The organism is Streptacidiphilus sp. MAP12-16 (assembly GCF_041262165.1).
Classification (GTDB): domain Bacteria; phylum Actinomycetota; class Actinomycetes; order Streptomycetales; family Streptomycetaceae; genus Streptacidiphilus.
Genome location: NZ_JBGCBY010000040.1, coordinates 1 through 55,984, shown reverse-complemented (window position 1 = coordinate 55,984; position 55,984 = coordinate 1). Strand labels below are relative to the sequence as shown.

Genomic DNA, 55,984 nt, shown 5'->3' with positions numbered 1-55,984 from the left:
GCAGGTAAAACCACCCTCACCAAGGTCCTCGCAGGTGAGGGCACCCCCGCCGGCGGCACCGTGACCACCAGCGGCCAGGTCGGCTACCTCCCGCAGGACCCCCGCACCGGCGACCTGGACGTCCTCGCCAGCGACCGCATCCTCTCCGCCCGCGATCTGGACTCGGTCCTGCGCAAGATGCGCCTCGCCGAGGACCGGATGGCCAACGGCAAGGGTGCGACCCGCGAGGACGCCATGAAGAAGTACTCCCGGCTGGAGACGGAGTTCCTCACCAAGGGCGGCTACGCCGCCGAGGCAGAGGCCGCGACCATCGCCGCCAGCCTGGGCCTGCCGGACCGCATCCTCGCCCAGCCGCTGCACACCCTCTCGGGTGGCCAGCGACGTCGCGTCGAGCTAGCCCGGATCCTCTTCTCCGACTCCGACACCCTGCTCCTCGACGAGCCCACCAACCACCTCGACGCCGATTCCATCGTCTGGCTGCGGGACTACCTCAAGTCCTACCGCGGTGGATTCATCGTGATCTCCCACGACATCAACCTGGTCGAGACGGTCGTCAACAAGGTGTTCTACCTGGACGCAAACCGCACCTGCATCGACGTCTACAACATGGGCTGGCGGCTGTACCAGCAGCAGCGCGAGGCCGATGAGAAGCGCCGTAAGCGCGAGCGTTCCAACGCCGAGAAGAAGGCCTCGCAGCTGAACTCGCAGGCCGACAAGATGCGCGCCAAGGCGACCAAGACCGTGGCCGCGCAGAACATGGCCCGCCGCGCCGAGAAACTTCTCTCCGGCCTTGAGGCGGTACGCCAGAACGACCGTGTCGCCAAGCTCCGTTTCCCCGACCCGGCCCCCTGCGGAAAGACGCCGCTCACCGCTTCCGGACTGTCCAAGTCCTACGGCTCACTCGAGATCTTCACGGATGTCGATCTGGCCGTCGACAAGGGCTCCAAGGTCGTTGTCCTGGGCCTGAACGGCGCGGGTAAGACCACGCTGCTGCGCATGCTCGCGGGCGTGGAGCAGCCGGACACCGGCGAGGTGGTCCCCGGCCACGGACTCAAGATCGGGTACTACGCCCAGGAACACGACACCCTGGACAACGACCGCACGATCCTGGAGAACATGCGCTCGGCGTCCCCGGACATGGACCTGGTCGAGATCCGTAAGATCCTCGGCTCCTTCCTCTTCTCCGGCGACGACGTGGACAAGCCCGCCGGCGTGCTCTCCGGCGGCGAGAAGACCCGTCTGGCCCTGGCCACGCTGGTCGTGTCAAGTGCGAACGTGCTGCTGCTCGACGAGCCCACCAACAACCTCGACCCGGCCAGCCGGGAAGAGATCCTGGGCGCCCTGCGTTCCTTCAACGGAGCCGTCGTCCTGGTCACTCACGACGAGGGCGCGGTGTACGCGCTGGAGCCGGAGCGGATCATCCTGCTGCCCGACGGCATCGAGGACCTCTGGAACGAGGGCTACGCGGACCTGGTCTCCCTGGCCTGATCCGGTCGCTCTCCGTGCCCGGGGAGTAGGCGGCGGATCATGCATCTGGACCAGAAGAGTTCATATCGTGTGAAGCATCGCCGGATCGGGCGAACGGCCTCTCTTTCTCCTCATTCGCAATCCCGTGCATTGCCCAATCACCGCTGCTGATCAGCATTTTCGCGTCCGCTCCCGGCAGGTGCCGGGGGCGTGCAACAGGTCCGAGAGCGCGAGTGCCACGCGCGGAGGCGCCTCTTCACGCCTGGATTTTGGATATGGACCTTGCGGAATGGGTGGCCAGGAGGCCACCCATGGGTGATCATGGGATTCCGACAGAGCACTGCTACAAGGAGGCACGGGTGGCCGAGACTCTGAAAAAGGGCAGCCGGGTAACTGGTGCCGCACGGGAGAAGCTCGCAACCGAGCTGAAGAAGAAGTACGACTCCGGTGCGAGCATCCGCGCGTTGGCGGAGGAGACAGGCCGTTCCTACGGTTTCGTCCACCGCATGCTCAGCGAGTCCGGAGTTTCCCTCCGCGGTCGTGGTGGCGCCACGCGCGGCAAGGCCAAGGCGACCGCCGGGGCCAGCTCCTGAATCGCAAAGCCCCGACCCGCACAGCCTGACCCCGCACAGCCGTGACAGGTACAGCAGCCTGTCGCACACCCTCAACGCACGACCCTGAACCACCCTGACGCTTCGGCGGCTGGGGGAGCGCCGGTCCTACGGCCTCCCACCCGGTCGCCGATCGTCGCGTCATGACGGTTACTCTGCAGTAGCTTCGTCTCCATTCGCTGCCGGAGGTACCCGTGTCCAGTCCCGTGTCCGCACACACCACGCGCTCCGGCCCCGGCGCCGACCCCGCCGAGTGGGAGATGGCGGGCGTCCGCCTCGAGCTGGCCGCCGACGGCGCCACCGCCACCGTGACGCTGTGCCGACCCGAGCGGCGCAACGCCCAGTCGCCCGCGATGTGGCGCGCCCTCGCCGCGATCGGCCGCTCGCTCCCCGGCAGTGTCCGTGTGGTGCTGCTGCGCGCGGAGGGGGTCTCCTTCTCCGCCGGCCTCGACCGTGCCGCGTTCACGCCTGAAGGCATCCCCGGCGAGCTACCGCTCGTGGAGATCGTCAAGGGTGACCAGGGCGACTCCGTCATCGCCGGCTACCAGGAGGCGTTCACCTGGTGGCGCCGTCCCGACCTGCTCAGCATCGCCGCGGTCCAGGGCCACGCGGTGGGCGCCGGATTCCAGCTGGCGCTCGGCTGCGACCTGCGGGTCTGCGCCGACGACGTGCGGTTCGCGATGCGTGAGACCTCGCTCGGCCTGGTCCCCGACCTCGCCGGGACGAAGCCTCTGGTGGACCTCGTGGGTCCGGCCCGCGCGCTGGAGATCTGCGGCACCGGGCGCTGGGTCGGCGCCGAGGAGGCGGTCCGGATCGGGCTGGCCAATGTCTCGGTCCCGGCCGCCGAGTTGGACGCCGCCGCGGCCGACCTCGCCGCCGCGCTGCTCGCCGCGCCGCGCGACGCCCTGGTCGAGACCAAGGCGCTGCTGCAGGGCGCGTCCGGGCGCAGCTACGAGGAGCAGTGCGCTGCCGAGCGCGCCGCGCAGCTGCGCCGGCTGCGCGACCTCGCAGGCCTGGGGGAGTAACGACCCCCAGGTCGTAAGCCGCGGCGGGGGTGATGGGCTCACCCGTTCGACGCGCCTGGTGTGTGCGTGTCGGCGGGCTCCCCTAGGATTGCGGTGATATGCCCGGTATATGCAGAAATACCACTGCTGGCTCCGGAGCCCGTGACAATCCGGAGCGCCCGACCAGGGAGCCCAGATGACCGAGATCTCCAAGTCCGCCACCCCCGGCCCCAAACCCGGTCCCGGGGAGTCCGTCTCCCTGCCGCCCAGCGGCGAGCGCGGCCGTACCTCCATCGCGGTGGGGGTGGTCGAGAAGATCGCCGGGATGGCAGCTCGTGACGTCGAGGGCGTGCACTCCCTCGGGAGTGGGGCCCGCGGCTTCGGCGCCGTCCGCGAGCGTGTCCCTGGCAACAAGCCCAGCGTCAGCAGAGGCGTCAAGGCCGAGGTCGGGGAGAAGCAGGCCGCCCTCGACATCGACCTGGTGGTCGAGTACGGCATGCCGATCGCGGCTCTCGCCTCAGCGGTGCGCGCCAACGTCATCAGCTCGGTGGAGCGGATGACGGGCCTTCAGGTGGTCGAGGTCAACATCGCCGTCAACGACGTGCACCTGCCCGACGAACCGGATGAGGAGACCCCGACCGAGAGCAGGGTCCAGTGAGCACAGCCGTACTGGGCCTGGTGATCGGCATGGCCCTCGGCTTTGCCGGTTACTTCGGCGGTTTCGCCGCGTTCCTGCTGGTCGCTGCCCTGGGCGCGGTCGGCTTCGTGATCGGTCGGGTGCTGGAGGGAGACCTGGAGTTCGGCGACTTCATCCGGTCCGCCAAGCCCAGGGACCGGCGGGGCTGATGGTCTACGGCACCCTCCCCGCTCCGGCGGAGCGGGGCAGCACCCGCCTCGCCGACCGGGTGCTGGCCCGCATCGCCGCCCGCGCCGCCACCGAGGCCCTTGCCGAGCACGCGCCCGACCCGGGTCGGTTGGCCGCGCCCCGCGCCTCGGCCGACCAGGGCCGACGCGGCGTCAGCATCAGGGTGGGGCTCGATCTGCCCTACCCGGTCGACATCGCGACGGTGGCCCGCGCAGTCCACCAGCAGGTCGCCGAGCGGGTGACCCGGCTCGCCGGGGCGGACGACGCGAGGATCACCCTGGTGGTCGAACGCCTGGTCACCCGGGCCGCGAGCGGACGAGTGCAATGACCGCAGGCACCCCCGCCGAAACCCCCGCCGACGCCCTCGCCGGAACTGGCACCGCCACGGACCCAGCGGCGCAGCACGACGGCGTCGGCACGCTGCGCGCGCGCCGCTTCTGGTCCGCCCGGCGCAACGTGGCGGCCCTGGCGGCCCTGGTGCTCGGCGGCGCGGCGGGGGCGCTCCTCTACGAGGAGATCTACATCCAGTCGGGCCACCGAGCCCACGCCTGGCGCCTGCGCGTCGCCGACGACCTGGCGCACCGTCATCTCGACGACCACTGGGTGATCGCCGCGTCTGCCGTCGCCTGCGCTCTGGGACTCTGGCTGCTGGTCCTCGCCGCGACGCCCGGTCTGCGCCGCCTGCTGCCGCTGGCCGCCGTCGGGACCACCGGCGTCCGCGCGGCATTGGAACGCCGCGCCGCGGCCGCGATGCTGCAGCGCGCCGCCATAGAGGTGCCGGGCGTCCACGACGCCAGGGCCACGGTCGGCCGCCGTAAGGCGAAGGTCCAGGCCGTCGTCGGATTCGGCGACCGCGAGGAGGTCCGTGCGCTGCTGACCGAGCTGCTGGCGAGGGAACGCAAGGCGCTGGGACTGGTCCGACCTCCCATGATCAACGTGAAGATCCGAGGCAGGTCCAGGTGACGGCGCGGACCGCGATCAACCGCACGCTGCTCGCGCTCGTCGGGCTGGTGCTGCTCGCCGGCGGTGCGCTGCTGCTGGCCGGCGGTCTCGACCTGAACCACCGCTGGCACCTCGGCCTGCCCGCCGACTGGACCGTGACCCATCCGCACCACGCCGTGCTGACCGCCGCCGAGCGCACCCGCTGGCGCGGCAGCCCGTGGTGGTGGCCGACCGTCTTCGCCGCGCTCACCGCGACCACGTTGCTGTCCCTGTGGTGGCTGCTCGCGCAACTCAGCCGGGGCAGGACCGGTGAGGTCACCCTCCCGGACACGGCGGACGTACCGGTGCTGCTCCGCGGCGGCACGCTGGCCAAGGCTGTCGCGGACGAGGCCGGGCGCCTTCCGGGCGTTGCCCGGGCCCGGGTGCGCCTGCTCGGCGGTCCCCGCCGCCCGCACGCCCGGGTGGCGCTGACCCTCGCACCCGGCGCGGCTCCCGGTCCGGTGCTCCGCGACCTCTCCGACGGACCGCTCGCCGATGCCCGCGCCGCGACCGGGCTCGCCAGGCTGCTCGCCGACGCCCGGGTCCGCGTCGAACCGGGCCCGGTCAGCCGGGTGCGCTAGCCGGGTGGCCTGGCCGGGTGCCGACGGCCGTCACCGCAGGCGGGGCCCGCGCCGGGCCGACCGTGCGTCAGATCCCGTGCAGCGCCCCGCCGTCCACCGGCACCATCACCCCGGTGAGGTACGAGGCCCCGGGCGACAGCAGGAAGGCGGCGACCCTGCCGAACTCCTCGGGGCGCCCGTAGCGCCGCAGCGGGATCGTCGCGCTCGCCCGCGCGCGGGCCGCCTCCGGATCGTCCGAGAGCCCGTCCAGGTGCTGCACCCGCTCCGTGTCGATCCGGGCGGGGAGCAGCCCGAAGACTCGGATCCCGCGCGGCCCGAGCTCGTTGGCGAGAGTCTTGGCAGCCATCGCCAGTCCCGGCCGCAGGCCGTTGGAGATGGCGAGGCCACCGATCGGTTCGCGCACCGAGCCCGACAGCACGAAGCCGATGGCGCCGCCCTCGCCGAGCGCTGCGGCGAAGGTCCGGGCGATGCGGATCGCGCCCAGGAACACCGAGCCGAAGGCGTCCTGCCACTGCTCGTCGGTCGCCTCCAGGCTCGTCCCCGCGGGCGGTCCGCCGACGCTGATCAGCACGCCGTCGACCCGTCCGAAGTGCTCCCTCGCCGCCGCGACCAGCCGGTCGCCGGTGTCCACGGCTGCGTTGTCGGCGACGACGCCGAGCGCCCGATCGGGACCGCCGAGGCGCTTGACCGCGTCGTCGACCGAAGCCTGCGACCGGCCGGTCAGCACGACCTTCGCGCCGTCGGCGACAAGCTCGGCGGCACTGGCGAAGCCCAGGCCGCGGGTCGCGGCGGTGACGGCGTAGACCCGCCCGTCCAGTCCCAGATCCACGGTGTCAGTGCTCCTCGTCGAGGGTGAAGGCGGTGTTGACCAGGGCGACGTGGGTGAAGGCCTGCGGGGTGTTGCCCAGCTGGCGCGCGGCCACCGGGTCCCACTCCTCGGAGATCAGGCCGAGGTCGTTGGAGATTGCGGCGACCCGCTCGAACAGCTCCCGGCCCTCCTCGCGGCGGCCGATGGCGACCAGGGCGTCGGCGAGCCAGAACGAGCAGGCCAGGAAGGCCCCCTCCTCCCCGGCCAGTCCGTCGATCGCGGAGTCCTCGACCGCGCCGGTCGAGTAGCGCCGGACGAACCCGCCGTGGTCCAACTGGTCCCTGACTGCTTCGACGGTGCCGATGACGCGCGGGTCGTCAGGTGGCAGGAAGCCCGTCTTGACCACGAACAGCGTCGCCGCGTCGAGTTCCTTGCCGCCGTAGTACTGCGTGAACGAGCCGAGCGCCGGATCGTAGCCCTTCGCGCAGACGTCCGCGTGGATGGTGTCGCGTACTGTGCGCCAGTGCTCCACCGGCGCGGGCAGCCCGGTGGCCTCCGCCATCTTCACGGCCCGGTCGAAGGCCACCCAGCACATCACCTTGGAGTGGACGAAGTGGCGGCGCCCGCCGCGCACCTCCCACAGCCCCTCGTCCGGGTCGCCCCAGTGGGCGTCAAGGAACGTCATCAGTGCCCTGATCAACCCCCAGACGTGACGCTCCATCGGAATGCCCGCGGTGAGTGCCAGGTGCAGCGTGTCGATCACCTCGCCGTACACGTCCAGTTGCAACTGGTCCACGGCGGCGTTGCCGAAGCGCACCGGTACCGAGCCCTCGTAGCCGGGGAGCCAGTCGGCGACGATCTCGGTGAGCCGGCGCTCGCCGGCGACCCCGTACATCGTCTGCAGGTCGGCCGGGTCGCCGGCGATGGCGCGCAGCAGCCACTCGCGCCAGGCAGAGGCCTCCTCGACATAGCCGCTGCGCAGCAGCGCGGACAGGGTCATGGTGGAGTCGCGCAGCCAGCAGAAGCGGTAGTCCCAGTTGCGCTCCCCGCCGATCTGCTCGGGCAGGGCGGCGGTGACAGCGGCGACGATGCCTCCGGTCGGATCGAAGGTCAGCGCCTTGAGGATGACCAGCGAGCGGACCACCGCGTCCCGGTACCGGCCTTGGTACTGGCACACCGAGGCCCACTCCTGCCAGGCCAGCAGGGTCTCCAGGAGCGACCTCTCCGCGTCCTGGCGCGGCGGCGTGGAATGGTGCGAGGGCAGCCAGCTCATCACTATCGGCACCCGGTCCCCGGCGCTGACCGTGAACTCCGACACGGTCGCGAAGTCCTTGCCGTAGGCGCGGATCGACGGGTGGCCGCGCAGCCACACCGAGTCGGGGCCGGCCACCGCGACCCGGTGGTGGTCGGTGCGCCGCACCCACGGCACCACCCGCCCGTAGTCGAAGCGCAGCCGCAGCTCGCCGCGCATCTCCACGGTCCCCGACACGCCCTCGACGATGCGCATCAGATCCGGAGTGCGGTCCCGCTGCGGCATGAAGTCGATCACCTTGACCGTCCCGGTCGGGGTCTCCCAGAGCGTCTCCAGGACCAGGCTGTCGCCTCGGTACGCGCGGCTGGTGCACTCCACGGCGCCGACCGGCGCGATCCGCCAGTGCCCCTGCTCGTCGCCGCCGAGCAACGCGGCGAAGCAGGAGGGGGAGTCGAAGCGGGGGAGGCAGAGCCAGTCGACGGAGCCGTCCCGGCCCACCAGGGCCGCGGTCTGCAGGTCTCCGATGAGCGCGTAGTCCTCGATGCGTCCCGGCACGTGCGGTCCCCTTCGTTTTCCAGATGGCCAGTCCGAGCACCCGCCCTGTGGATCTCCCCGGACGGAACCTCGCCGCGACGCTACTCCCCGCCGACCCCCGTAGTCGCGGCAACAGGCGGTGTCGGTGCGTACTCAGTGGACTTCGCCGCAGCCTCCGCGCGGCGGCGGTCCCGCAGGTCGCGGCGCAGCAGCACCCACCACCCGATCGGGATCATCACGGCGAACAGCCACCACTGGATCGCGTACGGCAGGTGCACGCCCTTGCCGACGACCGCCTGGCTGTTGCTGGACGCGTTCGGCCCCGGCACCAGCTCCGCAGAGTCCGCCGCCGGCGGCGCGGGGCTGGTCCCGGTCAGTTCCAGGTAGCCGGCCAGGACCGGTTCGGGCAGCCGCTTCGCCTGCTCCGCGCTGTCGATCAGCATGTACTGCCGGGCGGGCAGCCCCTGGACGTCGCGGATGCCGGTCGCGGCCGAGGTCTCGTCCGGGCGCAGCCGCCCGCTCACCGTCACCGTGCCACCGGGCGCGCCCGGCACCGTCGGGTACTCGGCGCCGCTGTTGTTGCCCGGCTGCACCCAGCCCCGGTTCACCAGGACCGCCTTGCCGTCGGCGGTGACCAGCGGGGTGATGACGTAGAAGCCGATGCTGTCGCCCGCGGCGTCGGTACGGTGCCGCACCACGAACTCGTGCGCCTGGTCGTAGTGTCCGGTCGCGGTGACCGTGCGGTACGTCTCGCCCGCCGGCACGCTCACGCCGGGCCGGGTCAGCGACTCCATCGGCGTCGGCCTGGCGGCCAGGTTCTGGGAGATCACCTGGTTGCTGCGGTTGGTCTGCTGGTAGCGGTGGAACTGCCACACGCCCAGCCAGTACATGGCCGGGATCAGCAGCAGGAACACCAGAGTCAGGATCACCCAGCGCCGGGTCAGCAGGATGCGGAACACCTCATGACGGTACCTCCGCCCGTTGCGGGGCCCGTCGCCGGGTACCCCGGGCACGGTCGGACCGCGCGGCGCCGCCGTCTACTGCTGCGGCACGACCCGCTGCAGCAGCTGCAGGAAGGCGGCCTCGTCCACGACCGGGGTGCCGACCTCCCGCGCTCGCCGGGCCTTCGTCGTCCAGCCGCCCGGCTCGTTGGTGACCAGCAGGCTGGTGCGGCTGCTCACCGAGCTCGCGACATGCAGGCCCGCCTCGGTCAGCCGGTCCTCCAGCACCTCACGGTCCGTCGCGGTGTCGCCGCTGATCGCCACCCGCATCCCCTGCACCAGCGGCCGCTCCGGGTCGTACCGCCCGGGGTTCGGAAAGGGGCAGGCGGGCCGCCGCCGCGCCGAACGGTACGAGCTCCAGCCGGCGCCGCGCGTGGCCCCGCCCCGGGCGGAGGCGGAGGCGGTGCCCGAGGCGGCGTCGTCGCCCAGGTCCGCCAGCGGCACGCAGGTGTGCAGCGGCAGCCGCAGCCCGGCCTCGGCCGCCAGCCGCAGGCTGGGCCGGAACACCTCCGCCAGCACCCGGGCGTCGTCCAGCGCGTGGTGCGCCTGACGGGGGATCACCCCGAAGTGTCCCGCCAACGTCCCCAGCCGGTGGTTGGCCAGCGGCAGCCGCAGGTCCCGCGCGAGCACGATGGTGCACAGCCGCTGCTCGACCGGCGCGCGGCCACCCATCCGGGCGTACTCGCGCGAGATCATCGACCAGTCGAAGAGCGCGTTGTGCGCGACCAGCACCCGGCCGTCGAGCTGCTCCGCGAGCGTCTCGGCGATCTCCGGGAAGGTAGGGGCACCCTCCAGGTGCTCGCTGGTCAGCCCGTGGATCCAGACCGGGCCGGGATCGCGGCCGGGATTGACCGGCGTGTACCAGTGGTCGAGCACCTCGCCCCGCGGATCGAGCCGGTAGACGCCCACCGACACGATCCGGTCGGTGCGGCCCAGGCCGGTCGTCTCGACGTCCACCACGGCCCAGCCACCCTCGGGGTAGGGGTAACCGGTGCGGTGCTCATCCGTCGTCTCCAGCCTGGTCGTTTCCATGGTCGCTCAGAATACGGGCCGCCTCTGACACCTTTTACCGGACCTCAGCCGCCGGACCTCGGATGGCGGACCTCGCCCGCAGGCACCAGGACTGACCCGCGTTCAGGCGCCCGGGTCGGTCACCTGACCCAGGAACAGCGTCCGGCCGTCGGTGACGTCCCTGATCAGAAAGAGGAAGGGGCGGTCGAAGCTCAGGCTCCGGCCGGGAGCCGCCTGCGCGCTCGTGGCCTCGCCCACGATGCCCGTGGCCGCTGCCGCCGTCGTCCCGTCCTCGGTCACCGCGACCCGGGTCCGCTGCGCCACCTCGGCCAGGTGCAGTGCCTCGCCGTTCGCCGGGATGCCGCCGAGGTCCGCCGCGTTCGTGAACGCCGTGCGCATCCCCATGCCCTGCAGAACCGAGTCCAGCCGCCCGCCGTAGTCGAAGCCGAAGCGCGGCACCGAGAGGTCGAGACGGGTGCGCTGCAGGCCGCCGAGCAGCCCGTCCAGCACCGGGGCGGTCAGCGCCGCGCTGCGTCCCGAGAAGTCACCCGAATCGGGGAGCAGCAGATCCATCGCCAGATGCCCGCCCTGGTACGGGAGCTCGACCGCCTGCCAGCCCGGCACGGCCGCGTACGGCACCGGCTGCGTACGGTGCATCAGCTGGGCCGTGACGGTGCGCCCGCTCTGCAGGTGGAACGGCGCCGGGGCGGTCTCGGGCTTCGCGAACGGTTCCGCCCAGGCCGCGTGCAGATACAGCGCGTCGGTGAGGACGAGGCGGGTGAGGCCGTCAACCGATCCCTGCCCCAGCAACTCCTTGACCGCACCGTGGGTCTGCTGGTCCACCAGCTGGTTGACGGCCCGGCGCGCTCCGTCCGGGTCCCTGCCGAAGTCCGTCGTTCGCACCCCCGTGTCGAACGCGGACGCCAGCGTCCCCAGGTAGGGCTGCTGGATCCGGTAGCCCTGCTGCACCCAGAGGGTGTCCGCCTGCTCCAGGGTCGTGTGGTCGGCCTTCGACGCTGCCTGCTCGGCCCGGTCGAGCGCGCCCACCGCCTGGGCGTACTGCTCCGGCGTGAGGGTGGTGTGGAGCATCCGGGTGATCTCGGTCCGGGTCGCCCCGCGCGTCCCCGGCAGCAGCATCGCCAGCGCCGTCGCCAGGCTGGACGGCGACAGCGTCAGGTTCCCCGGGGCCCCGCCCGCCCCGGGGGCCGCCAGCGAGTGCAGCAGGTCCAGGCCGAGCACCGTGCTGGAGCGGGCGGCGTCCATGCGCTCGACGGCGGTGACCGGCGGTGGCGCGGCCGGCGCGGTCAACCGGATGAGTGTGGTGTCGGCCGCCGGCTCGGCTCCGAGCGGCGACGCGTAGACGGCGGCGCCCACCAGCACACCGGCCGCTGCCAGTCCGACGGCGATCCTGCCGCGCACGCGGCCCTTCCTCGGCTTGGTCACGACCCTGGGACGCGACACCTCCGTCGCCGGTTCCAGCGCTACCGCGCCCGGTGTGGGCCGCGTCGGGCCGGGACGCCGGAACCACCCCGCCGGAATATCGTGGGTCGGGGAACCGTCGTCACCCCTGCAGCTTCGTTCCAAGAGCGTTCCAAGACCGTTCCAAGAGATGAGAGTCCATGCGCGCCACCGTCATCCACGGCCCCAACGACATCCGTATCGAGGAGGTCCCGGACCCGTCGATACGCAAGCCCACCGACGCAGTGGTCCGCAATGTTCTGGCCTGCATCTGCGGCAGCGACCTGTGGGCCTACCGCGGTGTGGCCGCGCGTGAGGTCGGGCAGCGGATCGGCCACGAGTTCCTCGGCGTGGTGGAGTCCGTGGGCTCCGAGGTCCGCGGCTTCAAGCCGGGAGACCTCGTCGTGGCCCCCTTCGTCTGGTCCGACGGCGTGTGCGAGTTCTGCGTCGAGGGCCTGCAGACCTCCTGCCCGCACGGCGGCTTCTGGGGCAGCCCCGGCTCCGACGGCGGTCAGGGCGAGGCCGTTCGGATCCCCTTCGCCGACGGCACCCTGGTGCAGCTCCCCAAGGACGCCGCCTCGGACGAGCGCCTGCTCACGGCCCTGCTGGCGCTCTCCGACGTGATGGCGACCGGCCACCACGCGGCGCTCGCCGCGGGAGTGCGTCCCGGTTCGACCGTCGCCGTGGTCGGCGACGGCGCGGTGGGTCTGTGCGGCGTGCTGGCGGCGCAGCGCCTGGGCGCGGAGCGCATCATCGCGCTGGGCCGGCACGAGGCCCGTACCGCCATCGCGCAGAAGTTCGGCGCGACGGACGTCGTCGCGGCCCGCGGCGAGGAGGCCGTGGCCGCGGTGAAGGCGCTGACCGGCGGCGTCGGCGCCCATGCGGTCCTGGAGGCGGTGGGCACCGAGGAGTCGATGCGCACCGCCATCTCGATCACCCGCGACGGCGGCGCGGTGGGCTATGTCGGAGTGCCGCACGGCGGCAGCGCGGGCGTGGACATCGGCCAGATGTTTGACCGCAATGTCGCGCTGCGCGGCGGCGTCGCACCGGCCCGCGCCTACATCCCGGAACTGCTCGCCGACGTCCTCTCCGGACGGATCGACCCGTCGCCGGTCTTCGACGCGACGGTGGACCTGGACGGCGTGCCGGGAGGCTACCGCTCGATGGACGAGCGCACCGCCCTCAAGGTGAAGATCACCTTCTAGGAGGGTGCCCCCGCGTCCCTGGCCGGTCGGTCCGTCAACGGAAGGCGGACTGGCCGGTCAGGGCCTGGCCGATGACCAGTTGGTGCATCTCCACCGTGCCCTCGTAGGTCAGCACGCTCTCCAGGTTGGCGGCGTGGCGCATCACCGGGTACTCGAAGCTGATGCCGTTGGCGCCGAGGATGGTCCGGGCGGTGCGGGCGATCTCGATGGCCTCGCGCACGTTGTTGAGCTTGCCGTAGCTGACCTGCTCGGGGCGCAGCGTCCCCGCGTCCATCCGGCGGCCCAGGTGCAGGGCCAGCAGCAGGCCCTTGTTGAGCTCCAGGGACATGTCGGCGAGCTTGGCCTGGGTGAGCTGGAAGCCGCCGATGGGCCGGCCGAACTGCTCGCGGGTGATGCTGTACTCGCGGGCGGCCTCCAGGCAGCTGCGGGCCGCGCCCAGCGCGCCCCAGACAATGCCGTAGCGGGCCTGGTTGAGGCAGCTCAGCGGGCCCTTGAGGCCGCGGACCTCGGGGAGCGCGGCCTCAGCCGGAAGCCGCACGTTGTCGAGCACGAGCTCGCTGGTCACCGAGGCGCGCAGCGAGGCCTTGTGCTTGATCTCCGGGGCGGAGAAACCCGGGGCGTCGGTCGGGACGACGAAGCCGCGGATGCCCTCGTCGGTCTGCGCCCAGACCACGGCGACCCCGGCGACGGAGCCGTTGGTGATCCACATCTTGCGCCCGTTCAGCACCCAGTCCGAGCCCTCGCGCTTGGCGTGGGTACGCATGGACGCCGGGTCGGAGCCGTGGTCGGGCTCGGTCAGACCGAAGCAGCCGATGATCTCCCCAGCCGCCATTCCGGGCAGCCACCGCAGGCGGTGCTCCTCGGAGCCCCAGCGGTGGATCGCGTACATCGCCAGCGAGCCCTGGACCGAGACCAGGGACCGCAGCCCGGAGTCCGCGGCTTCCAACTCCAGGCAGGCCAGGCCGTACTGGACCGCACTGGCGCCGGCGCAGCCGTAGCCCTCGAGGTGCATGCCGAGCGCGCCGATGGCACCCAGCTCGCGGGCCAGCTCGCGGACCTCGGGCAGCTCGCCGCGCTCGTACCAGTCGGCGATGTGCGGCATCACCCGGTCGTTGCACCAGGCCCGGACGGTGTCGCGGACGGCCAGGTCCTCGGCGTCGAAGAGCTCGTCGAAGCCGAGCGGGTCGCGGGGGTCGAGCGTGGTCTTTGTCATCGCGGAACCTCGGGTCGGTGCGGAGAGGGCGGGTCGGGAACGGAGTCGGCGAGAGGAGAAACGTCCGGGTCGGACATCAGCCAGGCGCGCAGGGCCTCGTCGTGCTGCCCCAGCCGGGGCGGTGCGACGGGCGGACGGACGGGCGTCGCGGACAGCCGCAGCGGGCTGCGGACCTGCGGGACACGGCCCGGGCCGACCTCGACGACGGGGTGCAGGCCCAGCTCGTCCGCGAGGGCGAAGGCCCCGGCGAGATCGTTCACCGGGCCGCAGGGGACGCCGGCCTCGGTGAGCCGCCGCTGCCAGTGGGCGGCGGGGTGGGCGGCGAGCGCGGACTCCAGGGCGGCGACGAGCGCGGGGCGGTTGCGGACCCGCTCGGCGTTCGTCGCGAAGCGCGGGTCCTCGGCGAGCCGGGGGACGGCGACGGCTTTGGCCAGGGCGCGGAACTGTCCGTCGTTGCCGCAGGCCACGGCCAGGAGTTCGCGCGGCCCGTTCGACCCGCTCGGCCCGCCCGCCCCGCTCGGCCCGCAATGCAGCGTCTCGTACGGGGCGATGCTGGGGTGCTGGTTGCCCATAGCCCTCGGGGCGAGGCCGGTGGCGAGGTAGCCGGCGGCCTGGTTGGCGAGCGAACCGAGCAGGCTGGAGAGCAGGTTGACCTCGACCAGCTGTCCCTCGCCGGTACGGTCCCGGTGCCGCAGCGCGGCCAGGATCGCGGTGACCGCGTCCTTCGCGGTGAGCACGTCCACCAGCGCGACGCCGACCTTGTGCGGCTCGCCGTCCGGCTCCCCGGTGATGCTCATCAGCCCGCCGACGGCCTGTACCACGAAGTCGTAGCCGGGAAGGTCGCTGCCGCTGCCGAAGCCGCTGATCGAGCAGTAGACCAGGCCGGGGTTCGCGGCGAGGGTCGAGGCGGCGTCCAGACCGTAGCGGGCGAGGGAGCCGGGGCGGAAGTTCTCGACCAGGATGTCGGCGCGGCGGGCCAGTTCGCGGGCCGCGCCCGCGTCGGCGGGGTCGGCCAGGTCGAGGGTGAGGCCCTGCTTGCTGCGGTTGGCGGCGTCGAAGTAGGCGGCGGTGCCGTCCACGAAGGGCGGGCCCCAGGCGCGGGTGTCGTCGCCGCTGCCCGGACGCTCGACCTTGACGACGGTCGCGCCGAGGTCGGCCAGGGTGGCGGTGGCGAGCGGCCCGGCGAGCACCCGGCTGAAGTCGGCGACCAGGATGCCGTCCAGCGGCGCGGCGGCTCGGCGGGGCGCGGCGGAGTCGGGCACGGTTCACCTCCCTTGGGGGTGTCCATGATTCCAAGATCGCCACGACCCGTGGAATAGGCCGTGCCGGTGAGTTCCGCCACCTGGACCGGACGTCTCGGCTATGGCAGGCGGCGCAGGGTCTTGATGCTGAGGACGGGCAGCGGGACGGAGGGGCCCAGCTGCCGGGACGGCAGCGGGTGGGCCACCTCCGGTGCCGGTGCAGGCGGTACCGGTTGCGCCAGCCGTACCGCGCCGAACGGGCGTCTCCGCGGCTCGAGCTCTGAAAATGGGTTGCGTGTGGGCATGACAAGCCTCCGCAGGTGTCCGACAAGGACGGTGCGCACTCGAAGGGGTTCCACCCGTACAACGACCGCACCCGCGCCGGGTAGCGGTCTGGATCGCCAATCGCTACAGAACTTCGTCGACAAAACTCCACGCCCGTCGGAGTGGGAGCCTTCGCTCGCCGGGGCTGTCGGCGATCGCGACTAGGCTGGTGCCATACCTGGGGAGGTGCATGCCGTGCTGATCGACACGTTCGGGCGCCGGGCGGTGGATCTGCGGGTCTCGTTGACCGACCGCTGCAATCTGCGTTGCACGTACTGCATGCCCGAGCAGGGGCTGGCGTGGCTGCCCAAGCCGCAGTTGCTGACCGATGCGGAGATCGTGCGGCTGGTGCGGATCGCGGTGGCCGACCTGGGCGTGAGCGAGGTCCGCTTCACCGGCGGGGAGCCGCTGGTGCGCCCGGGGGTGGTGGGGATCGTGGCCGCGTGCGCGCAGTTGACGCCCCGCCCGGAGCTGTCATTGACCACCAACGGCATCGGTCTCGCCCGCACCGCCACCGCGCTGCGCGAGGCGGGTCTGGACCGGGTCAACGTCTCCCTGGACACCTTGGACCGCGAGACCTTCCACACGCTGACGCGCCGCGATCGCCTGCCGGATGTGATAGCCGGGCTGGCCGCGGCCGATGCGGCGGGGCTGCGGCCGGTCAAGGTGAACACGGTGCTGATGCGCGGGGTCAACGACGGCCAGGCGGCGGATTTGCTGGGCTGGTGTCTGGAGCGCGGTTACGAGTTGCGATTCATCGAGCAGATGCCGTTGGACGCGCAGCACGGCTGGGACCGGTCCACGATGGTCACCGCCGAGGAGATCCTGGCCCTGTTGAGCGAGCGCTTCACGCTGGTTCCCGAGCCTGACGAGCGCCGTGGGGCGGCGCCGGCCGAGCGCTGGCTGGTGGAGGGCTTCACCGCCGCCGACGGCGCCCCGGCGCGGGTCGGGGTGATCGCGAGTGTGACCCGGCCGTTCTGCCGGGCCTGTGACCGCACCCGGCTGACCGCCGACGGCCAGATCCGCAACTGCCTGTTCGCCACGAGTGAGACCGACCTGCGCGGCGCCCTGCGCGAGGGCGGCAGTGATCTGGAGATCGCCGAACTGTGGCGCAAGGCGATGTGGGGCAAGAAGGCCGGCGCCGGCATCGACAACCCGGACTTCGCCCAGCCCGAGCGCCCCATGTCCGCCATCGGTGGCTGACCCCGATCCCGGCTGATCCCGATCCGGGCTGACTCCGATCCGGGCTGACCCCGAGCGCGGCCTGCCGGCCCGGACCGACGGGCGGTCAGCTCTCGACCGGCGTCCAGTCCGCGAACGGGACCACGTCCTTCAGGAAGCCCCGGAGGTCGAGGAACTGCGACAGGTACTCCCTGTGCTCCTCGCACGCCAGCCAGGTCTTGCGGCGCTCGGGCGTGTGCAGCTTGGGGTTGTTCCACGCCAGAACCCAGACGGCGACCTGGCGGCAGCCCTTCGCGGAACAGTGCGGGATCTCGGTGCTCATCCCTGAAGTATCACCGTTGGATCCCCTCGCCGCAGACATGGCGATGCCGGGCAGCCACGGGGGGAGCCACCCGGCATCAGTCCATCGCTCCGACGGGGGATGCGGAGCGCGTAGGCAGTATTGCACGCGAGCCGGGGCTGTGAACCGGAGAACGATTGGAATCTTGTTGAGCTTGGTTTAGGACTCCGCCAAGGCCGTGAACAGCCTGTGTGCGTACGGTCCGTCAGCCCTGGCCGGGAGGCGCGGCAGGGGAGTTCGTCGTCTGCAAGCCGGGTCCGACCATCGGCGGCGGCTGGTGCCCGACGAAGCTGTCCGGCAGTCCCGGGGCGTTCTCCCGCCCGGCGTTGGCGATCACCACGGCCACGTAGGGGATGAAAGTCCCACCGATCAGCGCGATGATCGCGACGATCCGGGACTCCTTCCAGAGCACCACGGCCAGGATCACGCACACTGTCCGGACCGCCATCGAGATCATGTAGCGGCGCTGACGGCGGCGCACATCCTCGGTCAGACTCGACCGCGCACCCGTGATCCGGATGACCCCGGACCTGTCCTTCGACTTCCGCATGTCGTCACCGTACGCCGCCCGCCACCGGCCGGAACCGCCGGGGCGCCTGCTTTCGAAGGATTTCTCCCCGCAGGCGCCCCGGTGGCGATCAGCCGTCCCCCCAGTCCCGCGCGAGGGGTCGGAACGAGGGCTCAGGACGCCTGGCTCACCGAACTCATGTTGAAGTCCGGGATCCGCACCGGCGGCATCGCCGCCCGGGTGAACCAGTCGCTCCACTCGCGCGGCAGGCAGCGCTCCGTCGGTCCCACCTCGGTGATCCGACCCAGCAGGTCCACCGGCGACTCGTTGAAGCGGAAGTTGTTGACCGCCCCGGTGACCTCGCCGTTCTCCACCAGATAGACGCCGTCCCGGGTCAGCCCGGTGAGCAGCAGCGTCGCCGGGTCCACCTCGCGGATGTACCAGAGGCAGGTCAGCAGCAGGCCCCGCTCGGTGCTCGCGACCATCTGCTCCAGCGTGGGCGCGGAAGCCTGACCGTCGCCTGTGGCGCTGCTCGCCGGGCTGGGACCTTCAAGGCTGGGACCTTCAAGGATGAGATTCCCCGGGGCCGGACGCACCGGCAGCCCGGTCAGCCCCGCCGAGTGGCGGGTCGTCGTCAGGTTCGCCAGCCGGCCGTCGCGCAGCCAGTCCGTCGGTTCCAGTGCCAGCCCGTTGTCGAAGGCCGAGGTGTCGCCGCCGGAGGCGTGCGCGATCACGAACGGGGACGACTCCAACTGCGGGTACGCCGGGTCGCTGCGCAGGGTCAGCGGCAGCGGCGACAACTGGTCGCCCAGCCGGGTGCCCCCGCCCGGCTTGGAGAAGACCGTGCGGCCCTCCGCCGCGTCCCGGCCTCCCGCCGACCAGCTCATGTAGATCATCAGATCGGCCAGCGCCGACGGCGGCAGCAGCGTCTCGTACCGACCTGCGGGCAGGTCGACGCGCCGTTCCGCCCAGCGGAGACGCTGCGCGAGCTGCTCCTCCAGCGCGCCCGGGTCCACGTCCCGGAAGTCGCGGGTGGCCGCGCCGGCCCAGGCCGACGCGGCCAGGTCGGCGGTCTTGGCGTTGAGCTCGACCGTGCCGGTGGGCTGGTCATGGCGTAGCCGCAGACCGGTGGAGCTGCCGAGGTAGCTGGAGGTCATCGAGTGGTTGGCGAAGCCGTAGAGCAGCCGGCCGCTCTTCCCGGCACGCGCGAAGGACTCGCCCAGCGCCGGGGCGAAGTCGGCGAAGACGTCCACGCCGGTCTCGGCGGGAGCGGCAGTGAAGTCCGCGGACTGCTGCCCGTACGGCTGGACCAGCGGCTGCGCGTCCTCGGCGGGACCGGCCTCGCGGGCCGCCGCCTCGGCGGCCCGCACCAGCGACTCCACCTCGTCCAGCGTCACCGCCTCCCGCGACACCACGCCGGAGGCAGTGCCCTCCCGGCCGTCGACCGTGGCGATCACGGTCAGCGTCCGGCCGCGGGTCACGCCGTTGGTCGTCAGCGCGTTGCCCGCCCAGCGAAGGTTGGCGTTGGACTCCTCGTCGGCGATCACGATGCAGCCGTCCGAACGGGACAGCGCGAGAGCGCGCTCGACGATCTCGTGCGGGGCCAAGCCCCGAAGCTCTCGATCGGACATCAGCGACCGGCCTCCTGCTGGGTGTTGAGCACGTTGACGGAGCGGAACAGCGCCGAGGGGCAGCCGTGCGAGACCGCCGCGACCTGGCCCGGCTGGGCCTTGCCGCAGTTGAAGGCGCCGCCCAGGAGATAGGTCTGCGGGCCGCCGACGGCCTCCATGGAGCCCCAGAAGTCGGTGGTGGTGGCCTGGTAGGCGACGTCCTTGAGCTGGCCCGCGAGTCGGCCGTTCCGGATCCGGTAGAAGCGCTGCCCGGTGAACTGGAAGTTGTAGCGCTGCATGTCGATGGACCAGGAGCGGTCGCCGACGACGTACACGCCGTCCTCGACGCCCGCGATCAGCCCGGCGGTGTCGGGGCCTCCCGTGGCGGGTTGCAGCGACACGTTCGCCATCCGCTGCACGGGGACGTGTGCGGGGGAGTCGGCGAAGGCGCAGCCGTTGGAGCGGCCCAGGCCCTTGAGCTTCGCCATCCGCCGGTCCAGCTGGTAGCCGACCAGGGTGCCGTCCTTGACCAGGTCCCAGGACTGGGTCCGGACGCCCTCGTCGTCGTAGCCGATGGTGGACAGGCCGTGCTCGGCGGTGCGGTCGCCGACGACGTGCATGATGTCCGAGCCGTAGCGCAGACTGCCCAGCTTGTCGAAGGTCGCGAACGAGGTCCCGGCGTAGGCGGCCTCGTAGCCCAGCGCGCGGTCCAGCTCGGTGGCGTGGCCGATCGACTCGTGGATGGTCAGCCACAGGTTGGTCGGGTCGATGACCAGGTCGTAGCGGCCTGCCTCGACGCTGGGAGCCTTCATCTTCTCGGCCAGCAGCGTCGGGATCTCGGCGAGTTCGGCTTCCCAGTCCCAGCCCGTGCCCTTCAGGCTGCGTCCATCGGCGGACGACCCACGAACCCCCGTGAGGTATTCCCAGCCGCGCCCGGCCGGCGGTGCCACGGTCCGCATCGAGTCGAACGCGCCTGACCTCTCGTCCACGGAGACGGCTTCCAGTTCCGGGTTCAGCCTGATCCGCTGCTGCGTGGTGACCGTTCCGGCCGTGTCGGCATAGAACTTGTTCTCCTGGACCGTGAGCAGCGACGCCGTCACATGCGACACACCGTCCGCGCCCAGCAGTCGGCTGCTCCAGTCCGCGAGCAGCGCGGTCTTCTCGGCGTCCGACACCTCGAACGGGTTGACCTCGTAGGAGGAGACCCAGGTGGCGTCCTCGTACACCGGCTCCTCGGCCAGCTCGACCAGGTCCTCGGTGCCGGAGGCCGCGCCGATCCCGGCGGAGAGCCTGGCGACGGCCACGGCCTGTTCGGCGACGCGCGCCGCCGCCTCGGGCGTCAGGTCGACTCCGGCGGCGAAGCCCCAGGCCCCCTGGTGCACGACCCGCACGGCGAAGCCGAGTTGCAGGGTGTCCGAGGTCCCGGCGGGCCGGGCGTCGCGCAGCCGCCAGGAGGCGCTGCGGACCCGCTCCAACCGGAAGTCGGCGTGGCTCGCACCGAGCGCGCGGGCACGCGACAGCGCGGCGTCGGCGAGCGTACGCAGCGGTAGTGCCAGGAACGTGGGATCGAGGGACGACGATGTGTCCGGCATCAATCACCTTCCGAAAGTCGGTCGGACTCGGGCACCCGGTCCCGGGCACCGCTTCGCATCCTGCCCTGTCACGCGCCCGCGACACAGCAGGTTTTCCCGCGGCAGGTTTCCCGCGCCGGAGCGCCGCTGCCCGGGCCCGCCGGCAACCCATTCGCTTTTCCGGTCGCCCCCGGGGTACGGTGAGGACACAACGACGCGGGGTGGAGCAGCTCGGTAGCTCGCTGGGCTCATAACCCAGAGGTCGCAGGTTCAAATCCTGTCCCCGCTACTCAATGACAGAAGGCCCGGTGCATCAGCACCGGGCCTTCCGTCGTACCTGCCCTCTGCCGTACCGGAGCCCTCTGCCGTGCCCGCCCTCCGCCGGATCGGTGCCCTCGTACCTGGGCCGACCTTCGCGCACTGTGGGAAACCCACAGTTCAGCGTCGGTCTCGCTGTGGGTGGCCGATTCGCCGCCGCCGCGCGAATCCGGATAGCGTCGCCATGCACGGGCCGCATGCATTCAGCCATGTGCGCAGCCTGTCGACACAGGCAGTCGGCAGAGACCAGCAGAGATCCAGTAGAGAGAGGTGGACCTTTGAGCCGCTCGGTTCTCGTCACCGGAGGCAACCGGGGCATCGGCCTCGCCATCGCGCGGGCCTTCGCCGAGGCTGGTGACAAGGTCGCCTTCACCTATCGCTCCGGCGAGCCCCCGGAGGAGCTCACCCAGCTGGGCTGCCTGGGCGTCAGGTGCGACATCACCGACTCCGACCAGGTCGACCAGGCGTTCAAGCAGGTCGAGGCGGAGCACGGGCCGGTCCAGATCCTGGTCGCCAACGCGGGCGTCACCAAGGACACGCTGCTGCTGCGCATGACCGAGGAGGACTTCACCTCCGTCCTGGACACCAACCTCACCGGCGCCTTCCGCGTGGTGAAGCGTGCCTCCAAGACGATGATGCGGGCCCGCACCGGCCGGGTCGTGCTGATCTCCTCCGTGGTGGGCCTGTCCGGGTCGCCCGGCCAGGCGAACTACGCCGCGTCCAAGGCCGGGCTGGTGGGCTTCGCCCGCTCGCTGGCCCGCGAGCTCGGCCCGCGCAACATCACCGTCAACGTCGTCGCCCCCGGCTTCGTCGACACGGACATGACCGCGGTGCTCAGCGACGAGCGCCGCGCGGAGATCGTCTCGGGCGTGCCGCTGGGCCGTTACGCCGCGCCGGCCGAGATCGCCTCCACCGTGCGCTTCCTCTCCTCCGACGAGGCCGCATACATCACCGGAGCCGTCATTCCCGTCGACGGCGGATTGGGCATGGGTCACTGATCACCATGAGTGGAATCCTCGAGGGCAAGCGCATCCTCGTCACCGGAGTGCTGATGGAGTCCTCCATCGCGTTCCAGGTCGCGAAGCTGGCACAGGAGCAGGGCGCCGAGATCATCCTCACCGCCTTCCCCCGCCCGAGCCTGACCGAGCGGATCGCCAGGAAGCTGCCCAAGCCCGCCAAGGTCCTGGAGTTGGACGTCACCAACGCCGAGCACCTGGCCGGCCTGGCCGACCAGGTCCGCGAGCACCTCGGCGGTCTGGACGGCGTCGTGCACTCCATCGGTTTCGCGCCGCAGGACGCCCTGGGGGGCAACTTCCTGAACACCCCGTGGGAGTCCGTCGCAACGGCCGTACACGTCTCGGCGTTCTCGCTGAAGTCGCTGACCATGGCCTGCCTCCCGCTGATGGAGGAGGGCGGCTCGGTGGTCGGTCTGACCTTCGACGCCACCATCGCCTGGCCGCAGTACGACTGGATGGGCCCGGCGAAGGCCGCGCTGGAGGCCACCTCCCGCTATCTCGCCCGTGACCTCGGCAAGCAGAACGTGCGCTGCAACCTGGTCTCGGCCGGACCGATCAAGTCGATGGCCGCCAAGTCCATCCCCGGGTTCGAGCAACTGGCCGACACCTGGAACGTTCGCTCGCCGCTGTCCTGGGACGTCACCGACCCCGAGCCGGCCGGCCGCGGCGTGGTCGCGCTGCTCTCCGACTGGTTCCCCAAGACCACGGGCGAGATCGTCCACGTCGACGGCGGACTGCACGCCATCGGCGCCTGACGCTTCGCGTCTGCCGGGCGCCCGGTCAACGTCGCGAGGCCTGTACTACCCCCGGGTAGTACAGGCCTCGCGCAGTTCAGGCGTTCGCAGTTCAGGCACGCGCAGTTCGGGCACGCGGCGTTCAGGCGCGAAGCGCGGCGTCCTCGGCGTTGCAGCGGCCGATGACCCAGGCCGACTCTCCCGCCGCGCGCTCCCCGTCCCGGTCGCGGATCGCGGTGACGATGGCGGCGTGCGGGACATAGCGGTCAGGACTGAGCACCGGGCCGACGTCCCTGCGTAGATGGGCGCGGAGCACCTCACCGAGGTCCGCGTAGAGGGCGGCGAGCACCTCGTTGTGCGCGGCGGCGACCACCGACTGGTGGAATGCGGCGTCGGCCTGCACGAACGCCTCCGCGTCGCCGCCGTACCAGGCGTCCTCCCGCCGTGCGGAGGCGAGTTCGAGCAGTTCCAGGTCCCGGTCGGTACGCCGCTCCGCCGCGAGTCGGGCGCCGGAGGACTCCAGCGCCGCCCGCAGCTCCGCGACCTGCTCCTGCTCGGCGTCCGCGAAGCGCCGGTGCATCACACCGGCGAGCTCGCTGGTGGCCAGCACATAGGTTCCCGAGCCCTGCCGAATGTCCAGCAGGCCGTTATGGGCGAGCGCGCGCACCGCCTCGCGGACGGTGTTGCGGGCGACCCCGAGTTGCTCCACGAGTTCCACCTCGGTGGGGATGCGCGATCCCACCGGCCACTCGCCGGAGGTGATCTGGGCGCGCAGCTGAGCGATCACCTGGTCGGCCAGTGGTTCACGCCGGGGCGAGGTCAGCGCCATGGGATCTCCTTGTCACACAGTCTTCGACAGTGTTCAGAACACTGGTGGACACATCATCGCGCGTTTGCGCTACCGAAAACGGCGCGAGCAAGTCATCCCATCATTCTATGATGGTGCGATGCCTGCCGCTGAGACGACCACGCCGACACCCACGCCGACGCCACCGACCGCCCACCCGTCTACCCACTCGGCCACGCAGTCGACCGCGCCCCTGGCTGCCCCGCGGACGGCACCCCCCGCCTTCAGCCCGTCGCGCGCCCGCTGGCTGCTCGCGCTCGCCATCGCGCTCGCCGCCTTCAACCTGCGCCCCGCCGTCGCCGCCCTTGGCCCGATGCTCGGCCAGATCCGCGGCACCCTCCACATGAGCCCGGCCGTCGCGGGCATCCTCACCGCCCTCCCCTCCCTGTGCTTCGCACTCGTGGGCCTGCTCGCCCCCACCCTGGCCCGGCGGATCGGTCCCGCCGCCACCGTGTGCGCCGGAATGGGCGCGATCACCCTCGGCCTGGCCGCCCGCGCCTTCGCGCCCACCAGCGCCGTCTTTCTGCTGCTCAGCGCGCTCGCCCTGGCAGGCATCGCGGTCTCCAACGTGCTCATGCCGGTCCTGGTGAAGCGCTACTTCCCGGACCGGGTCGGCCCGATCACCGGCCTCTACTCGATGTCGCTGGCCCTCGGCACCTCCGCCGCCGCCGCGGTCGCCGTGCCGCTGACCAACGCGCTGGGCGGCAGCTGGCGCGTCGGCCTCGGAGTATGGTCGCTCACCGCCGCGGTCGCCCTGGCCCTCTGGCTGGCCCAGCTCGCCCTGCTCCGCCGCACCGACCCCGGTACGCCCGTCGCCCCGGTCCGGGTGAAGTTGCGGATCACCCGTAGCCGCACCGCCTGGGCTCTCGCCGCGTTCTTCGGCCTTCAAGCCACCGCCGCCTACGCCACCATGGGCTGGCTGCCGCAGATCTTCCAGGACGCCGGACTCTCCGCCACCCGGTCCGGCGTGCTCCTTGCCGTCACCATGGCCGTCGGCGCGCCGCTGGCCTTCCTCATCCCCGCCTTCGCCGCCCGCCGCCCCGACCAGGGCGGGATCGTGATCGCGCTCGCCGTCTGCGGCCTGGCAGCCTACGCGGGTCTGGCCTTCGCGCCGGCCGCCGCCCCGTGGGTCTGGGCGATCCTGGCCGGCTTCGCCAACTGCGCCTTCCCGCTCACCCTCACCATGATCGGCCTGCGGTCCCGCAGCAGCGAGGGCGTCGCCCGCCTCTCCGCCTTCACCCAGGGCGTCGGTTACCTCATCTCGGTGCCGGGGCCGATCTTGATCGGCGTCCTCTACCAGCGCGAGCACGGCTGGTACGGGCCGCTCGCCTTCCTGGCGGTCCTGATGACCGTCCAGGCCTTCGTCGGCCGCAGGGCGGCGCGTCCGCGCCAGATCGAGGACGAGGTCTGATCGTGGCCGATACCTGACCCCCTTCCGGCTCTCATCGGAGCGGATGGCAGACTCGACGTCATGCCTGTTCTCGAACCGAATCCCACCGGCGGAAACAAGAAGCTGCTGCAGATGTTCGGCCTGATCATCGCCATACTCGTGGTGATCGGCGTCATCGCCACCATCGCGACAAAACTCGGCTGACCAGCCCACCCGTCGCCCGGCCGGCACCCCTTCGGAAGTGCTTCGCACCTCCCTTCCTCCGGGATTTCTGGGAAGCTTGGAGCTATGAGCGTCGATTCGTCCCGCAGGATCATCGTCCTCCGTCACGCCAAGGCCGACTGGCCCTCCGTGCCCGACCACGAGCGGCCCCTCGCCGACCGTGGCCGCAAGGACGCACCCGTCGCCGGGCGCTGGCTCGCCGGCACCGGCATCATCCCCGACCTGGTTCTCTGCTCCACCGCCGAGCGCACCCGTGAGACCTGGAAGCTGTTCGCGCACGAGCTTCCGGTTCGGCCTCGGACGGTCTACGAGGAGCGCCTCTACGAGGCGAGCCCCGGCCAGCTCATCGAGGTCCTCCAGGAAGTACCCGAGGAGGTCGAGACGGTGCTGCTGGTCGGCCACAATCCGGGAGTCCAGGGCCTCACGGACGTCCTCGCCGGCGGCCACGAGGCGGACACCCTGCCCCGACTGCGCAGCACCGGCTTCCCCACGGCGGGCATCGCGGTGCTCACGGTCGACGTGCCCTGGAAGGCGGTCGAGCCGGGCGTCGCCCACCTCACCACCTTCTATTCGCCCAAGGACTCGGCCGGCACCAACAGCTGAACAGGGGCAACCCCTGAAACGGGCACGCAAGGGGGGCGCGCGAGAAGTCCCGCGCGCCCCCGTCGTGCTTCGGCAAGCCTTCGAACAAGCCTTCAGCAAGCCCGTCCGGCTCAGACCGACGGGATCGCGCCACCGTCCGCGTCCTCGACCTCTTCCCGCGAGATGCCGAGCAGATACAGCACGGTGTCCAGGAAGGGCACGTTGACGGCCGTGTCCGCGGCCTCCCGGACCACCGGCTTGGCGTTGAACGCCACCCCGAGCCCGGCCGCGTTGAGCATGTCCAGGTCGTTCGCGCCGTCGCCGATCGCGACGGTCTGCTCCAGCGGCACCCCGGCCTCCACCGCGAAGCGCTCCAGCATCCGCGCCTTGCCGGCCCGGTCCACGATGTCGCCGACGACCCGTCCGGTGAACTTGCCGTCTGCGACCTCCAGGGTGTTCGCGGCGGCGAAGTCCAGCCCGAGCCGTTCCACCAGGTCGTCGGTGACCTGGGTGAACCCGCCCGAGACGATGCCGACCTGGTAGCCGAGCCGCTTCAGGGTACGGATCAGGGTCCGCGCGCCGGGCGTCAACTGGACCTCGGCGCGCACCTTCGCGACCACGTCCGCGTCGAGGCCGGCCAGCAGGGCGACCCGCGCCCGCAGCGACTCCGCGAAGTCCAGCTCGCCGCGCATCGCCGCTGCCGTGAGTTCGGCGACCTCAGCCTCGCAGCCCGCGTGCGCCGCGAAGAGCTCGATCACCTCGTCCTGGATCAGGGTCGAGTCCACGTCCATCACGATCAGGCGCTTCGCCCGCCGTTGCAGACCCGAGCGGACCACGGCCACGTCGATCCGCTGCACGGCGGCCTCGGCGGCCAGCTCGGCCCGCAGCAGTTCCGTCGGCACGCCGGACACGGCCAGTTCCACCGCCGTGACGGGGTACTTCGCCAGCCGGAACACCCGGTCGATGTTGCCGCCGCAGTCGGTGATCCGCGCGCTCAGCGCCGCGACCGCGGCGGCCGTCAGCGGGTGGCCCAGGACGGTGACATGGGAGCGGCCCTCGCCACGCGGGCGGTTGTCGCCGATGCCCGAGATCACCTCGGCCTGCAGGCGCTGCCCGTCGGCCCACTGGTGCACATGGGCGCGGAGCTCGCCCTCGTGAGCGGGAGCGGTGACCAGGGCGCACAGCACTATCCGGCCCCGGGTCACCACCTGCTCGAAGTCGACGACGTCGACGCCGTACTCGGCGAGGGTGGTGAAGAGCCCGGTGGTGATTCCGGGGCGGTCCTTGCCGAAGACCTTGACCAGCAGGGTCCGGGGCTCGGTTGCGGGAGAGGCCGCAGGGGCCGGGGGCGATGCATGCATGGTGAGGGCAACGCTACCCGCCCGGCCCGCTCCCTCCGCGTACCGTCCCGCCTACCGGACAGTCAGTGCCCCGGCGGGGGCGCCGGCGGAGGCGGCGTCTGGGCCGGGCCGCCCGAGTACGGGTTGTATCCGCCCGGGTTCCGCGGCGGCGAGGTCGGCGGTGTCGGCGGCGGCGGCGGAGTGGACTGCGGCGGAGTGGACTGCGGTGGGGTGGGCGGAGCAGCGGGTGCGCCGCCCGAGCGGTACGGGTTGTCCGGAGCCGGGGGCGCCTGGCCGGGCTGCGGCGTCTGCGGCAGCCCGCCGTACCCCTGGGACGATCCGCCGTAGGCAGGAGGAGCGGCCGGCGGCGGCGCATAAGGCGGTGGTGTGTGCGGCTGCTGCGGCGTCGGGTACGGCTGCGGCCGGCCGGGCGCGTCGCCGGGAAGACCCTCCGGCGCGAGCGTCACCCGCTTGGCGGAAGCGAACCGCGCGACCAGCAGCGCCCCCAGGAAGCCGAACACCGCTCCCTCGACCAGCCCCAGCACCACGCCCAGCAGCAGGTTCCCGGTGATGCTCAGTCCCGCACCGACCGCGTCGAAGCCAAACACCGACAGGTTCGCGTTCACCGACACCGCCGCGAGCACCAGCAGCACCGGCACCACCACCGCGAGCGCCACCCCCAGCCGCAGCCCCGCCCCGGCCGCCTCGCGCAACGCGCTCTGCGGCAGCACCGGACGCGGCGTCCGCACGGCCGCCATCACGCCCATGGCCAGCAGCATCAGCGCCACCGCGAGTGGCAGCAGCCACACCCGCCCGTCCAGCTGGGCCAGCCTGCTGAGCGTGATCGACTGCCCGCTGCCGCCCTTGAGCAACTGGTTCACCGGTGCGGGGAGGAAGTGCGTCAGCGGGCCGCTCGCCTTCCCGTTCAGCGGGACGGCCATCCCGAGTACCACGGCGAGGAACACCCCGTTGGGCGCCCCCAGCAGGGCGGCGCCGACAGTCTTCGCGCCGCCGTTGCCGGTGAGTCCGACTGCGATCCCCGACAACGCACCCACCAGCACCGTGCCCAGAAGGATCGTCACCACGGCCGAGGCCGCCGGACGGACGGTCCGGCGCAGTCCGCCCCACGCGGCGGGCAGCGCGGCGCGGCGCGATGCGGCCAGCGCCAGCGCGAGCACGACCAGGACCCAGAGCAGTCCGAGGGCCAGCGTCGCCGCCAGATCGACCTTGAAACCGACGGTCGGCTTGGTGTTGTTGCCGACCAGGCCGCCCAGAGCGCCGCCCAGTCCGCCGGAGCCTCCCGAGCCGCTACCACCGAGCAGGCCGCCCAGCCCGCCCAGCGGGTCGCCGCTGTTCCCGCCGCCGCCCGTGCCACTGCCCCCGCCGCCGGTCAGCGAGTTCAGGTTGATGGACACCGTTCCGTTGCCCGACCAGGCGACGACCGCGAGCAGCACCATGAACGCGCCCACGGCCCCGATCACCCGCGCCGCGAGCGCGCCCGGTGCCAGCACCGGAAGCCGGTACAGCGGCCTGACGAACAGCCAGCCCAGCACCAGCGCGCCGACCACGGTCACGCCCAGCGGGATGATCCCGACCGCGCCCTGCGCCGCCGCCGCGTCCAGACCGAACACCGACACGTCACCCGAAGGACTGACCCTGCCACCGACCGCCATCGCGACCAGGGCGGCGGTGAGCGAACCCAGCGAGGCGTACTTGTCGATACCGAGCAGGTGCACTCCCAGCGCGGTCACCGCGCCCATCGCGACAAACGCCCAACTGGCCGCGACCGCGGCCGACACAACGCCGTAGACCACGCTGTCGCGCAGCCCCCGGCCGACCCGGCTGCTTCCCACCGCCGGACGCTGGTGCCCGTACACCGTCATCGCTACCTGCTCCCCGCTGGACTTGTCGCGCAGCCAGGTTGCCACACGGTCACGGTCCCGGGGTGCAGTTCACGGCACGGTGTTGGAGCTGGAATGATTCCCCCTGTCGTTCGGCATCCCTAAACTTCCCCTGTCAAGAGTGGGGACTATCTCGGGGGACTACATCGTGGGGCAGGCAACAGTGCCGCAGCTGGTACTTGAACTCAACGGACAACGCAGAACCCTTGAACCAGGGCGGAGTTACACCCTGGGACGCGACCCGCAGTCCGATGTGGCGGTGGACGACGCGCGGGTCTCCTGGCGTCACGCCACCATCGGGTACCACGGCAACGGCTGGGTACTGGAGGACCTGGGGAGCACCAACGGCACCTACGCCAACGGACAGAGGGCCAATCAGATCCCGCTCGACCAGGGCGCGGTGGTCACCCTCGGCAACGCCGAGAGCGGTCCCAGGATCACCTTCGCCGGTACCCCCAGCCCGGCAGCGGCAAGCCCAGCAACGCCCGGCCAGGCCGCTGCGGGCGCGGGGGAGAGCTGGCACGACCAGGGCACCGCCCGCTACAACCCGGCGCAGGGTGGCTTCGTCCAGCAGCCGCCCCAGCAGGCGCAGCAGACGCCGCAGTGGCAGCAGCCGCCCTACGGCGGTGGCAGCGGCGTCCCGGCGCAGCAGAGCGGCTACGCCCCGCAGCCGTCCCAGGCGTCCCAGCCCGCGCCCGAACCCGTGTACGGCTCGCGCAACCCCACCATGGTCCGCAACCTGGCCGGCGGCGGCCTGCGCACCATCCGGATCGGCCGCGGCCTGGACAACGAGCTGGTCGTCTCCGACCTCTCGGTGTCACGCCACCACGCCGAGCTGCGCCAGCTCGCCGACGGCCGCTACGAGATCGTCGACCTCGACAGCCACAACGGCACCTACGTCAACGGCCAGCCGGTCTCCCGGGTGCTGCTCGGCGCCCAGGACATCGTGGGCGTCGGCCACTCCACCTTCCGTCTGGTCGGCGACCAGCTCGAGGAGTTCGTCGACACCGGCGAGGTCTCCTTCTCCGCCCGCCACCTGCTGGTGAAGGTGGACCACAAGGGCGCCGAGAAGATCCTGCTGAACAACGTCAGCTTCGGTGTGCCGGAGAAGTCGCTGGTCGCGGTGATCGGCCCCTCGGGTTCCGGCAAGTCGACCCTGCTGCGCGCGCTCACCGGCTACCGCCCCGCCGACAACGGCGACGTGCTCTACGACGGCCGCAACCTCTACAAGCAGTTCGCCGAGCTGCGGCAGCGCATCGGCCTGGTGCCGCAGGACGACATCCTGCACTCGCAGCTGACCGTCCGTACGGCCCTCAAGTACGCCGCCGAGCTGCGCTTCCCCGGCGACACCGAGGCGTCCGAGCGCGAGCGCCGGGTCGACGAGGTGCTGGTGGAGCTGCACCTGGAGAAGCGCGCCGACAACAAGATCACCGCTCTCTCCGGCGGCCAGCGCAAGCGCGTCTCGGTGGCCCTCGAACTGCTCACCAAGCCGTCGCTGATCTTCCTGGACGAGCCCACCTCGGGCCTGGACCCGGGCATGGACCGCGATGTCATGAAGATGCTGCGCGGCCTCGCCGACGAAGGCCGCACGGTTCTGGTCGTCACCCACTCGGTGGCCGAACTCGCGCTCTGCGACCGGCTGCTGGTGATGGCCCCGGGCGGCTCTGTGGCGTACTTCGGCCCGCCCAAGGAGGCTCTGCACTTCTTCGGGTACGAGACCTGGGCGGACGTCTTCCAGGCGTTCGAGAACTACCCCGACCACGACTGGGCCGGGCGCTTCCGCGGCTCGGTGCACTACCAGATGTACTCCGCCGACGTGGAGGCCGTGCAGGCGCAGTCCGCGCCGATACAGCACGAGCAGACCAAGCCGCCCAAGCAGCAGAGCTGGGGCTCGCAGCTGTCCACGCTGATCCGCCGCTACTTCACCGTCATCGGCGCGGACCGGGGCTACGTCGGGCTGCTGATCGCCCTGCCGCTGATCATGGGCGTGATGAGCATGGCCATCCCGGCCAAGTTTGGCCTCGCCGCGGCGACCGGAACCGGCCCCGGAGGCACACCCCCGATCAACACGGACGCGGCGACCGTACTGCTGGTCCTCGCTGTCGGTGCCTGCCTCACCGGGGCGGCCAACGCCGTCCGTGAGCTGATCAAGGAACGGGTGATCTACGAGCGCGAACGGGCCGTCGGCCTGTCCCGCTCCGCCTACATGATGTCCAAGGTCATCGTGCTCGGCCTGATCACCGCCGTCCAGGCGATCGTGCTCTCGGTGATCGGGCTGCTGCCGCGCAAGCTCCCCTCCAGCGGGCTGCTGATCTCGGGCACACCGCTGCCGGAGATGGTGCTGGTGGTGATGCTGCTGGGGATCACCTCGATGATGCTCGGCCTGGTGGTGTCGGCGGTCGTGAAAACGGCCGAGAAGACCATGCCGCTGCTGGTGCTGATCGCGATCATCCAGGTCGTCTTCTGCGGTTCGCTGTTCCCGCTGTACGGCACGCCCGGTCTGGAGCAGGTCGCCTGGCTTTCGCCGTCCCGCTGGGCGGTGGCCGCCGAGGCCGCCACGATCAACCTGCCCAAGATCATGGGACCGCCGCAGGGCAAGACCGACACCGACCCGCTGTGGCAGCACACCCTGGGCCAGTGGGGCATGGACGTCGGCGTGCTGGTGCTGCTGGGCGTGTTCTGCGCGTTCATGGTGGTTCGACTGCTGCGCAAGCACGAGCCCGAGGTCATGCGCCAGCGCTGACCACCGCGTAGGCGCCAACGGCGAGGCCGCACTCTCCGGAATTCCGGGGGTGCGGCCTCGCCGTATGCGCAGCCGGTGACAGCGTGCGGGTAACCATTGGGCCAATTCGCGCGAGAACCGACGTGGCCACTTCCGCAGCCTCGTAGCATCTCCATTCGCAACCCGTACTGCCGCGCACCTCCGCGTACTTCCGCGTACTTCCGCGCTCGTGATGTATCGAATGGGGATCATCTCGCATGGCACACATGAACGGGTTTACTTTTGGCTGGATAAATCCGCTGCTGGCCTATCTCGTCGCTTCTGTCGGCGCGGCCCTGGGCCTGCGCTGCACCGTGCGGGCTCTCGCCCTGCCGCCGGAGCGCCGGCGCGGATGGCTCTTCCTCGCCGCCAGTTCGATCGGCTGCGGCATCTGGACCATGCACTTCGTCGCCATGCTGGGCTTCTCCGTCACCGACGCCACCATCGTCTACGCCATTCCGCTGACCCTGGCGAGCCTGCTGGTCGCGGTGGTGGTCGTCGGGATCGGCGTCTTCTACGTCGGCTACCGGCCCCAGGGTCCGGTCACCCTGCTCGTCGGCGGAGCGCTGACCGGCTGCGGGGTCGCCGGGATGCACTACATGGGCATGGCCGCCATGGAGGTGAACGGCACGGTCGGCTACGACCTGCCGACGGTCGCGCTGTCCGTGGGCATCGCGGTCTTCGCCGCGACGGCGGCGCTCTGGATGACGCTCAACATCCGCGGCCTGTGGGCGGCGCTGGCGTCGGCCCTGGTCGCCGGAGTCGCCGTGTGCGCCATTCAGCACTTCGCCCGACGTACCCTAACGGCATGTCAGATGACTTGGTGCAACGGGCTCAGTGGGGTGACCTGAGCGGGCAGAACTGGGCTGGACTGGTACGACTGTCATTCGAGTCAGGACATGAAGACGACGAGCAGTCGACCGAGGACAAGACAGCGCGGAGGGCAACGTTCGTGCCGATGACCGGCCGAGACATCAAGGGCCGGGACGAGCAGGACAAAGACAACCGCCGCTACGTCGAGAGCAGGGGCGGATCGTACGTCTACACCTACGAGGAGCCTGACACCAGTGCCTGGAAGCGCAGGCGGGTACGTCTTCGGGACGGTCAGGTGGTGTATCGAGTCGTCCGCCCTGTGTTCGAGGGGGCGTTGGACGACCTCAAGCACGGTCTGACGCCGGATGGAAAGCGGCTTGACGGTCTAATTGTGTACGACATCGACCGCCTGACGCGCGACAACCGGCACCTTGAGGACGCGATCGAGGTAGTCGAGAACTTCCGACGCCCGATCATCGACATTACCGGCACCCTTGATCTGTTGAGTGACAACGGACGGGCGGTTGCCCGGGTGGTGACAGCAATGAGCAACAAGCAGTCGGCAGACACAGCACGTCGCGTGAAGCGGAAGCATGTGGCGATGCAGAGCCGAGGCATCCCCGGGGGCGGGCGACGCCCATACGGCTGGCAGGATGATCGCCGGACGTTGGACCCCATCGAAGCCGAGCACGTTCGACAGGCAGCCCACCGCCTCATAGCCGGAACTCCCCTGAGTGCTGTTGTCGCCTCATGGAACAGTGACGGGCTCAAGACGCCGTCAGGAATCCCGTGGACCTCAAGCGCGATCAAGTTCGTTCTACGTAACCCCAGGATCTGCGGATATCGGGGGCACGGGGTGGCGGACTTCAACCCGGAAACGGGCACGGAGAACCACCGAATGGAGATCGTCTTCGACGACCAGGGCAAGCCCGTTATCGGCCAGTGGGAACCTATTCTGTCGGTGGACGAATGGCAGGCGGTGACGGACGTCATCGGCTCGAATCGTGCCGCCAGCGGCGCGAACACGCGTAAGTACCTGCTCACCGGAACGCTTCGCTGCGACAAGGACGACTGCGGGCAACTGCTTCGGGCAACGAAGGCACCCCCCAGTGCGGGCAAGCCTGAGGGGTACTTCTACTACAACTGCCCCGCCAAGAGTTCGGGTCGAGGCTGCGGAGGAGTGCGCATCCCCGGACCGGAGACAGACAAGCTCGTCACCATGATGGTGATCGCGAAGTACGAGGAGGAGGCCGCCGCGCAGCGAGCCCTCAACCCGCCCGAGTCCTGGACCGGCGAAGAGGACTTGGAGCGGGTAAAGGAGGACATCGCGGACCTCAAAGCGGCGCGCAAGGCTCGGCAGATCACAGCGGAACGCTACTTCTCCTACCTGGCGGAGAACGAGGCCGAAGAACGCCGATTGCTCGCTGACCGGAACCGTTGGCTGCGGTCGAAATACGCCGCTCAGGCAGTCCCCGTGGACCTTCGGAAGGACTGGGAGGGTCTGTTGTTGGCCGAGCAGCGGGCCTACATCGAGGACTGCCTGAGTGCTGTGCTGGTCAAGCCAGCGATTGGGCGAGGTGGGCCTGTGCGCGATCGGCTAGCTCCGTTGGACCGGCCGCGCGCCATCGATGGGCTGATCTCCGATTGAGGACTCATGGCGGCGGGGCGGGGGGTGAGGTACTTGCCGCCCGAGGAGCACGTTCACCCGCCGCCAGTCCGCATCCGACCATGGCGGCATGGCACGCGCCTGTTTGCGGGCCCAAGCCCAATCCTCATCTCCTTCAAGGGGTAGCGCCATTGCGGCCCCCTTGCCGTTCGCGTGCCAGCTCTTCGCGGGCGATCTCTCGGTTGAGGGTGATCGTTTCTGCGATGCCTGCGGCGAGTTCGGCCTCTCCGGGGGTGTAGCCGTGGCCGACGTAGCGCCAGGCCGACTCCGTGACCGTCTGACTGTCCGTCAAGGGCGGGCCCGTGCGGTGAGCGGCGCGGACGGCACGTAGTTGCCCGTAGGTGGTCGAGTAGGCGCGTGACTTGGTCAGGCAGTGGCCCCGGTAGCCCAGCATGTGCGCCCAGGCCCGCAGTCGCAGCGGTTCCAGTTCTGGCAGCCCGCCGAGCCGCCAGCACGTGCCCACCAGTGCCCGGACATGCGTGCTGACCGGCAGGTAGGGGATATTGGCCGCCGAGGGGATGGGGTAGTCCACCGCCCCGGCCACCTCCGCGCTCTTGGTCACGTACTTGGCCACGTAGCCAGCCACCGCGTCATCCCTCAGCGTCTCGCCCGTGTCGCCGAAGGCGCGGATGGGCCGGGCGTCGAGCTGCTCGCCCCAGCGCAGCCGGTAGCAGCCGTAGGCATCCAACTCCTTTGTGTCCACGTACACTTGAGCGGCGGCCCGACGGATGCACTCCTCCAACAGGCCAGGCAGGACCCACGGGGGCGGGGCGGAACGGGGACCTTCGGGACCGTCCAGGCGTACGACGGCGTGGAAGTGGATCGCGCCGCGTCGCTGGTACTCCGCAACCTTGGCGAAGGAGACGACCAGGTGATCCCGCAGACGGGCACGCGCGAGGCCCAACACCTGGGCCAGGTCGCGGCGCACGGCAGTGGTGAAGCGGTCCCACAAGCGTCCCGCGTGGGCATGCCACAGCACGTGACCGGTGTAGTCGTAGCAGGACGGACACAGCGGCGTGCCTACGACCGGATCGTCCTGGGCATGGACCAGGCCGCAGCCGAGTCGGGCCCCGTGCTCGCAGCACCGCGCATCGCGCCGAGGGCGACAGGGCTCCTCGGACTGCTCCGGCGCTGAACGGTGGACCGGGCCGAACGAGGGCGCGGTCAGCGTGACGAACAGACGCGGATGTCCCGCCACCGTGTCCGGGATGCCTTTGCCACCGCTCAGGCCGGAGCGCACGAGGTGGAACGTGTCGCCCTGGTAGAGGCGCGAGCAGGGAGCGCAGCGCGAGGCGCGCCGGTTGCCGCAGCGCACCGCCAGCCGTTCCCCGGGCTCATCGGCGGTGGTGTAGGAGAGCAGGGCTTCTCCGGTGGCCGGGTCCAGGGTGCGGGTCCAGCCGGAGAGGTAGATCGGGTTGGCGCAGCCGCCCACGTCGTGGATCTGCTCCAGCCACCGGGCGAAGCCGGGGGTGTTGGCCAGGCGGATGATGTCGCGGTCGATCTCCGACAGGGAGCGCAGCCGCGCGTCAAGGGCGAGTAGCTCATGGCGGGCAGCCGGATCGGTGTAGGGCGGTGCGGGGGCAGGGACGCGGGCAGGGCCCAGGTCGCCAGGTGTAGCGGACACGATGCAGCCTCCAGGCATGCAGCAGGAACGGGGGGACGTACTGCGGCGCTCTGGTTGGTCGTGTTCGCATGGCAGGAACCCTTCAAGATCACCGGCGGGCAGCCGGACGGGGGAAGCAGGCAGAGTTCACCCAGGGCACGGGCGGCGGAACAGGTTTTGGACACAGTCCACCCGCAGTGGGGGGAGGTGATCATGGCCCTGTCGGCCTGGTTGGCTAGACCTTGGGGGCGGGTACGCCCATAACCCGACGCGCTCACCGGTGCCCACCGGGAGGAAAGTTGAGTGTGTTTCGCCGGAACGATCTCCGGCATGGGCGGACCCCATCCGTGCTACTGACAGTGTCTCAAATCGAACGGGCGTGCGGTAGTTGTTTCGACCCTGAGGCGACCCTGAGATCCACCGGGACCGCAGCCGGGAAGGTGCGTGGCGGAACTCTTCTGTACTTACTCAAGGGCGGCGCTGCGCGCCGCCGGGCGGCCCTTGCCACCCCGACCGGGCATGCGGCCTTCGGCCGTTCCGGGTCGGGCGACCGGGCCGCCCTCTGCGTGCAACGCGACACGACCACCAAGATCCCCGGCAGCCTCCACTGCGTCGGATAACTTGCAACCAGGATGAGCGCCAGTCCACTCCGAGCGGGCGACCGTCCGTGGCGGCCCCACGTCGGTAAGCGCTCGCGTGGGGCAGCCCCGCCCGCTGCGGGCAGACAAGCACATGATTGGCCAGGTCATCGACAGTCCGTGACCGCGCTCAGTACATTGACTGAGCGACGAGCGCCCGTCTCTCCCCGTGAGCGGGCGCTCGTCCTCGGGGCCCTGCGTCCTTCGACCGGCGTGGGGCCGCTCCGCCCGGGCCATCCGCGCGCCAAGGGGAGCCGGGGTGTGGGTGGCCGGGGGCGGACGGCAGGCCCGGGATTTTAGGCACCTTGCCGCGGTCGGGGCCCGCGTCGGGCAAGCCCGGGAGGCCACTCGATCAGATTGCGGTCAGGTGAGGAGCCCTGACCGATTCGCGGGGCGAGCTTACGGCCTCCCGGACATGCCCGACCCCAACCCCGGCAAGGACACCGCCCAAAATCCCGGCCCCGCCGGCCGCTTGCCACCCTGACACCAAAGTGCAACCCCAGGCCCCTACGCGGCACCGCGCCCACCTCCAGCCGCGCCGGGCGGAGCCAGCCGACGCGCAGCCTCCAGCAGTCGCACCAACCGCTGTACCGCCAACGACGACCCGACCATCCGTACCACCGCGCGGCCATCCGCCAGCGTGCCGCCAGTGGCCTCCATCTCCCAGATCTCGAAACCGCACTCCGCCAGCTCATCGTTCAGCAGGCCCGCCGCCACCCTGCCCAACCGCCAGCCCGCGCCGTAGTCCACACCCGCAACCAGCGCCCAGCAGTCCGGGTCCAGGTTGGCGAACTGGCCCTCCCACTGCCGCGCGTCATCGTCCTGCATCGTGTTATCTGCCCCTTCCAGGCATTTGACGATCCGTCATGTTGCCGATGGGCAGTGGGATGTCCACGAACATGCGTGCGCACCCGGGTACCATCGGCACCGGGTTCACGCCCACCGGACCACCCTCCTCCCAGCAAAGTCGGGGGTGGTCCGGCACCTCTTCGGTTGTTGCACTCTGTGGGCCCCTGGTCCCAGACGGGGGGCTAGGACCAGGAGCCCATCCCGCGCGGAGCCGAAGGCTCAGATCCACCCCCGCGCGGGGGACTAGCGCGGGGCGGGTCCGACCAGGCGAAAGCCCAGCCAGGAAAGGACCCACCCCGCCCGCCACCGCCAGGCCGGTCCGCCAGCGGCAGCGACCCACCCGCGATCAAGGCCCGCGCGCCGCTGATCTAGGAAGACGGCACGCGGCCCCGGAACCGGGCGGGAGTCTCAGCGGATCAACCGCCCCTCACCCGGGCGCACCGGATGCCAGTCGTGCACATAGCGCACCTCACCGCGCACCGTCGCCGCCCGAGCGTCAGCCAGGCGCACCAGCCCCCGGCAGTACCCGCACCGGAACACCGAGCCCCGTGCAGCAATCCGCATAGCCGCAGCCTGACGACCGTTCACGCACGCCCCCCGAATCGGCTTTGCTGGTTGAGGTCCGCCACGCGACCGGCCAACGCTTCGTGCTCTGTCGCGGGGCGCACATGGACAGGCATCGCTTCCCACTCGGTCCCGCCCCCCGGCTTGCGGAGGTACAGCCGCCCGAACTGGATAGCGCGGACAATGGCGACACGGTCCGTACGGGTATCCACGACCCAAGAGCCGACGACCGGCACCGCAGGGCGCTCAGTGGTCATCCCGGCCCTCGATCCTCGGGGTTCGGCCGCGATCTCACGCAGGCGCATTGCATCAAATGCGTCGGAGAAGCGGACCCATCCGAGCGGCTGCCCGTCGTCGCCCACGAGCTGTTCGCCATCCACCGTGAGCCGCCACAGCAACGCTGCGCGGTCCCACTCGACTTCGGGTAGCGAGACCGACCCTGGCAGCGTCCGACGAACCTGTTCACGTGCAGTTTCTGTTGGGAGATCCTCCCGAAGCCCGCTGTCAGTCACCGTGATCACGTCCGCTCCCTACAGAGAAGTTGCTGTACAACTCACAATGCCGCTCGCGGGAACTCGTGCATGCAGCCAGCTAGTAGGCCAAGTTGTAAGCCACACTGAAGGAGTGAATGACGGGGAATCACTCGGACAGCTACTCCGGCGTCTGCGGACCGCACGCGGCTGGAGTCAGGGGCGCGTCGCCGAGAAGCTCAACGAGATCAGCAACCTGGGCACAGCCACGCGAGGCATGGTCTACCGCTGGGAGAACGGCACACGCACTCCGAAGCTCTGGCTGCCCTGGCTGGCTCGTCTGTTCGAGGTGCAACGCGATCTCTTGGAAGCTGCCACCGTCAGAAATGCCGAGCCGCCGCCAGCCGCCACCTTGGATGAGCTGCTACCAACGGAAACAGACACGCTCGCCCTGCTCTCCGGCCGCGCAGGTCGTGAGATCGGACAGAGTGCAGTCGCCGATCTCACCGTTCGAGTGCATGGGTTGCGACTCGCTGATGACTTGCTCGCCGGAGGCGACTTGATCACTCCTGCCTTCCGAGAGCTCCGAGCCGCCGTCAGGCTCTATCGAGAGAGTGCGCACACCGAGGACATTGGGCGCGCCCTCCTGGTGGCCATTGGGGAGTTCGCCCAGATCGCCGGTTGGATCGCCAGCGACGCAGGCCAAAACGAGCAAGCCGAACGCGCCTACCGACTGGGCATCAGCGCCGCCCGGGAGGCCGAAGACGCCACGTTGGCAGGAAACCTCATCGGGTCACTCGCCTACCACTACGCCAACGCGGGCCACCCCGCAGACGCCGTCACGCTGTCCCTCGCCGCCCTTGAAGAGGCAGGGCCCACAGCACCAGCACGCGCCCGAGCCCTGTCCCATGACCGCGCCGCTTGGGCGTACACAAAGGCGAAGAACGCCCCCGAGGCAATGCGCTCGCTCAGCCTCGCCGAGGCAGCATTGGCGGACCACACCCCAGGCGCAGACGAGCCCGGGTACCTCTACTGGGTCGATGCTGGCGAGCTCAAGGTCATGGAGGCCCGCGCGTACACCGAGCTGCATCGTCCGCTTCGTGCCGTCCCACTCCTGACAGACGTGCTCGGTCGATACGACACCACGCACGCGCGAGAGCTGGCCCTGTACCTCTCATGGCTGGCCATCGCATACGCCGATGCCAACGAACCAGAGCAGGCAGCTGAGACAGCGGAACGCATGATCAGCCTGTCCCGCGAGATCGCCAGCGAGCGGACATCCGACCGAGCGCGTGTCGTACTCCGCCGCCTGCAAGCCTTCCCCGACGTGCCGGAAGTGAGCCGCCTTCTCGCTGACCACGGGCACTTACTCGCCGCTTAGCCCCGCGAGTCGCCGATGCTCCCCAGTTCAGCGGGGTGGCACTGAAAGGTCAGTAGGTTACATCTGCGATTGTGTTGCATGCACTACACCGCGATGCAGGCCGTCTCGGTCCGTGTCGGCGGCACCCTGCCCTCCGGCGGCGTGCCGGCGGCGGAATTCGTCCTGCCGCTCGCGGTCGGCATCATCGTCTTCCTGACCGTCGCCGGCATCGTCGTCGCCATGTCCCCGCACGAGTCCGACCGCAGGCGGGCGAAGGCCGAGCCGGCCGAGCGGATCCAGGTGATCCTCTTCGACGGCAGGACCAACGGCCTCTGACTTCCCGCTGTACCGACTTCTCTCAATTTCTCGCTAGGAGGGTGCTGAAGATCTAGGCCGGATCAGGGAGCGGCGTCATGCGGCTTCGATTGCAAGGCGGAGGAGGGAGCCAACCGTGGTTGGTTGGCGACCGACGACAACGCGGCAAGCGCCCGCGGCGGAGCCGCTGTCGTCGCGAGCGCAGGGCGTCGCGAGCCCGGCCTAGATCTTCAGCACCCTCCTAGGCCGAAGCCCTGCCACGGAACGGGTTCTCCTCCGCCCAGCGTTGGAAGCCGCCCAGGGCGGGCCCCAGCGCCGTCCCCGACCGGGTGAGCCGGTAGTGGACGCACGCCGGAGGGCCCGCCACCAACTCGCGGACCACCAGCCCGGCGGCCACCAGCTCGCACAGCCGCCTGGAGAGCATCCGGTCGTTCAGCCCGGGCGCGGCCACGCGCATGTCCGCGTACTGGAACCCGCCCCGCAGCAGTGCCGCCAGCAGCGGAACCGTCCAGCGCTTCCCCAGCAGCGCGAAGACGCTCGCCAGCTCGTCACCCGTCTCCGGCACGGTCCCCGGCGGCGTCCCCGGCCGCGTCTCGTTCACGCGACGATCTTACGCTGCGTGTGCGTCCGGTCACCGGGAAAGGATCAGATGCAGGTCGCCGAACTCGTGCCACAGGTAGCGCTCCCGCAGCGCCTCGGCGTAGGAGAGGTCCAGCAGCGGGCGACCCGCTATCGCCTCCAGCATCTGCAGATGTGACGCCCGAGGCTCGTGAAGCCCGGTCAGCAGGCCGTCCACCACCCGCACCCCCCGGTCCGGCGTGATCACCAACTCGGTCCACCCCGACGCCGCGTGGAGCACGTCGCCGGCGTCGGCCGCGGACTCCAGGGCCCGCACGGCCGTCGTCCCCACCGCCACGACCCGCGACCCCGCCCGCCGTGCCGCCCGGACCACCCGCGCGGTCGACGCCGGCACCTCGAACCACTCGGCGTAGGGCGCCTCGTGGGCCTCCACCGACGCGACCCCGGTGTGCAGGGTGATCGGCACGACCTGGACGCCCCGGCTCACCAGCTGAGCCACCAGCTCGGCGGTGAACGGGCGCGCCGCGCTGGGCATCTCCGCGGAACCGGCCGCCGCCGGACCCTCCACCTCGCCCAGCGCCTGGGCGAACACCGTCTGGTAGGCCGAGACCGGCCGGTCGACGTCCGTGTAGGAGTACCGGATCGGCCGGCCGTAGCTGCCGAGGTACGCCAGCGGGTCCGGGACCGGGAAGTCCGCCGTCCACAGCCGCTCCGACGCAGCCCGGCCGTCCGGACGCAGCGGCGCCACCAGGGCCAGCCGCGCCCCGCCCGTCAACCGGACGGTGACCGCGCCGGTCGGGAGCCGCTGCCTCGTGCTCCCCCGACCGTCGGGAGTGCGCAGCTCCACGACCCAGGTGGTGGGCGAACGCCGGGTCGAGAAGTGGGCGACAACGGCCTCGCCGGTGTCCGCCACCCGTCCGTCGACGGCCGCCGGCAGCGTCGCGGAGGTGTTCACCACCAGGACGTCGCCCGGGTCAAGCAGCCGGGGCAGCTCCCTGAACGCGTGGTGGCCGACCGTCCGGCCGCCCCTCCGCCCGACAAGCAGCCGCACGTCGTCGCGCCCGTCCCGCCCGCGCTCCTCCGGCGGGGCGGTCGCCTCCAGCTCGCCCGGCAGCTCGAACTCGTCCAGACCGAACCCCTCCAGCGCCCCCTCGGTCAGCTCTTCCCGCGCCGGGAAGGCCCGGTGCCCGGCCCGGTCACCGCGCATGCCGCCTTGCTTGCCACCCTGTTTGCCGCCGTCGACCCAGCGCGCGTCGGGCAGTGTCCGCTGCTGCGCCCTCACCGCTCCCACTCCTTCGGAGCCTGTCCCACCACCGTGTACCTACCGCTCTTCGCCGCGCCGCCGATCAGCGCGAGCAGCGCCGGGACGGCCGCGTCCTCCGGCAGGGGGCGCCCGCTGTCGTCGTCCGCGGGGACCGCCGCCGCGTACATCGCGGTCCGCATGTCGCCCGGATCCACCCACCACACCCGCAGCCCCGGCTCCTCCTCCGCCAGCACCGCCGACCAGTGGTCCAGCGCGGCCTTGCTGGCGCCGTACCCGCCCCAGGTCTGGTACGCCTCGACGGCCGCGTCCGAGCTGATGTTCAGCACCGCGCCGCCCGCCTCGCGGAGCAGCGGCAGCGCTGCCTGGGTCAACGCCAGCGGAGCCACCACATTCACCTCCAGGGCCTGCCGGAAGCCGTCCACGGGATGTTCGGCCAGGACACCCAGCGGTTCCATGCCGAGCACGCTGGCGTTGTTGACCAGCAGGTCCACCCCGCCCAACTCGCCGGCGGCCGCGACCAGCTGGGCCCGGTGCGACGCGTCGGTCACGTCTCCGGGCAGTGCCACGACGGGCACGCCGAGCCCCGCCAGCTCCGCCGCAACGGCGCCCAGCGCCTCCGCTCCCCGCGCATCCAGCACCAACGACCAGCCCGCGGCGGCCAGGGCCCGCGCCAGCGCCCGCCCCAACCCCCGCGAGGCCCCGGTCACTACGGCGACAGCCACGATTGCGTACCTCCATGAAGTGATGTCCTGCGTGACGTCCTGCCGGATCACTGCTCCTGTCGTCGACACTAGGCAGCGGCGCCGGGCACCACCTCGGTCCCCGGGCATCCGACGGCAGGGTCCTTCGGCCTAGGCCTCAGGTCCTGCTCCCAGCGCGTCCCCTGTCCGATGCCCGGTGGATCACGCGGCGGTACCGTGACCGCATGTCCTCACGCCCGCCCGTCCAGCCGCAGCCCGAGCCGCAGCCCGAGCCGTCGGCCGAGAGTTGCGGCGCACCCGGTGACCCCTGCCTCGGCGGAATCGAGGCAGTCAGTGCCGCCGTCCTGGCGATGAGCCGACACCTCGAGGTACGCGAGGTGCTGCAGCGCATCGTCACCTCCGCCCGCACCCTGGTCGGCGCGGAGTACGCCGCGCTGGGCGTCCCGGACGACCACGGCGGCTTCGCGCAGTTCGTCGTCGACGGCATCAGCGACGAGCAGTGGCGGGCGATCGGCCCGCTGCCGCGCCAGCACGGCATCCTCGCCGCGATGCTGCACGAGGCCACACCGCAGCGGCTGACCGACGTCCGCCAGGATCCGCGCTTCGGCGGCTGGCCCCAGGCCCACCCCGACATGGGCGCCTTCCTCGGCGTCCCCGTCCTCGACGGCGAGGAGATCCTCGGAGCCCTCTTCTTGGCAAACAAGCACAGCCCGGCAAATAAGGACAGCCTGGCGAGCAGGCACAGCCTGGCAGACGAGCGAGGCCCGGGTACCGCCTTCACCCGCCACGACGAGGCCCTGCTCCGCATCCTCGCCGCGCACGCCGCCCTCGCCCTGACCAACGCCCGGCTCTACGAGCGCGGCCGCGAACTCACCCTCGTCGGCGAACGCGCCCGCATCGCCCACGAGCTCCACGACGCCGTCTCCCAGAAGCTGTTCTCGCTGCGCCTCACTGCCCAGGCCGCCTCCGCGCTGGTCGCCCGCGACCCGGACCGCGCCCGCGCCGAGCTGGCCGAGGTGTCCAGGCTCGCCGCCGAGGCGGCCGACGAGCTGCGCAGCGTCGTCGTCGAACTGCGCCCGGCCGCACTGGACGAGGACGGTCTGCTGCCGACCCTCTCGTCCCACATCGAGGTGCTCGACCGGGCCCACACCGCGCACGTCAGCTTCACCCACACCCGCATCCACGCCCTGCCCTCGGCGCAGGAGGAGGCGGTGCTCCGGGTCGCCCAGGAGGCCCTGCACAACGCCCTGCGCCACTCCGGCGCGACGACGGTACGGGTCGAACTCCGGGCCGCCCCGGCCAGCCGCGGCGCGCTGCTCACCGTGGCCGACGACGGGCGCGGCTTCACCCCGGCGCTGGTCCGGCGGGCCGGACGGCATCTCGGTCTGGTGTCCATGCGGGACCGTGCCGCCGGCGTCGGCGGCACGCTGCGGATCGAGTCGGCCCCCGGCAAGGGGACCGTTGTGGAACTGGAGGTGCCCGGTGGCTGAGGGACGGATCAGGGTGCTGCTCGTCGACGACCACCAGGTCGTCCGGCGGGGTCTGCGGACCTTCCTCGAAGTGCAGGACGACATCGAGGTCGTCGGCGAGGCCGGCGACGGCTCGGAGGGCGTCGCGCAGGCCGAGGAACTGCAGCCGGACGTGGTGCTGATGGACGTGAAGATGCCGGGGACCGACGGCATCGAGGCGCTGCGGATGCTCAAGGAGCGGGGCAACCCGGCCCGGGTCCTGGTGGTCACCAGCTTCACGGAGCACCGCACCCTCGTTCCCGCGCTGCGGGCAGGTGCCGCCGGGTACGTCTACAAGGACGTCGACCCGGAGGCGCTCGCGGGCGCCATCCGCTCCGTCCACGCCGGACACGTGCTGCTGCAACCGGAGTTGGCGGGCGCGCTGCTCGCCGACGAGGGACCGAGGGGCGGGCACGGTCGGGGCGGATCGCTGACCGAGCGGGAGCAGGAGGTGCTGGGCCACATCGCGGACGGTCGCTCCAACCGGGAGATCGCCCGCGTGCTCCACCTCTCCGAGAAGACGGTGAAGACCCATGTCTCGAACATTCTGATGAAGCTCGACCTCGCGGATCGTACGCAGGCGGCATTGTGGGCGGTCCGCAATGGCATGACCCGCTAGCCGGGACGCACCGGGGGCGTGAATAGGCCAAATGGGGGAGTGAATAACAGATCTGCGCAACAGTCACATCAACCCGAAAGAGTGTCAGAAGGTGAAATCAACGGGCTGGGGTCAATAGCCTCCAGGGCGAAGTGCTCGACACCGAACTGCGGTGACGGGCTCGTCTCTAGGAGGACGTAGGACATGCTCGAACTTTCGGACCGTGTATCCAAGGGTGCCCTCGTCGTCGCCGCCACCGGCGCCGCCCTGCTGGCCGGCGCGGGTGCCGCCTCGGCCCAGTCCGTCGCCGTCGGCCACAGCGAGGACTCCCCGGGGGTCGTCTCCGGCAACACCGTCCAGGTCCCGGTGCACATCCCGGTGAACGTCTGCGGCAACTCCGTGAACGTCATCGGTCTGCTGAACCCGGCGTTCGGCAACTGCTGCCACAACGACTGACGCGGTGAGGGTGGCCGTCCCCAGGAGCCCGGTGGGCCCGGGACGGCCACCACCCCACCGCCTGACGCCGACTTCGGTTTGACGCCGCCTGCCGCCTCATGCCGACTACGGCCCGACACTGACGGATCGTCAGCGTCAGTGACTGTCCCTCGACGGCTCGTCGACCATCGCGTTGTACGCCGCGACCTGTGCCCGCCGTGACGCCCGCGCCAGCGGTCGCAGCGCCTCCGAACGCGCGACCATCTCCCCGGCGCTCACCGCGGCCCCCTCGTTGGTCGAGGCCAGCGCCAGCAGCGCCCGGACCTGCCGCGCCGACTCCAGTACCCGCACCGCCCGCGCCGGATACCCCGGCGCCAGCAACTCCGGCTTCTTGCGCCGCCGGTAGGCCTCCAGTGCCCGTTGCACCCCTGGACCACCCCCGGCCACGTCCAGCCGCAGCAACATCGCCGTCGCCTCCCGCAGCCCCTCCGCGAGCTCCCGCTCCGCGTCCCGCAGCTGCGGCACGTCCGCGGGGAAGCCCGGGTTCACCGGAACCCCGTGCCACGCCACCCGGGTCAGCCCGTCGTCCGCCGTCCCGTGGCGCACCACCTCCGGCACGAACCCCAGCGCCGGCTCGCCCACCGTCAGCACCGCCTCCCCGGCGCCCAGTGCCCGCTCGTTGAACGCGGCAGGCCCGGTCAGCCCCAGCGGGTGCCCCGGAGCGGGCAGCGCCAGCCGCAGCCCGGTCACGCCCAGCGCCCGCAGCCGGCCCAGTGCCAGTGTCAGCCCGGCTCCGGCCGCCCCGTCGACCCCCTCCACCCGGTGCCCGTCGTCGGCGCCCCGGACCGCCTCCGCGGCGTCGTCCGGCGAGGCGAAGCCGCCGAGCCACGCGTTGCCCCAGGCGACCAGTCGCCCGGATCGGGGTTCCTCGAATACGTCATCGGGTCGGCTTCCGCCGGGGATCTGCACCATGGGGCAAGCCTACGAAGAAGTCGTACACCTCGGTGGCGTAGGTTTTCCCTCGACGTAGACACAATCTGCACTCTGCATTGGGGAAGGCGTACGCATGAGCGACGTGCTCGAGCTGGTGGACGTATCCGTGGTCCGGGACGGCCGCGCGCTGGTGGAGCAGGTGTCCTGGGCTGTCGCCGAGGGAGAGCGCTGGGTGATCCTCGGCCCCAACGGCGCCGGCAAGACCACCCTGCTCCAGATCGCCGCCACGTACCTGCACCCCTCCACCGGCACCGCCGCGATCCTCGGCGAGAAGCTCGGCAGCGTCGACGTGTTCGAACTGCGCCCCCGGATCGGCCTGGCCGGAGCCGCGATGATCGACAAGCTCCCGCGCCGCCAGACCGTCCTGGACACCGTCCTCACCGCCGCCTACGGCATGACCGCCCACTGGCACGAGAAGTACGAGCAGTCGGACGAGTCCCGGGCCCGGCTGCTGCTCGACCTGCTCGGCATGGCCGAGTACACCGAGCGCCGTTTCGGGACCCTCTCCGAGGGCGAGCGCAAGCGCACCCTGATCGCCCGCGCCCTGATGACCGACCCCGAACTGCTGCTCCTGGACGAGCCCGCCGCCGGTCTCGACCTCGGCGGACGCGAGGACCTGCTGCGCCGCCTGGGCGCGCTCGCGCGGGATCCGAAGGCGCCGGCCATGGTGATGGTCACCCACCACGTCGAGGAGATCGCGCCCGGCTTCACCCATGTCCTGATGGTCCGCCAGGGCAAGGTGCTGGCCGCAGGTCCGATGGAGGACACCCTCAACGCCCGCAACCTGTCCCTCTGCTTCGGTCTCCCGCTGACCCTGGAGCGCCATGCGGACCGCTGGTCCGCCCGCGGCCTCCCGCTCGGCTGAGACCGACCGTCGCACGCTGCTGTCGACCCGTCAACATCCGGACTACCTGCGCAAACCCCTCTCCCGCAACCCCCCGCGCGCCTACCATGGAGGCGTGGAGAACTGGATGTGGTGGTTGATCGTCGCGGCTGCCCTCGGCGTGCCGCTGGTGATCACGGCCATGCCGGAGTTCGGCATGTTCGCGGTCGGAGCGGGAGCGGCGGCTCTCACCGACGTCCTCGGCGGAGGCGCGGTGGCCCAGTTCACCGTCTTCCTCGCGGTCTCGGTCGCGCTGATCCTCTTCGTGCGCCCCATCGCCATGCGTCACCTGCGGCAGGGACCGCGGATCCGCATGGGCATCGACGCGCTGACCGGCGCCTCGGCGCTGGTACTCGAGCAAGTCGACGAGCACGGTGGCCGGATCAAGCTCCAGGGGGAGGTCTGGTCCGCTCGTTCCCTCGAACCAGGACGGGTCTACGAACCGGGCGAGCAGGTCAACGTCGCCCAGATCGACGGCGCCACCGCGCTCGTGCTCTGACCTGACCAGCTCCACAGCAGGCACAACTGGCCGCCCCGCCCCGGAACGCGGTCGAGGAACGCAACGAGGGAGTCCATGTGCAACCCGTGATCATCGTCCTGATCATTCTGGTCGTGCTTGCGTTCATCGCACTGATCAAGACGATCCAGGTGATCCCGCAGGCGAGCGCGGCGATCGTGGAGCGGTTCGGCCGCTACACCCGCACCCTCAACGCGGGCCTCAACATCGTGGTGCCGTTCATCGACACCATCCGCAACCGCATCGACCTGCGCGAGCAGGTCGTGCCCTTCCCGCCGCAGCCGGTGATCACCCAGGACAACCTGGTGGTGAACATCGACACCGTCATCTACTACCAGGTCACCGACGCCCGCGCCGCGACCTACGAGGTCGCCAGCTACATCCAGGCGATCGAGCAGCTGACCGTCACCACGCTCCGCAACATCATCGGCAGCATGGACCTGGAGTCCACCCTCACCTCCCGCGAGACCATCAACGCCGGCCTGCGCGGCGTCCTGGACGAGGCCACCGGCAAGTGGGGCATCCGCGTCAACCGCGTCGAGCTCAAGGCCATCGAGCCGCCGACCTCCATCCAGGACTCGATGGAGAAGCAGATGCGCGCCGACCGTGACAAGCGCGCCGCGATCCTCACCGCCGAGGGTGCGAGGCAGGCGTCGATCCTCACCGCCGAGGGCCAGAAGCAGGCCGAGGTGCTCCGCGCCGAAGGCCAGGCCCAGGCCGCCGTGCTCCGCGCGGACGGTGAGGCGGCAGCCATCCGCACCGTCTTCGAGGCCATCCACGAGGGCGACGCCGACCAGAAGCTGCTGGCCTACCAGTACCTGCAGACCCTGCCGGAGATCGCCAAGGGCGACGCCAACAAGCTCTGGATCATCCCGAGCGAGATCGGCGACGCGCTCAAGGGCCTCGGCGGGGCCTTCACCGGCCTCGCTCCCAAGGACGCCCCCCGCCCCGCCGACACCAACGGCGGCGCAGCGGCCCAGCCCAGCATGGAGAAGCGCCGCGAGTACCCCTCCATCGACCCGGAGTAGTCCCGTAGACCCGCAGTGCTCGCGCAGTAGTCCCGCATCGTAGAACGCCGCGCCCCTTCGCCCACGTATCGTGCATGATCGAGCCTGCACAGGTACCAGAAGCGAAGGGGCGCAGCCATGTCACCGTGGGAGGCCATCGGCGTCTTCGTCGCCGGAATCGGTGCGGGCACCATCAATACCATCGTCGGCTCGGGCACCCTGATCACCTTCCCGGTCCTGCTGGCCGTGGGACTCCCGCCGATCACCGCCAACGTCTCCAACACCCTCGGACTCGTCCCGGGATCCGTCAGCGGAGCCCTCGGCTACCGCGAGGAACTCAAGGGACAGCGCCCCCGGCTGCTGCGCCTGGGCAGCGCCTCGCTGCTGGGCGGCCTGCTCGGCGCGATTCTGCTGCTGCTCCTGCCCGCCGCCGCGTTCCAGGCGATCGTCCCGATCCTCATCGGCATCGCCCTGCTGCTGGTCGTCGTGCAGCCCCGGCTGTCCAGGTACCTGGCCGTGCGAGGGAAGGGCCCCACCCGCGCCGAGGGCGGCATCGCCCTGCTCCTCGGCGTCTTCGGCACAGGCGTCTACGGCGGCTACTTCGGTGCGGCCCAGGGTGTGCTGCTGCTCGGACTGATGGGCCTACTGCTCGACGACGGCCTGCAGCGCATCAACGCCACCAAGAACGTCCTGGCCCTCATCGTGAACGGCGTGGCGGCGATCTTCTTCATCTTCGCCGCCACTATCGACTGGACCGCGGCGCTGCTGATCGCCGCAGGCTCCGTCATCGGCGGCCAGGTCGGCTCGCGGGTGGGCCGCCGCCTGCCCCCGACTGCACTGCGTGTCCTCATCGTCGCAGTCGGCCTCACCGCGATGACCAAACTCCTGATCGGCTGAAGTCCCTTCCCTGTCGGTACGGTTGAAGGTATCCCGCCAGTCCCTCTGTACCCCGGGAGTGACCTCATGAGCGAACGACTCACCGACGAGCAGATCGCCGAAGGGCTGAAAGCGGTCCCCGCCTGGCACCGAGAGGGCGACGCCCTGCTCCGAACCCTCCAGGCCCCGGACTTCCCGGCCGCCATCCGCATGGTCGTCGCCGTCGCCGAGAGCGCCGAGGCGATGAACCACCACCCCGACATCGACATCCGCTGGCGCACCCTCCACTTCGCCCTGAGCACTCACGACGCCGGTGGCATCACCGCGCTGGACCTCCGTCTGGCCGCCGCGATCGACGCTGCGGTCGACACGGTCGGCACCGGCACCCGATGACTCCAGGGGCGCCCGCGAACCCCGGGGCGCCCCTGGACACGGGGACTCTCAGAGGCTTCCCAAGCTCCGCATGAGATGCTGACGGACGCATCGTGAAGGCGGGAGCTTACGGACCCATGGAACGCGACCCATCCGGCGCCGACGGACAGCACGCCGACAGACAGCAGGAGCCTCAGGCGTACGACTACGGGCAGTACTGGCAGCCCGAGGGCCAGCAGGCGGAGGGCTACGCCCAGACCGCCCAGCCCGCGCAGGGCCAGGACGCCTACGGTCGGCCTGCCTACGAGCAGGCCGGGTACGGCCAGGACGCCTACGGCCAGCCCGGATACCCCGCGTACCCCGCCGCCTACTCCGACCAGCCGTCGTACGCGGAGCAGCCGTATCCGGACCAGTCCTACCCCCAGCAGTCGTATCCGCAGGAGTCCTATCCGCAGCAGCCGTACCCCGGCCAGCAGCAGTCCTACAGCGGGCAGCCGTATCCGGACCAGTCCTACCCCGCCGGCTCGTACGGTGAGCCCGGCTACTACTCGGGCCCGGCCCAGACCGTCGAGGCCACTGCCCAGTGGTCGTCCGCGCCGATGTACCAGCAGGACGTGTACGGCTCGCAGGGCTACCAGGCCGACCCGTACGCTCCCGCCGCGCCTGAGCCCTTCGCTGAGCCGCCCGCCGAGCAGGCCGAGCAGGCAGACCAGACGGAGGCCGTCGCCGCCGCCGCGCCGCCACCCGCCGACTCCGACGCGGCCGGCAGCCAGGCCCGCTCCCGCAGGGGCCGGGGCGGCCCTGACCAGCAGCAGTCCCCGCACGTCCCCGACGGTCCGCTGCTGCCCCGCCTCGTCGCGGCCGCGACTGGCCGGGCTCCGGGCACGGACCGCCGGACCTTCCTGATCCGCGCCGCCATCGGCGCTGCCGCTCTGGCCGTCGTCGCGGTGGCCGGAGTCGCGGTCGCCGGGAGCGGCGGCAGCACCGTGAAGAAGCCCGCCGCCGGCGCGCCCGCGCAGGCCAACCTCGGCAGCGGTCACACCAAGACCTGGGCCGCCCCTGCGGCGGTGACCGCGTCCGGCACCAGCGACGGGCTGGTCGGCTCCTGGATACTGCCCAAGGCCGTCGTCCGCGGCGACGGCATGGCTGTCACCGCCTACGACCCCACGGACGGCCACAAGCTCTGGAGCGTCATCCCGCCCGCCGCCGGCGCCGTCCCCTGCGCGATGTCACCCACCGTCAACACCACGGGTGTCGGTGCGGTCCTGTTCCAGGCGAAGGCCGGCTCCGGCCAGGCCTGCACGCAGCTCGTCACCGTGGACACGGCCACCGGGCAGCAGAAGTGGACCGCCAAGATCGCCACCGCGAGCACCTCCTTCGGCGCCTCGGTGATGGTCAATGACAGCCGCGCCGTCGCCGTCGGCGACTCCGCGGCCGTCGGCTACGACATCGCCAGCGGAAAGCAGAGCTGGACCTACGGCGGCCCCGGCAAGTTCTGCGCCCTCGCCGGCAACGGCACCGGAAGCACCCTGCTGGTGCAGAGCACCTGCGCCGACACCAGCCCCAAGCAGCAGGCGATCTCCCTCGACGTGGCCACCGGCAAGCTCGCCTGGTGGCGCGGCCTCCCGCAGAACGCGGCCTCCTACACCGTCCTTTCCGCCAGCCCCGCCGTGGTCTCGGTGCACATGACCGACCCGACCAAGGACAGCATCATGTCCTTCAGCGACAAGGGCGACACCCAGGCCAGCATCTTCGTCTCGCAGACCGCGGGCCAGCTCGACTCGACCCACGGCAGCTTCGACCCGGTCCCGGCCCTCTTCTTCCAGGGCGGCACCGTGGTCGCCGAGCTCAACCCGGTGAACGGAAGCAGCAGCACCGCCGGCGTGCTGACCGCCTTCAATCTCGTCGACGGCCACCAGCTGTGGCAGGCCACACCCAAGGAGAAGGGCCGCTCCGCCCTGGTCGGCATCGACGGCACGGCGGCGGTGGTCGCCACCGAGGAGCGCCTCGGCCAGCCGGCCAGGCTCGGCCACTACGACCTTGCCACCGGCAACGAGTCCGTCGGCGGCAACTTCCCGCAGGGGACCGGCTCGCTGCTGACCTCAGGACGTGTGCTCTACCAGAGCAACGTGGTCGCCGTGCTGCCGGAGTTCACCAGCACGTACAACACGTCGGCGACCCTGTTCAGCGCCACAGGCTGACGCTGGAGAGCCTGCGGCTGCTGCGTCCGCTGGGACGGCTCGCGTACGTCGTCGGCCCGGACCCCCGCGCCGGGCCGACGACAGCTTCAGGTGAACCATCTGAATCATCGGGTGAACCTCAGGCCGGCAGCGGCAGCCACTCCGGCAATTCGTCCCGGTGCGCACCGAGCGCCAGCATCAGCGAAGCCTCGGGTGTCGGCTCGAACGGAGTGATCAGCAGCGCCATGCCCGCCTGCTCCGGGGTCCGATCGGCCTTGCGGTGGTTGTCCGCCGCACAGGCGGCGACCGTGTTCAGCCAGGTGTCCCCGCCACCGCGCGAGCGCGGCTGCACGTGATCGACAGTCGTCGCCTTCCGCCCGCAGTAGGCGCAGCGGAAGCCGTCACGCACCAGTACCCCGCGCCGCGACCACGGCGCCCGTTGTCGGAACGGCACGCGCACGTATCGCCGCAGCCGTACCACCCTCGGCAGCGGCAGCTCCACCGACGCGGCACGCACCAGGCGCAGCGGATGCGCGTGCTCGACGACGGCCTTGTCCTGGAGTACCAGCACCACCGCGCGCTGCAGTGACACCGTCGACAGCGGCTCGTAGCTCGCGTTGAGCACCAGTGTGTTGCGCATTTCGGCCACCTCCAGGAATCGGTCCGCCCCGACGGCGGTGCTGCGGGCCCCAGGGGTGAAACCCCTGGAGTCCGCGTGACCACTGTGAGGGCGGCACCGGCCCCGGAACAACGCAATTTCCGGCTCGCCGGCCGCTGTCCTTGTGTTGTTCTCCGGCCGTCGTGCTGTTCTCCGGCCGTCCTACGCCTGCGGCGCCTCGTACGTGGCGATGACCTGCGCCCGCGCCAGCGTGTGGAAGCGCAGGTTGAAGCCCACCGCCGCCGGCGAGGTGTCCGCGTCGGGACCGAGCCGCTCCTGATCCACGGCGTACACGGTGAACACGTACCGGTGCGGGCCGTCCCCGGGCGGCGGCGCGGCACCGCCGAAGTCCCTGGTGCCGTAGTCGTTGCGCACGTGCACGGCACCGGCAGGCAGGCCCTTGAAGTCCCCGCTGCCCGCGCCCCTGGGCAGCTCGGTCACGTCGGCGGGGATGTCGAACACCGACCAGTGCCAGAATCCGCTGCCGGTCGGCGCGTCCGGGTCGAAGCAGGTGACCGCGAAGCTCCTGGTCTCCGCGGGTGCGCCGGCCCAGCGCAGCTGCGGCGAGAGGTTCCCGCCGTCGTACACCTGGTCCAGCGGCAGCACACCGCCCGCGCTGAAGTCCTCGCTGGTCACCTCGAACTCCGGCACCGGGGGGTGGAAATCGTGGGGGAGGGGCCGCCTGGAATCCGACACTTCGTCAACCTCCTGCATTCAGCGCTGTCTGTCGCCCATCAGGCTATCCGTGGCCGAGCATCCGGAGGTTCCGACCCGACGGGTTTCTCCGTCCACTACTCTCGGGCCCCATGCCCGCCGCCCGCAGCCCCCTCACCCGCGACTTCTTCGACCGCCCCGCCGTCGAGGTGGCTCCCGACCTGCTCGGACGCGTCCTGGTGGCCCACCACCCCGAAGGCACGGTCGAGCTGCGCCTCACCGAGGTCGAGGCATACGCGGGCAGCGCCGACCCCGCCTCGCACGCCTTTCGCGGCCCCACCCCGCGCAATGCGGTGATGTTCGGGGAACCCGGGCATGTCTACGTCTACTTCACTTACGGGATGCACTTCTGCATGAACCTGGTGGCCGGTCCAGGCCCGACCGCCTCCGCAGTGCTGCTGCGCGCAGGCGAGGTTGTCTCCGGCCAGGACCTCGCCCGCAGCCGCCGCGGCACCCCGCGACGCGATGCCGACCTCGCCCGGGGCCCGGCCAGGCTCACCCTCGCCCTAGGCGTCGACCGCGCGCTCGACGGTGCCGACGCGTGCAGCGCCGGCACGCCCTTCCGCGTCCTGAACGGCACGCCGCCCGCGCCCGCCCTGATCTCCCAGGGCCCGCGCACCGGTGTGGCGCAGGGAGCAGAGAGCCCGTGGCGCTTCTGGATCACCGGTGACCCCACCGTCAGCCCCTATCGCAGGCACGCTCCCCGGAAGAATCGGGTCGCGCGAAGCGCGTAGGCTCGGACAGGCTGTGCGTACGGCTGCCAGCACCGGACCTAAGGAGAAGCGAGACCGTGACGGACATCGTCGACGAGCTGAAGTGGCGCGGGCTGATCGCCCTGTCCACCGACGAGGACGCACTGCGCAAGGCATTCGCGGACGGTCCGGTCACGTTCTATTGCGGCTTCGACCCGACCGCGGTGAGCCTTCACCTCGGCAGCCTGGTGCAGATCCTCACCATGAAGCGGCTCCAGCTCGCGGGCAACAAGCCACTGGGCCTGGTGGGCGGTGCGACCGGGCTGATCGGAGACCCGAAGCCGACGTCCGAGCGAGTGCTCAACGAGCCCGAGATCGTTGCGGGCTGGGTGGGTATCCTGCGTGGCCAGATCGAGCGCTACCTCGACTTCGAAGGACCGTACGCGGCCCGCATGGTCAACAACCTGGACTGGACGTCCGGGATGTCGGCGATCGGCCTGCTGCGCGACATCGGCAAGTACTTCCGCGTCAACAACATGATCGCGAAGGAGGCGGTGGCGCGCCGGCTGAACTCCGACGAGGGCATCAGCTACACGGAGTTCAGCTACCAGATCCTGCAGGGCATGGACTTCCTGGAGTTGAACCGCCGCTACGGCTGCACCCTGCAGACCGGTGGCAGTGACCAGTGGGGCAACCTCACCGCGGGCAGCGACCTCATCCGCAAGGCCGAGGGCAAGTCCGTCCACCTGCTGGCCACCCCGCTGATCGTCAAGGCGGACGGCACCAAGTTCGGCAAGACCGAGAGCGGCACCGTCTGGCTCGATCCGGAGCTCACCAGCCCCTACGCCTTCTACCAGTTCTGGCTGAACGCGGACGACCGGGATGTCTCCAACTTCCTTCGTATCTTCAGCTTCCGCTCGCGCACGGAGATCGAGGAGCTGGAGCAGCAGACCCAGGAGAAGCCGGCAGCCCGGGCGGCTCAGCGGGCCCTGGCCGAGGAGCTCACCGCTCTGGTTCACGGCGAGGAGCAGCTGTCCCGTGCCGTCGCCGCGTCCAAGGCCCTCTTCGGGCAGGGCGAGTTGACCGAACTGGACGCGCGGACTCTCGACGCCGCCGTCGCCGAACTCCCCCAGGCGAAGGTCCAGTCCCTGGTCACGGTGGTGGACCTGCTGGCCGCGACCGGCCTGGTACAGAGCAAGTCGGCCGCCCGCCGCGCAATCAAGGAGGGCGGCGCGTACCTCAACAACTCAAAGGTGACGGATGAGGAGGCGGTCCCGACCGCCGCCGACCTGCTCCATGGCCGCTGGCTCGTGCTTCGCCGTGGAAAGCGCAGTCTCGCCGCCGTCGAGCTGGCCGCAGCGGGCTGACCTGCACCGCAACCGTCGGGGGCGTGGATCCAAAAAGGATCTTCGCCCCCGATGTTTGACTTGGCCGCCAGGACCGTCTAACGTTGACCGAGTCGCCTGATTCGGACCAGTACGTCGCACGGGGCTTCGCCTCGCCGCACCGGTCCTCACGTGACCGCCACGTTGCAGAGCCTATCCGCCACCTTAATTGATCTATCCGAGTCGACGCTTGCGTCGGATTCGGATCGGGTCGTTTTTGCGTGCGAATAAGTAGCCGCGATTTCCGGGTTTCCGGGAAATGCGGTAGCGTAACGCCGGTCGTCAAGCGACACCCCACCTCGGCGGGGAGCAGAAATGAAATTCGGACGGTTCGCCCGGACGAAACGGATCTGCTAGGCTGAGAAAACAACGAAGCGCCCGGAGAGACCGGTGAGACGGTCTTGAAGGAAGCGTCCGTTCCTTGAGAACTCAACAGCGTGCCAAAAGTCAACGCCAGATATGTTGA

General features: G+C 70.9%; 54 protein-coding genes and 1 tRNA gene (1 of these 55 cut by a window edge). 32 read left to right on the top strand and 23 right to left on the bottom strand.

Annotated features, from left to right (window positions below; all coding sequences use genetic code 11):
* The 8 genes from ABIA33_RS34980 to ABIA33_RS34945 form a co-directional block, all read left to right on the top strand.
* Positions 1-1,488 carry the 3' portion of an ABC-F family ATP-binding cassette domain-containing protein gene (locus tag ABIA33_RS34980; protein WP_370087626.1) on the top strand. The gene continues 111 nt to the left of window position 1, outside the view, so the window shows 1,488 of its 1,599 coding nt (coding positions 112-1,599); the start codon falls outside the window, past its left edge; it ends in the stop codon at positions 1,486-1,488.
* Positions 1,489-1,826: 338 nt separating this feature from the next.
* Positions 1,827-2,060 (top strand): helix-turn-helix domain-containing protein, encoded by a 234-nt coding sequence (locus tag ABIA33_RS34975; protein ID WP_370087624.1) that lies wholly within the window; start codon positions 1,827-1,829, stop codon positions 2,058-2,060.
* Positions 2,061-2,338: 278 nt separating this feature from the next.
* Positions 2,339-3,103 carry an enoyl-CoA hydratase/isomerase family protein gene (locus ABIA33_RS34970; protein ID WP_370087664.1) on the top strand — a complete coding sequence of 255 codons (765 nt, stop codon included), beginning with the start codon at positions 2,339-2,341 and terminating at the stop codon, positions 3,101-3,103.
* A 175-nt stretch (positions 3,104-3,278) separates the two neighbouring features.
* Positions 3,279-3,740 (top strand): Asp23/Gls24 family envelope stress response protein, encoded by a 462-nt coding sequence (locus ABIA33_RS34965; RefSeq protein WP_370087622.1) that lies wholly within the window; start codon positions 3,279-3,281, stop codon positions 3,738-3,740.
* Positions 3,737-3,928: a hypothetical protein gene (locus ABIA33_RS34960; RefSeq protein ID WP_370087620.1), complete on the top strand. Its 192-nt coding sequence runs from the start codon at positions 3,737-3,739 to the stop codon at positions 3,926-3,928. Before ABIA33_RS34965 ends, ABIA33_RS34960 begins: the two co-directional genes overlap by 4 nt.
* Positions 3,928-4,275 (top strand): hypothetical protein, encoded by a 348-nt coding sequence (locus ABIA33_RS34955; protein WP_370087618.1) that lies wholly within the window; start codon positions 3,928-3,930, stop codon positions 4,273-4,275. Before ABIA33_RS34960 ends, ABIA33_RS34955 begins: the two co-directional genes overlap by 1 nt.
* Positions 4,272-4,910, top strand: a complete 639-nt coding sequence (locus ABIA33_RS34950; RefSeq protein WP_370087616.1) for a DUF6286 domain-containing protein — start codon at positions 4,272-4,274, stop codon at positions 4,908-4,910. Before ABIA33_RS34955 ends, ABIA33_RS34950 begins: the two co-directional genes overlap by 4 nt.
* Positions 4,907-5,509 (top strand): alkaline shock response membrane anchor protein AmaP, encoded by a 603-nt coding sequence (locus ABIA33_RS34945; RefSeq protein WP_370087614.1) that lies wholly within the window; start codon positions 4,907-4,909, stop codon positions 5,507-5,509. Before ABIA33_RS34950 ends, ABIA33_RS34945 begins: the two co-directional genes overlap by 4 nt.
* A 67-nt stretch (positions 5,510-5,576) precedes the next feature.
* Here the strand turns inward: ABIA33_RS34945 and ABIA33_RS34940 are convergent, their stop codons facing one another.
* From ABIA33_RS34940 to ABIA33_RS34920, 5 genes are all read right to left on the bottom strand, one after another.
* A complete protein-coding gene (locus ABIA33_RS34940) occupies positions 5,577-6,338 on the bottom strand; it encodes an SDR family oxidoreductase (RefSeq protein WP_370087612.1) in 762 nt (253 codons plus the stop codon).
* A 4-nt stretch (positions 6,339-6,342) separates the two neighbouring features.
* Positions 6,343-8,124 carry a glycoside hydrolase family 15 protein gene (locus tag ABIA33_RS34935; RefSeq protein ID WP_370087610.1) on the bottom strand — a complete coding sequence of 594 codons (1,782 nt, stop codon included), beginning with the start codon at positions 8,122-8,124 and terminating at the stop codon, positions 6,343-6,345.
* An 80-nt stretch (positions 8,125-8,204) separates the two neighbouring features.
* The gene (locus ABIA33_RS34930; protein ID WP_370087608.1) at positions 8,205-9,062 is read right to left on the bottom strand and encodes an SURF1 family protein; all 858 of its coding nucleotides are present in this window, start codon (positions 9,060-9,062) and stop codon (positions 8,205-8,207) included.
* A 78-nt stretch (positions 9,063-9,140) separates the two neighbouring features.
* Positions 9,141-10,136, bottom strand: coding sequence for a DEDDh family exonuclease (locus tag ABIA33_RS34925; RefSeq protein WP_370087606.1), 996 nt, complete (start codon positions 10,134-10,136; stop codon positions 9,141-9,143).
* Positions 10,137-10,238: 102 nt separating this feature from the next.
* Positions 10,239-11,534 carry a serpin family protein gene (locus ABIA33_RS34920; RefSeq protein WP_370087604.1) on the bottom strand — a complete coding sequence of 432 codons (1,296 nt, stop codon included), beginning with the start codon at positions 11,532-11,534 and terminating at the stop codon, positions 10,239-10,241.
* Between the two features lie 200 nt (positions 11,535-11,734).
* On the opposite strand from ABIA33_RS34920, the gene ABIA33_RS34915 reads away from it, so the two are divergent.
* Positions 11,735-12,778: a zinc-dependent alcohol dehydrogenase family protein gene (locus ABIA33_RS34915; protein WP_370087602.1), complete on the top strand. Its 1,044-nt coding sequence runs from the start codon at positions 11,735-11,737 to the stop codon at positions 12,776-12,778.
* Positions 12,779-12,812: 34 nt separating this feature from the next.
* Here the strand turns inward: ABIA33_RS34915 and ABIA33_RS34910 are convergent, their stop codons facing one another.
* The gene (locus ABIA33_RS34910) at positions 12,813-13,991 is read right to left on the bottom strand and encodes an acyl-CoA dehydrogenase family protein (protein WP_370087600.1); all 1,179 of its coding nucleotides are present in this window, start codon (positions 13,989-13,991) and stop codon (positions 12,813-12,815) included.
* On the bottom strand, positions 13,988-15,253 hold the full coding sequence (locus ABIA33_RS34905) for a CaiB/BaiF CoA transferase family protein (RefSeq protein ID WP_370087598.1): 1,266 nt from the start codon (positions 15,251-15,253) through the stop codon (positions 13,988-13,990). The genes ABIA33_RS34910 and ABIA33_RS34905 overlap by 4 nt, the downstream gene beginning before the upstream one ends.
* A gap of 498 nt (positions 15,254-15,751) precedes the next feature.
* Between ABIA33_RS34905 and moaA the strand changes: the two genes are divergently transcribed.
* Complete coding sequence (moaA, locus tag ABIA33_RS34900) at positions 15,752-16,759, top strand: GTP 3',8-cyclase MoaA (protein ID WP_370087596.1); 1,008 nt, start codon at positions 15,752-15,754, stop codon at positions 16,757-16,759.
* Between the two features lie 85 nt (positions 16,760-16,844).
* Here the strand turns inward: moaA and ABIA33_RS34895 are convergent, their stop codons facing one another.
* The 4 genes from ABIA33_RS34895 to ABIA33_RS34880 all read right to left on the bottom strand — a co-directional run bounded on the left by ABIA33_RS34895 (position 16,845) and on the right by ABIA33_RS34880 (position 20,788).
* Positions 16,845-17,060 carry a hypothetical protein gene (locus tag ABIA33_RS34895; RefSeq protein WP_370087594.1) on the bottom strand — a complete coding sequence of 72 codons (216 nt, stop codon included), beginning with the start codon at positions 17,058-17,060 and terminating at the stop codon, positions 16,845-16,847.
* Positions 17,061-17,283: 223 nt separating this feature from the next.
* Positions 17,284-17,628: a DUF3099 domain-containing protein gene (locus tag ABIA33_RS34890; protein WP_370087592.1), complete on the bottom strand. Its 345-nt coding sequence runs from the start codon at positions 17,626-17,628 to the stop codon at positions 17,284-17,286.
* Positions 17,629-17,759: 131 nt separating this feature from the next.
* Positions 17,760-19,217, bottom strand: coding sequence for a metallopeptidase TldD-related protein (locus tag ABIA33_RS34885; RefSeq protein WP_370087590.1), 1,458 nt, complete (start codon positions 19,215-19,217; stop codon positions 17,760-17,762).
* Positions 19,217-20,788, bottom strand: coding sequence for a TldD/PmbA family protein (locus tag ABIA33_RS34880; protein ID WP_370087588.1), 1,572 nt, complete (start codon positions 20,786-20,788; stop codon positions 19,217-19,219). The genes ABIA33_RS34885 and ABIA33_RS34880 overlap by 1 nt, the downstream gene beginning before the upstream one ends.
* 194 nt (positions 20,789-20,982) lie before the next feature.
* Here ABIA33_RS34880 and ABIA33_RS34875 point away from each other — a divergent pair.
* The 3 genes from ABIA33_RS34875 (at position 20,983) to fabI (ending at position 22,856) form a co-directional block, all read left to right on the top strand.
* A tRNA-Met gene (locus ABIA33_RS34875) sits at positions 20,983-21,056 on the top strand.
* A gap of 307 nt (positions 21,057-21,363) precedes the next feature.
* On the top strand, positions 21,364-22,083 hold the full coding sequence (gene fabG / locus ABIA33_RS34870; protein WP_370087586.1) for a 3-oxoacyl-[acyl-carrier-protein] reductase: 720 nt from the start codon (positions 21,364-21,366) through the stop codon (positions 22,081-22,083).
* A gap of 5 nt (positions 22,084-22,088) precedes the next feature.
* Positions 22,089-22,856, top strand: coding sequence for an enoyl-ACP reductase FabI (gene fabI, locus ABIA33_RS34865; RefSeq protein ID WP_370087583.1), 768 nt, complete (start codon positions 22,089-22,091; stop codon positions 22,854-22,856).
* A 121-nt stretch (positions 22,857-22,977) separates the two neighbouring features.
* Here the strand turns inward: fabI and ABIA33_RS34860 are convergent, their stop codons facing one another.
* Complete coding sequence (locus ABIA33_RS34860; RefSeq protein WP_370087581.1) at positions 22,978-23,664, bottom strand: FadR/GntR family transcriptional regulator; 687 nt, start codon at positions 23,662-23,664, stop codon at positions 22,978-22,980.
* Positions 23,665-23,782: 118 nt separating this feature from the next.
* On the opposite strand from ABIA33_RS34860, the gene ABIA33_RS34855 reads away from it, so the two are divergent.
* From ABIA33_RS34855 to ABIA33_RS34845, 3 genes are all read left to right on the top strand, one after another.
* Positions 23,783-25,093, top strand: a complete 1,311-nt coding sequence (locus ABIA33_RS34855) for an MFS transporter (RefSeq protein WP_370087579.1) — start codon at positions 23,783-23,785, stop codon at positions 25,091-25,093.
* Between the two features lie 60 nt (positions 25,094-25,153).
* Positions 25,154-25,276 carry an SGM_5486 family transporter-associated protein gene (locus ABIA33_RS34850; RefSeq protein WP_370087577.1) on the top strand — a complete coding sequence of 41 codons (123 nt, stop codon included), beginning with the start codon at positions 25,154-25,156 and terminating at the stop codon, positions 25,274-25,276.
* Between the two features lie 84 nt (positions 25,277-25,360).
* A complete protein-coding gene (locus ABIA33_RS34845; protein WP_370087575.1) occupies positions 25,361-25,897 on the top strand; it encodes a histidine phosphatase family protein in 537 nt (178 codons plus the stop codon).
* Positions 25,898-26,007: 110 nt separating this feature from the next.
* Here the strand turns inward: ABIA33_RS34845 and serB are convergent, their stop codons facing one another.
* Complete coding sequence (gene serB, locus ABIA33_RS34840; RefSeq protein WP_370087573.1) at positions 26,008-27,237, bottom strand: phosphoserine phosphatase SerB; 1,230 nt, start codon at positions 27,235-27,237, stop codon at positions 26,008-26,010.
* A gap of 62 nt (positions 27,238-27,299) precedes the next feature.
* Positions 27,300-29,144, bottom strand: a complete 1,845-nt coding sequence (locus ABIA33_RS34835; protein ID WP_370087571.1) for a streptophobe family protein — start codon at positions 29,142-29,144, stop codon at positions 27,300-27,302.
* 136 nt (positions 29,145-29,280) lie between these two features.
* On the opposite strand from ABIA33_RS34835, the gene ABIA33_RS34830 reads away from it, so the two are divergent.
* The 3 genes from ABIA33_RS34830 (at position 29,281) to ABIA33_RS34820 (ending at position 34,339) form a co-directional block, all read left to right on the top strand.
* A complete protein-coding gene (locus ABIA33_RS34830) occupies positions 29,281-31,860 on the top strand; it encodes an FHA domain-containing protein (RefSeq protein WP_370087662.1) in 2,580 nt (859 codons plus the stop codon).
* Between the two features lie 236 nt (positions 31,861-32,096).
* Positions 32,097-32,729, top strand: a complete 633-nt coding sequence (locus ABIA33_RS34825) for an MHYT domain-containing protein (RefSeq protein WP_370087569.1) — start codon at positions 32,097-32,099, stop codon at positions 32,727-32,729.
* Entirely contained in the window at positions 32,687-34,339 is a 1,653-nt protein-coding gene (locus ABIA33_RS34820) for a recombinase family protein (RefSeq protein WP_370087567.1), read from the top strand. The genes ABIA33_RS34825 and ABIA33_RS34820 overlap by 43 nt, the downstream gene beginning before the upstream one ends.
* A gap of 133 nt (positions 34,340-34,472) precedes the next feature.
* Here the strand turns inward: ABIA33_RS34820 and ABIA33_RS34815 are convergent, their stop codons facing one another.
* The 3 genes from ABIA33_RS34815 to ABIA33_RS34805 all read right to left on the bottom strand — a co-directional run bounded on the left by ABIA33_RS34815 (position 34,473) and on the right by ABIA33_RS34805 (position 38,532).
* Positions 34,473-35,876 carry a replication initiator gene (locus ABIA33_RS34815; protein ID WP_370087660.1) on the bottom strand — a complete coding sequence of 468 codons (1,404 nt, stop codon included), beginning with the start codon at positions 35,874-35,876 and terminating at the stop codon, positions 34,473-34,475.
* A gap of 1,229 nt (positions 35,877-37,105) precedes the next feature.
* Positions 37,106-37,426, bottom strand: coding sequence for a hypothetical protein (locus tag ABIA33_RS34810; RefSeq protein WP_370087565.1), 321 nt, complete (start codon positions 37,424-37,426; stop codon positions 37,106-37,108).
* 605 nt (positions 37,427-38,031) lie between these two features.
* Positions 38,032-38,532 (bottom strand): hypothetical protein, encoded by a 501-nt coding sequence (locus ABIA33_RS34805; RefSeq protein ID WP_370087563.1) that lies wholly within the window; start codon positions 38,530-38,532, stop codon positions 38,032-38,034.
* Positions 38,533-38,635: 103 nt separating this feature from the next.
* On the opposite strand from ABIA33_RS34805, the gene ABIA33_RS34800 reads away from it, so the two are divergent.
* Positions 38,636-39,862, top strand: a complete 1,227-nt coding sequence (locus ABIA33_RS34800) for a helix-turn-helix transcriptional regulator (RefSeq protein WP_370087561.1) — start codon at positions 38,636-38,638, stop codon at positions 39,860-39,862.
* Between the two features lie 78 nt (positions 39,863-39,940).
* Positions 39,941-40,177 carry a hypothetical protein gene (locus tag ABIA33_RS34795; protein ID WP_370087559.1) on the top strand — a complete coding sequence of 79 codons (237 nt, stop codon included), beginning with the start codon at positions 39,941-39,943 and terminating at the stop codon, positions 40,175-40,177.
* A gap of 220 nt (positions 40,178-40,397) precedes the next feature.
* On the opposite strand, the gene ABIA33_RS34790 is transcribed toward ABIA33_RS34795, so the two are convergent.
* From ABIA33_RS34790 to ABIA33_RS34780, 3 genes are read right to left on the bottom strand one after another with little or no spacing between them, the layout of a single operon-like run.
* Positions 40,398-40,757 (bottom strand): winged helix-turn-helix transcriptional regulator, encoded by a 360-nt coding sequence (locus ABIA33_RS34790; RefSeq protein ID WP_370087557.1) that lies wholly within the window; start codon positions 40,755-40,757, stop codon positions 40,398-40,400.
* Between the two features lie 30 nt (positions 40,758-40,787).
* Positions 40,788-42,017, bottom strand: a complete 1,230-nt coding sequence (locus ABIA33_RS34785; RefSeq protein ID WP_370087555.1) for an S-adenosylmethionine:tRNA ribosyltransferase-isomerase — start codon at positions 42,015-42,017, stop codon at positions 40,788-40,790.
* A complete protein-coding gene (locus tag ABIA33_RS34780; protein ID WP_370087553.1) occupies positions 42,014-42,721 on the bottom strand; it encodes an SDR family NAD(P)-dependent oxidoreductase in 708 nt (235 codons plus the stop codon). Before ABIA33_RS34780 ends, ABIA33_RS34785 begins: the two co-directional genes overlap by 4 nt.
* Before the next feature lie 329 nt (positions 42,722-43,050).
* Here ABIA33_RS34780 and ABIA33_RS34775 point away from each other — a divergent pair, with 329 nt between their 5' ends.
* The 3 genes from ABIA33_RS34775 (at position 43,051) to ABIA33_RS34765 (ending at position 45,262) form a co-directional block, all read left to right on the top strand.
* On the top strand, positions 43,051-44,190 hold the full coding sequence (locus tag ABIA33_RS34775; RefSeq protein ID WP_370087658.1) for a GAF domain-containing sensor histidine kinase: 1,140 nt from the start codon (positions 43,051-43,053) through the stop codon (positions 44,188-44,190).
* The gene (locus ABIA33_RS34770) at positions 44,183-44,827 is read left to right on the top strand and encodes a response regulator (RefSeq protein WP_370087551.1); all 645 of its coding nucleotides are present in this window, start codon (positions 44,183-44,185) and stop codon (positions 44,825-44,827) included. Before ABIA33_RS34775 ends, ABIA33_RS34770 begins: the two co-directional genes overlap by 8 nt.
* A 183-nt stretch (positions 44,828-45,010) precedes the next feature.
* Positions 45,011-45,262 (top strand): chaplin, encoded by a 252-nt coding sequence (locus ABIA33_RS34765; RefSeq protein ID WP_370087549.1) that lies wholly within the window; start codon positions 45,011-45,013, stop codon positions 45,260-45,262.
* Positions 45,263-45,397: 135 nt separating this feature from the next.
* Here the strand turns inward: ABIA33_RS34765 and ABIA33_RS34760 are convergent, their stop codons facing one another.
* On the bottom strand, positions 45,398-46,213 hold the full coding sequence (locus ABIA33_RS34760; protein WP_370087547.1) for a hypothetical protein: 816 nt from the start codon (positions 46,211-46,213) through the stop codon (positions 45,398-45,400).
* Positions 46,214-46,307: 94 nt separating this feature from the next.
* On the opposite strand from ABIA33_RS34760, the gene ABIA33_RS34755 reads away from it, so the two are divergent.
* From ABIA33_RS34755 to ABIA33_RS34730, 6 genes are all read left to right on the top strand, one after another.
* Positions 46,308-47,099, top strand: coding sequence for an ABC transporter ATP-binding protein (locus ABIA33_RS34755; protein WP_370087545.1), 792 nt, complete (start codon positions 46,308-46,310; stop codon positions 47,097-47,099).
* Between the two features lie 106 nt (positions 47,100-47,205).
* Entirely contained in the window at positions 47,206-47,616 is a 411-nt protein-coding gene (locus ABIA33_RS34750) for an NfeD family protein (protein ID WP_370087656.1), read from the top strand.
* 77 nt (positions 47,617-47,693) lie between these two features.
* A complete protein-coding gene (locus tag ABIA33_RS34745) occupies positions 47,694-48,662 on the top strand; it encodes an SPFH domain-containing protein (protein ID WP_370087543.1) in 969 nt (322 codons plus the stop codon).
* Positions 48,663-48,779: 117 nt separating this feature from the next.
* Positions 48,780-49,538: a sulfite exporter TauE/SafE family protein gene (locus ABIA33_RS34740; RefSeq protein ID WP_370087541.1), complete on the top strand. Its 759-nt coding sequence runs from the start codon at positions 48,780-48,782 to the stop codon at positions 49,536-49,538.
* A gap of 66 nt (positions 49,539-49,604) precedes the next feature.
* A complete protein-coding gene (locus tag ABIA33_RS34735; RefSeq protein WP_370087539.1) occupies positions 49,605-49,910 on the top strand; it encodes a 4a-hydroxytetrahydrobiopterin dehydratase in 306 nt (101 codons plus the stop codon).
* Positions 49,911-50,026: 116 nt separating this feature from the next.
* Positions 50,027-52,090: a PQQ-binding-like beta-propeller repeat protein gene (locus tag ABIA33_RS34730; protein ID WP_370087537.1), complete on the top strand. Its 2,064-nt coding sequence runs from the start codon at positions 50,027-50,029 to the stop codon at positions 52,088-52,090.
* Positions 52,091-52,208: 118 nt separating this feature from the next.
* On the opposite strand, the gene ABIA33_RS34725 is transcribed toward ABIA33_RS34730, so the two are convergent.
* The gene (locus ABIA33_RS34725; RefSeq protein ID WP_370087535.1) at positions 52,209-52,709 is read right to left on the bottom strand and encodes an HNH endonuclease; all 501 of its coding nucleotides are present in this window, start codon (positions 52,707-52,709) and stop codon (positions 52,209-52,211) included.
* A 180-nt stretch (positions 52,710-52,889) separates the two neighbouring features.
* Positions 52,890-53,441, bottom strand: a complete 552-nt coding sequence (locus tag ABIA33_RS34720) for a YbhB/YbcL family Raf kinase inhibitor-like protein (protein WP_370087533.1) — start codon at positions 53,439-53,441, stop codon at positions 52,890-52,892.
* A 92-nt stretch (positions 53,442-53,533) separates the two neighbouring features.
* Here ABIA33_RS34720 and ABIA33_RS34715 point away from each other — a divergent pair, with 92 nt between their 5' ends.
* Together ABIA33_RS34715 and tyrS are read left to right on the top strand one after the other, a co-directional pair.
* Positions 53,534-54,175, top strand: a complete 642-nt coding sequence (locus tag ABIA33_RS34715; RefSeq protein ID WP_370087531.1) for a DNA-3-methyladenine glycosylase — start codon at positions 53,534-53,536, stop codon at positions 54,173-54,175.
* Positions 54,176-54,231: 56 nt separating this feature from the next.
* Positions 54,232-55,500 carry a tyrosine--tRNA ligase gene (gene tyrS / locus ABIA33_RS34710; RefSeq protein ID WP_370087529.1) on the top strand — a complete coding sequence of 423 codons (1,269 nt, stop codon included), beginning with the start codon at positions 54,232-54,234 and terminating at the stop codon, positions 55,498-55,500.
* The last annotated feature ends 484 nt before the right edge of the window (positions 55,501-55,984 follow it).

Bases quoted from the DNA above. Each gene is read 5' to 3' on its own strand.
- ABIA33_RS34970 (WP_370087664.1), top strand. From the start codon at position 2,339: ATGGCGGGCGTCCGCCTCGAGCTGGCCGCCGACGGCGCCACCGCCACC.
- ABIA33_RS34965 (WP_370087622.1), top strand. From the start codon at position 3,279: ATGACCGAGATCTCCAAGTCCGCCACCCCCGGCCCCAAACCCGGTCCC.
- ABIA33_RS34955 (WP_370087618.1), top strand. From the start codon at position 3,928: ATGGTCTACGGCACCCTCCCCGCTCCGGCGGAGCGGGGCAGCACCCGC.
- ABIA33_RS34950 (WP_370087616.1), top strand. From the start codon at position 4,272: ATGACCGCAGGCACCCCCGCCGAAACCCCCGCCGACGCCCTCGCCGGA.
- ABIA33_RS34925 (WP_370087606.1), bottom strand. From the start codon at position 10,136: ATGGAAACGACCAGGCTGGAGACGACGGATGAGCACCGCACCGGTTAC.
- ABIA33_RS34915 (WP_370087602.1), top strand. From the start codon at position 11,735: ATGCGCGCCACCGTCATCCACGGCCCCAACGACATCCGTATCGAGGAG.
- ABIA33_RS34910 (WP_370087600.1), bottom strand. From the start codon at position 13,991: ATGACAAAGACCACGCTCGACCCCCGCGACCCGCTCGGCTTCGACGAG.
- ABIA33_RS34895 (WP_370087594.1), bottom strand. From the start codon at position 17,060: ATGAGCACCGAGATCCCGCACTGTTCCGCGAAGGGCTGCCGCCAGGTC.
- ABIA33_RS34890 (WP_370087592.1), bottom strand. From the start codon at position 17,628: ATGCGGAAGTCGAAGGACAGGTCCGGGGTCATCCGGATCACGGGTGCG.
- ABIA33_RS34885 (WP_370087590.1), bottom strand. From the start codon at position 19,217: ATGTCCGATCGAGAGCTTCGGGGCTTGGCCCCGCACGAGATCGTCGAG.
- ABIA33_RS34880 (WP_370087588.1), bottom strand. From the start codon at position 20,788: ATGCCGGACACATCGTCGTCCCTCGATCCCACGTTCCTGGCACTACCG.
- fabI (WP_370087583.1), top strand. From the start codon at position 22,089: ATGAGTGGAATCCTCGAGGGCAAGCGCATCCTCGTCACCGGAGTGCTG.
- ABIA33_RS34860 (WP_370087581.1), bottom strand. From the start codon at position 23,664: ATGGCGCTGACCTCGCCCCGGCGTGAACCACTGGCCGACCAGGTGATC.
- ABIA33_RS34855 (WP_370087579.1), top strand. From the start codon at position 23,783: ATGCCTGCCGCTGAGACGACCACGCCGACACCCACGCCGACGCCACCG.
- ABIA33_RS34850 (WP_370087577.1), top strand. From the start codon at position 25,154: ATGCCTGTTCTCGAACCGAATCCCACCGGCGGAAACAAGAAGCTGCTG.
- ABIA33_RS34845 (WP_370087575.1), top strand. From the start codon at position 25,361: ATGAGCGTCGATTCGTCCCGCAGGATCATCGTCCTCCGTCACGCCAAG.
- serB (WP_370087573.1), bottom strand. From the start codon at position 27,237: ATGCATGCATCGCCCCCGGCCCCTGCGGCCTCTCCCGCAACCGAGCCC.
- ABIA33_RS34825 (WP_370087569.1), top strand. From the start codon at position 32,097: ATGGCACACATGAACGGGTTTACTTTTGGCTGGATAAATCCGCTGCTG.
- ABIA33_RS34820 (WP_370087567.1), top strand. From the start codon at position 32,687: ATGTCAGATGACTTGGTGCAACGGGCTCAGTGGGGTGACCTGAGCGGG.
- ABIA33_RS34810 (WP_370087565.1), bottom strand. From the start codon at position 37,426: ATGCAGGACGATGACGCGCGGCAGTGGGAGGGCCAGTTCGCCAACCTG.
- ABIA33_RS34795 (WP_370087559.1), top strand. From the start codon at position 39,941: ATGCACTACACCGCGATGCAGGCCGTCTCGGTCCGTGTCGGCGGCACC.
- ABIA33_RS34775 (WP_370087658.1), top strand. From the start codon at position 43,051: ATGAGCCGACACCTCGAGGTACGCGAGGTGCTGCAGCGCATCGTCACC.
- ABIA33_RS34765 (WP_370087549.1), top strand. From the start codon at position 45,011: ATGCTCGAACTTTCGGACCGTGTATCCAAGGGTGCCCTCGTCGTCGCC.
- ABIA33_RS34760 (WP_370087547.1), bottom strand. From the start codon at position 46,213: ATGGTGCAGATCCCCGGCGGAAGCCGACCCGATGACGTATTCGAGGAA.
- ABIA33_RS34755 (WP_370087545.1), top strand. From the start codon at position 46,308: ATGAGCGACGTGCTCGAGCTGGTGGACGTATCCGTGGTCCGGGACGGC.
- ABIA33_RS34750 (WP_370087656.1), top strand. From the start codon at position 47,206: ATGTGGTGGTTGATCGTCGCGGCTGCCCTCGGCGTGCCGCTGGTGATC.
- ABIA33_RS34740 (WP_370087541.1), top strand. From the start codon at position 48,780: ATGTCACCGTGGGAGGCCATCGGCGTCTTCGTCGCCGGAATCGGTGCG.
- ABIA33_RS34735 (WP_370087539.1), top strand. From the start codon at position 49,605: ATGAGCGAACGACTCACCGACGAGCAGATCGCCGAAGGGCTGAAAGCG.
- ABIA33_RS34730 (WP_370087537.1), top strand. From the start codon at position 50,027: ATGGAACGCGACCCATCCGGCGCCGACGGACAGCACGCCGACAGACAG.
- ABIA33_RS34725 (WP_370087535.1), bottom strand. From the start codon at position 52,709: ATGCGCAACACACTGGTGCTCAACGCGAGCTACGAGCCGCTGTCGACG.
- ABIA33_RS34720 (WP_370087533.1), bottom strand. From the start codon at position 53,441: ATGCAGGAGGTTGACGAAGTGTCGGATTCCAGGCGGCCCCTCCCCCAC.
- ABIA33_RS34715 (WP_370087531.1), top strand. From the start codon at position 53,534: ATGCCCGCCGCCCGCAGCCCCCTCACCCGCGACTTCTTCGACCGCCCC.